This window comes from Paenibacillus sp. FSL F4-0100, assembly GCF_037993005.1.
Classification (GTDB): Bacteria; Bacillota; Bacilli; order Paenibacillales; family Paenibacillaceae; genus Paenibacillus_AQ.
Genome location: NZ_CP150303.1, coordinates 3,278,943 through 3,336,613 on the forward strand (window position 1 = coordinate 3,278,943; position 57,671 = coordinate 3,336,613).

59 protein-coding genes and 1 other annotated feature (2 of these 60 cut by a window edge) are annotated in these 57,671 nt (G+C 45.4%); of the genes, 46 read left to right on the forward strand and 13 right to left on the reverse strand.

Translation table 11 applies throughout. The features are described from left to right. From MHH48_RS14900 to MHH48_RS14920, 5 genes are all read left to right on the forward strand, one after another. A protein-coding gene (locus MHH48_RS14900) for a hypothetical protein (protein ID WP_076326436.1) crosses the window boundary here: on the forward strand, window positions 1–2,512 show its 3' portion. 410 nt of this gene lie to the left of the window's left edge; 2,512 of the gene's 2,922 nt are visible here — the last part of the coding sequence; the start codon falls outside the window, past its left edge; it ends in the stop codon at window positions 2,510–2,512. A gap of 15 nt (window positions 2,513–2,527) precedes the next feature. Beyond that, on the forward strand, window positions 2,528–2,887 hold the full coding sequence (locus tag MHH48_RS14905) for a DUF6711 family protein (protein WP_076326437.1): 360 nt from the start codon (window positions 2,528–2,530) through the stop codon (window positions 2,885–2,887). A gap of 4 nt (window positions 2,888–2,891) precedes the next feature. Next, entirely contained in the window at window positions 2,892–4,982 is a 2,091-nt protein-coding gene (locus MHH48_RS14910) for a hypothetical protein (RefSeq protein WP_076326438.1), read from the forward strand. Between the two features lie 44 nt (window positions 4,983–5,026). Next, window positions 5,027–5,563: a stalk domain-containing protein gene (locus MHH48_RS14915; protein ID WP_076326439.1), complete on the forward strand. Its 537-nt coding sequence runs from the start codon at window positions 5,027–5,029 to the stop codon at window positions 5,561–5,563. A gap of 69 nt (window positions 5,564–5,632) precedes the next feature. Further along, a complete protein-coding gene (locus MHH48_RS14920; RefSeq protein WP_076326440.1) occupies window positions 5,633–5,854 on the forward strand; it encodes a hypothetical protein in 222 nt (73 codons plus the stop codon). Here the strand turns inward: MHH48_RS14920 and MHH48_RS14925 are convergent. Then, window positions 5,835–6,653 (reverse strand): DUF4393 domain-containing protein, encoded by an 819-nt coding sequence (locus MHH48_RS14925; RefSeq protein ID WP_076326441.1) that lies wholly within the window; start codon window positions 6,651–6,653, stop codon window positions 5,835–5,837. The two genes, MHH48_RS14920 and MHH48_RS14925, sit on opposite strands and share 20 nt — an antisense overlap. An 82-nt stretch (window positions 6,654–6,735) precedes the next feature. On the opposite strand from MHH48_RS14925, the gene MHH48_RS14930 reads away from it, so the two are divergent. The 4 genes from MHH48_RS14930 to MHH48_RS14945 all read left to right on the forward strand — a co-directional run bounded on the left by MHH48_RS14930 (window position 6,736) and on the right by MHH48_RS14945 (window position 10,538). Further along, window positions 6,736–6,951 carry a hypothetical protein gene (locus MHH48_RS14930; protein WP_076326442.1) on the forward strand — a complete coding sequence of 72 codons (216 nt, stop codon included), beginning with the start codon at window positions 6,736–6,738 and terminating at the stop codon, window positions 6,949–6,951. Beyond that, window positions 6,917–9,142: a WD40 repeat domain-containing protein gene (locus MHH48_RS14935; RefSeq protein WP_076326443.1), complete on the forward strand. Its 2,226-nt coding sequence runs from the start codon at window positions 6,917–6,919 to the stop codon at window positions 9,140–9,142. Before MHH48_RS14930 ends, MHH48_RS14935 begins: the two co-directional genes overlap by 35 nt. A 212-nt stretch (window positions 9,143–9,354) precedes the next feature. Then, window positions 9,355–9,816: a phage holin family protein gene (locus MHH48_RS14940; RefSeq protein WP_083659857.1), complete on the forward strand. Its 462-nt coding sequence runs from the start codon at window positions 9,355–9,357 to the stop codon at window positions 9,814–9,816. Further along, entirely contained in the window at window positions 9,813–10,538 is a 726-nt protein-coding gene (locus tag MHH48_RS14945; RefSeq protein WP_076326444.1) for an N-acetylmuramoyl-L-alanine amidase, read from the forward strand. The genes MHH48_RS14940 and MHH48_RS14945 overlap by 4 nt, the downstream gene beginning before the upstream one ends. Before the next feature lie 107 nt (window positions 10,539–10,645). Here MHH48_RS14945 and MHH48_RS14950 read toward each other — a convergent pair whose 3' ends face one another. Continuing rightward, complete coding sequence (locus MHH48_RS14950; RefSeq protein ID WP_076326445.1) at window positions 10,646–11,494, reverse strand: ATP-dependent DNA ligase; 849 nt, start codon at window positions 11,492–11,494, stop codon at window positions 10,646–10,648. Between the two features lie 279 nt (window positions 11,495–11,773). Between MHH48_RS14950 and MHH48_RS14955 the strand changes: the two genes are divergently transcribed. The 6 genes from MHH48_RS14955 to MHH48_RS14980 all read left to right on the forward strand — a co-directional run bounded on the left by MHH48_RS14955 (window position 11,774) and on the right by MHH48_RS14980 (window position 15,590). Continuing rightward, on the forward strand, window positions 11,774–12,841 hold the full coding sequence (locus MHH48_RS14955) for a fibronectin type III domain-containing protein (RefSeq protein WP_076326446.1): 1,068 nt from the start codon (window positions 11,774–11,776) through the stop codon (window positions 12,839–12,841). A gap of 128 nt (window positions 12,842–12,969) precedes the next feature. Next, complete coding sequence (locus tag MHH48_RS14960; RefSeq protein WP_076326447.1) at window positions 12,970–13,350, forward strand: hypothetical protein; 381 nt, start codon at window positions 12,970–12,972, stop codon at window positions 13,348–13,350. Beyond that, the gene (locus MHH48_RS14965) at window positions 13,351–13,689 is read left to right on the forward strand and encodes a YolD-like family protein (protein WP_083659858.1); all 339 of its coding nucleotides are present in this window, start codon (window positions 13,351–13,353) and stop codon (window positions 13,687–13,689) included. It abuts the gene before it with no gap. A 268-nt stretch (window positions 13,690–13,957) separates the two neighbouring features. Continuing rightward, on the forward strand, window positions 13,958–14,464 hold the full coding sequence (locus tag MHH48_RS14970; RefSeq protein WP_076326448.1) for a hypothetical protein: 507 nt from the start codon (window positions 13,958–13,960) through the stop codon (window positions 14,462–14,464). Between the two features lie 238 nt (window positions 14,465–14,702). Then, complete coding sequence (locus tag MHH48_RS14975; RefSeq protein ID WP_076326449.1) at window positions 14,703–14,933, forward strand: hypothetical protein; 231 nt, start codon at window positions 14,703–14,705, stop codon at window positions 14,931–14,933. Window positions 14,934–15,137: 204 nt separating this feature from the next. Further along, window positions 15,138–15,590: a VOC family protein gene (locus MHH48_RS14980; protein ID WP_076326450.1), complete on the forward strand. Its 453-nt coding sequence runs from the start codon at window positions 15,138–15,140 to the stop codon at window positions 15,588–15,590. A 532-nt stretch (window positions 15,591–16,122) separates the two neighbouring features. Here MHH48_RS14980 and MHH48_RS14985 read toward each other — a convergent pair. The 3 genes from MHH48_RS14985 to MHH48_RS14995 all read right to left on the reverse strand — a co-directional run bounded on the left by MHH48_RS14985 (window position 16,123) and on the right by MHH48_RS14995 (window position 17,864). Continuing rightward, complete coding sequence (locus tag MHH48_RS14985; RefSeq protein WP_076326451.1) at window positions 16,123–16,662, reverse strand: helix-turn-helix transcriptional regulator; 540 nt, start codon at window positions 16,660–16,662, stop codon at window positions 16,123–16,125. Beyond that, window positions 16,659–17,501, reverse strand: a complete 843-nt coding sequence (locus MHH48_RS14990; RefSeq protein WP_340390690.1) for a sialate O-acetylesterase — start codon at window positions 17,499–17,501, stop codon at window positions 16,659–16,661. Before MHH48_RS14990 ends, MHH48_RS14985 begins: the two co-directional genes overlap by 4 nt. A 75-nt stretch (window positions 17,502–17,576) precedes the next feature. After that, window positions 17,577–17,864, reverse strand: a complete 288-nt coding sequence (locus MHH48_RS14995) for a hypothetical protein (RefSeq protein WP_076326698.1) — start codon at window positions 17,862–17,864, stop codon at window positions 17,577–17,579. Between the two features lie 474 nt (window positions 17,865–18,338). Here MHH48_RS14995 and MHH48_RS15000 point away from each other — a divergent pair, with 474 nt between their 5' ends. The 13 genes from MHH48_RS15000 to MHH48_RS15060 all read left to right on the forward strand — a co-directional run bounded on the left by MHH48_RS15000 (window position 18,339) and on the right by MHH48_RS15060 (window position 31,439). Further along, the gene (locus MHH48_RS15000) at window positions 18,339–18,785 is read left to right on the forward strand and encodes a helix-hairpin-helix domain-containing protein (protein ID WP_076326699.1); all 447 of its coding nucleotides are present in this window, start codon (window positions 18,339–18,341) and stop codon (window positions 18,783–18,785) included. 357 nt (window positions 18,786–19,142) lie between these two features. Beyond that, entirely contained in the window at window positions 19,143–20,672 is a 1,530-nt protein-coding gene (locus MHH48_RS15005; RefSeq protein WP_340390691.1) for a PucR family transcriptional regulator, read from the forward strand. A gap of 130 nt (window positions 20,673–20,802) precedes the next feature. Then, window positions 20,803–22,065: a cytosine permease gene (locus MHH48_RS15010; protein WP_076326701.1), complete on the forward strand. Its 1,263-nt coding sequence runs from the start codon at window positions 20,803–20,805 to the stop codon at window positions 22,063–22,065. Window positions 22,066–22,068: 3 nt separating this feature from the next. After that, window positions 22,069–23,172 (forward strand): DUF917 domain-containing protein, encoded by a 1,104-nt coding sequence (locus MHH48_RS15015; protein ID WP_076326702.1) that lies wholly within the window; start codon window positions 22,069–22,071, stop codon window positions 23,170–23,172. Then, the gene (locus MHH48_RS15020) at window positions 23,165–24,715 is read left to right on the forward strand and encodes a hydantoinase/oxoprolinase family protein (RefSeq protein WP_076326703.1); all 1,551 of its coding nucleotides are present in this window, start codon (window positions 23,165–23,167) and stop codon (window positions 24,713–24,715) included. The genes MHH48_RS15015 and MHH48_RS15020 overlap by 8 nt, the downstream gene beginning before the upstream one ends. Before the next feature lie 166 nt (window positions 24,716–24,881). Further along, window positions 24,882–25,937, forward strand: coding sequence for an ankyrin repeat domain-containing protein (locus MHH48_RS15025; protein ID WP_076326704.1), 1,056 nt, complete (start codon window positions 24,882–24,884; stop codon window positions 25,935–25,937). A 69-nt stretch (window positions 25,938–26,006) separates the two neighbouring features. Then, window positions 26,007–26,594 carry a hypothetical protein gene (locus tag MHH48_RS15030; protein WP_306024484.1) on the forward strand — a complete coding sequence of 196 codons (588 nt, stop codon included), beginning with the start codon at window positions 26,007–26,009 and terminating at the stop codon, window positions 26,592–26,594. A 170-nt stretch (window positions 26,595–26,764) separates the two neighbouring features. Further along, window positions 26,765–27,262, forward strand: a complete 498-nt coding sequence (locus tag MHH48_RS15035) for an AAA family ATPase (protein ID WP_076326705.1) — start codon at window positions 26,765–26,767, stop codon at window positions 27,260–27,262. Between the two features lie 459 nt (window positions 27,263–27,721). Next, window positions 27,722–28,156 (forward strand): GNAT family N-acetyltransferase, encoded by a 435-nt coding sequence (locus tag MHH48_RS15040; protein WP_076326711.1) that lies wholly within the window; start codon window positions 27,722–27,724, stop codon window positions 28,154–28,156. A gap of 215 nt (window positions 28,157–28,371) precedes the next feature. Continuing rightward, on the forward strand, window positions 28,372–28,758 hold the full coding sequence (locus MHH48_RS15045; RefSeq protein WP_076326706.1) for a hypothetical protein: 387 nt from the start codon (window positions 28,372–28,374) through the stop codon (window positions 28,756–28,758). Window positions 28,759–28,778: 20 nt separating this feature from the next. After that, window positions 28,779–29,528 carry a class I SAM-dependent methyltransferase gene (locus MHH48_RS15050; RefSeq protein WP_076326707.1) on the forward strand — a complete coding sequence of 250 codons (750 nt, stop codon included), beginning with the start codon at window positions 28,779–28,781 and terminating at the stop codon, window positions 29,526–29,528. A gap of 127 nt (window positions 29,529–29,655) precedes the next feature. Then, window positions 29,656–30,411 carry a hypothetical protein gene (locus MHH48_RS15055; protein WP_076326708.1) on the forward strand — a complete coding sequence of 252 codons (756 nt, stop codon included), beginning with the start codon at window positions 29,656–29,658 and terminating at the stop codon, window positions 30,409–30,411. 146 nt (window positions 30,412–30,557) lie between these two features. After that, window positions 30,558–31,439, forward strand: a complete 882-nt coding sequence (locus MHH48_RS15060) for a GNAT family N-acetyltransferase (protein WP_076326709.1) — start codon at window positions 30,558–30,560, stop codon at window positions 31,437–31,439. A gap of 239 nt (window positions 31,440–31,678) precedes the next feature. Here the strand turns inward: MHH48_RS15060 and MHH48_RS15065 are convergent, their stop codons facing one another. Genes MHH48_RS15065 through MHH48_RS15085 form a run of 5 tightly spaced genes read right to left on the reverse strand, consistent with a single transcriptional unit; the run spans window position 31,679 to window position 36,140 of the window. Then, window positions 31,679–32,257 (reverse strand): hypothetical protein, encoded by a 579-nt coding sequence (locus tag MHH48_RS15065; protein WP_340390692.1) that lies wholly within the window; start codon window positions 32,255–32,257, stop codon window positions 31,679–31,681. Continuing rightward, entirely contained in the window at window positions 32,254–33,018 is a 765-nt protein-coding gene (locus tag MHH48_RS15070; RefSeq protein WP_076326046.1) for an energy-coupling factor transporter transmembrane component T, read from the reverse strand. The genes MHH48_RS15065 and MHH48_RS15070 overlap by 4 nt, the downstream gene beginning before the upstream one ends. Before the next feature lies 1 nt (window position 33,019). Then, on the reverse strand, window positions 33,020–33,877 hold the full coding sequence (locus MHH48_RS15075) for an ATP-binding cassette domain-containing protein (RefSeq protein WP_076326047.1): 858 nt from the start codon (window positions 33,875–33,877) through the stop codon (window positions 33,020–33,022). Then, window positions 33,877–34,683: an ATP-binding cassette domain-containing protein gene (locus tag MHH48_RS15080; protein WP_076326048.1), complete on the reverse strand. Its 807-nt coding sequence runs from the start codon at window positions 34,681–34,683 to the stop codon at window positions 33,877–33,879. The genes MHH48_RS15075 and MHH48_RS15080 overlap by 1 nt, the downstream gene beginning before the upstream one ends. A gap of 29 nt (window positions 34,684–34,712) precedes the next feature. Beyond that, window positions 34,713–36,140: a PQQ-dependent sugar dehydrogenase gene (locus MHH48_RS15085; protein ID WP_076326049.1), complete on the reverse strand. Its 1,428-nt coding sequence runs from the start codon at window positions 36,138–36,140 to the stop codon at window positions 34,713–34,715. Window positions 36,141–36,277: 137 nt separating this feature from the next. Here MHH48_RS15085 and MHH48_RS15090 point away from each other — a divergent pair, with 137 nt between their 5' ends. Beyond that, on the forward strand, window positions 36,278–36,568 hold the full coding sequence (locus tag MHH48_RS15090; protein WP_076326050.1) for an S-layer homology domain-containing protein: 291 nt from the start codon (window positions 36,278–36,280) through the stop codon (window positions 36,566–36,568). 98 nt (window positions 36,569–36,666) lie between these two features. Then, window positions 36,667–36,894: an S-layer homology domain-containing protein gene (locus tag MHH48_RS15095; RefSeq protein WP_340390693.1), complete on the forward strand. Its 228-nt coding sequence runs from the start codon at window positions 36,667–36,669 to the stop codon at window positions 36,892–36,894. A 444-nt stretch (window positions 36,895–37,338) separates the two neighbouring features. On the opposite strand, the gene MHH48_RS15100 is transcribed toward MHH48_RS15095, so the two are convergent. Beyond that, window positions 37,339–38,208 carry a cation diffusion facilitator family transporter gene (locus MHH48_RS15100; RefSeq protein WP_076326052.1) on the reverse strand — a complete coding sequence of 290 codons (870 nt, stop codon included), beginning with the start codon at window positions 38,206–38,208 and terminating at the stop codon, window positions 37,339–37,341. 226 nt (window positions 38,209–38,434) lie between these two features. Continuing rightward, window positions 38,435–40,381: a TetM/TetW/TetO/TetS family tetracycline resistance ribosomal protection protein gene (locus MHH48_RS15105; RefSeq protein WP_076326053.1), complete on the reverse strand. Its 1,947-nt coding sequence runs from the start codon at window positions 40,379–40,381 to the stop codon at window positions 38,435–38,437. A gap of 281 nt (window positions 40,382–40,662) precedes the next feature. Between MHH48_RS15105 and MHH48_RS15110 the strand changes: the two genes are divergently transcribed. The 4 genes from MHH48_RS15110 to MHH48_RS15125 all read left to right on the forward strand — a co-directional run bounded on the left by MHH48_RS15110 (window position 40,663) and on the right by MHH48_RS15125 (window position 44,746). Beyond that, window positions 40,663–41,106 carry a GNAT family N-acetyltransferase gene (locus MHH48_RS15110; protein ID WP_076326054.1) on the forward strand — a complete coding sequence of 148 codons (444 nt, stop codon included), beginning with the start codon at window positions 40,663–40,665 and terminating at the stop codon, window positions 41,104–41,106. 238 nt (window positions 41,107–41,344) lie between these two features. Beyond that, on the forward strand, window positions 41,345–42,109 hold the full coding sequence (locus MHH48_RS15115) for a metallophosphoesterase family protein (protein WP_083659838.1): 765 nt from the start codon (window positions 41,345–41,347) through the stop codon (window positions 42,107–42,109). Window positions 42,110–42,150: 41 nt separating this feature from the next. Further along, the gene (gene infC / locus MHH48_RS15120) at window positions 42,151–42,639 is read left to right on the forward strand and encodes a translation initiation factor IF-3 (protein WP_076326055.1); all 489 of its coding nucleotides are present in this window, start codon (window positions 42,151–42,153) and stop codon (window positions 42,637–42,639) included. A gap of 87 nt (window positions 42,640–42,726) precedes the next feature. Then, window positions 42,727–42,985: a binding site (T-box leader), on the forward strand. A gap of 78 nt (window positions 42,986–43,063) precedes the next feature. Next, window positions 43,064–44,746, forward strand: a complete 1,683-nt coding sequence (locus MHH48_RS15125; protein ID WP_076326056.1) for a glutamine--tRNA ligase/YqeY domain fusion protein — start codon at window positions 43,064–43,066, stop codon at window positions 44,744–44,746. Window positions 44,747–44,855: 109 nt separating this feature from the next. Here the strand turns inward: MHH48_RS15125 and MHH48_RS15130 are convergent, their stop codons facing one another. Beyond that, on the reverse strand, window positions 44,856–45,719 hold the full coding sequence (locus tag MHH48_RS15130; RefSeq protein ID WP_076326057.1) for a pentapeptide repeat-containing protein: 864 nt from the start codon (window positions 45,717–45,719) through the stop codon (window positions 44,856–44,858). A gap of 356 nt (window positions 45,720–46,075) precedes the next feature. On the opposite strand from MHH48_RS15130, the gene MHH48_RS15135 reads away from it, so the two are divergent. The 12 genes from MHH48_RS15135 to MHH48_RS15190 form a co-directional block, all read left to right on the forward strand. After that, window positions 46,076–46,501, forward strand: a complete 426-nt coding sequence (locus MHH48_RS15135; RefSeq protein ID WP_076326058.1) for a DMT family transporter — start codon at window positions 46,076–46,078, stop codon at window positions 46,499–46,501. 52 nt (window positions 46,502–46,553) lie between these two features. Next, window positions 46,554–47,255, forward strand: coding sequence for a cyclic nucleotide-binding domain-containing protein (locus tag MHH48_RS15140; protein ID WP_076326059.1), 702 nt, complete (start codon window positions 46,554–46,556; stop codon window positions 47,253–47,255). Between the two features lie 40 nt (window positions 47,256–47,295). After that, window positions 47,296–47,754, forward strand: coding sequence for a DMT family transporter (locus tag MHH48_RS15145; RefSeq protein ID WP_076326060.1), 459 nt, complete (start codon window positions 47,296–47,298; stop codon window positions 47,752–47,754). A 33-nt stretch (window positions 47,755–47,787) separates the two neighbouring features. Beyond that, window positions 47,788–48,192: an NUDIX domain-containing protein gene (locus tag MHH48_RS15150; RefSeq protein ID WP_076326061.1), complete on the forward strand. Its 405-nt coding sequence runs from the start codon at window positions 47,788–47,790 to the stop codon at window positions 48,190–48,192. 444 nt (window positions 48,193–48,636) lie between these two features. Beyond that, a complete protein-coding gene (locus tag MHH48_RS15155) occupies window positions 48,637–49,884 on the forward strand; it encodes an MFS transporter (RefSeq protein ID WP_076326062.1) in 1,248 nt (415 codons plus the stop codon). A 183-nt stretch (window positions 49,885–50,067) separates the two neighbouring features. Further along, window positions 50,068–50,520: a hypothetical protein gene (locus tag MHH48_RS15160; protein ID WP_076326063.1), complete on the forward strand. Its 453-nt coding sequence runs from the start codon at window positions 50,068–50,070 to the stop codon at window positions 50,518–50,520. A gap of 29 nt (window positions 50,521–50,549) precedes the next feature. Further along, window positions 50,550–51,176, forward strand: coding sequence for a TetR/AcrR family transcriptional regulator (locus tag MHH48_RS15165; RefSeq protein ID WP_076326064.1), 627 nt, complete (start codon window positions 50,550–50,552; stop codon window positions 51,174–51,176). After that, the gene (locus tag MHH48_RS15170) at window positions 51,173–51,634 is read left to right on the forward strand and encodes a DUF2269 family protein (RefSeq protein ID WP_076326065.1); all 462 of its coding nucleotides are present in this window, start codon (window positions 51,173–51,175) and stop codon (window positions 51,632–51,634) included. The genes MHH48_RS15165 and MHH48_RS15170 overlap by 4 nt, the downstream gene beginning before the upstream one ends. A gap of 176 nt (window positions 51,635–51,810) precedes the next feature. Continuing rightward, complete coding sequence (locus tag MHH48_RS15175) at window positions 51,811–54,318, forward strand: WG repeat-containing protein (protein ID WP_076326066.1); 2,508 nt, start codon at window positions 51,811–51,813, stop codon at window positions 54,316–54,318. Window positions 54,319–54,430: 112 nt separating this feature from the next. Continuing rightward, window positions 54,431–54,844, forward strand: coding sequence for a hypothetical protein (locus MHH48_RS15180; RefSeq protein ID WP_076326067.1), 414 nt, complete (start codon window positions 54,431–54,433; stop codon window positions 54,842–54,844). 26 nt (window positions 54,845–54,870) lie between these two features. Then, window positions 54,871–56,091: an MFS transporter gene (locus tag MHH48_RS15185; protein ID WP_076326068.1), complete on the forward strand. Its 1,221-nt coding sequence runs from the start codon at window positions 54,871–54,873 to the stop codon at window positions 56,089–56,091. 115 nt (window positions 56,092–56,206) lie between these two features. After that, window positions 56,207–57,671: the 5' portion of an alkaline phosphatase family protein gene (locus tag MHH48_RS15190; RefSeq protein ID WP_076326069.1), read on the forward strand. 149 nt of this gene lie beyond the right edge of the window; only the first 1,465 of its 1,614 coding nucleotides appear in the window; the start codon lies at window positions 56,207–56,209; the stop codon falls past the right edge of the window.

The window sequence follows — 57,671 nt, forward strand, 5'->3', positions numbered from 1 at the left end:
CACAGCAGCTGCTACGCCTGCGGTGAAAGCTCCTAAAGCGGCAGCCAAGGTAAAAGCTCCTGAAGTGGATGTGGAGGCAGCCAAGGCTGAGATAGAAAAGCTGAATGCCGTCCTAGATAACACCAATGCCAAGATCGAGATCCAGGAGCGCAAGCTGGCCGACCTTAGAGAGGCATATGAGAACACTTTTAACGACGCTCGCAAAAACAAGATACAGGAAAAGATTGTGAATGCAGAGGGGGCACTGCTCCGTCTTACGGCGTCCAGTGACAAGACGGCCCAGCAAATCTGGAAGATTGAAGATAGCTTAAAGGAAGCCGAGAAGGCAGCTGCAGCAGCGGCCAAGCCGATGACGGACCTGGGTACAACGATGGAGCACACCGGGCAGGCTGCGCAGACAACCGCTCAGTCGGTACAAGCGGCAGTCACGCCAACCAAGCAGCTCGGTAAGAACATGATCCAGGCTAATAAGCCGATCCAAGCCGCTAAGGGGAATTTGGATCGTGCCTCCAAAGCGGCAGCGGGGGCAGGAACTTCTTTTAACTCAGCCGGGCGCGGGGCGAACAATATGGGCAATGCGTTTACGCGCTCTATGGGTCGGATACTAAAGCAAGTATTTGTCTTTGCGGTGCTGTATAAGGCTGTTCGGAGTTTTAACGATTACCTGTTCGGAGCCTTAAAAACAAATGATCAATTTGCCGCGTCGCTCAATGCGATCCGAACTAATCTCCGGGTAGCCTTCCAGCCGATCTATGAGGCGATCCTACCGGCGATCAACGCCCTCATGAGCTGGTTAGCCAAAGCGACCGCCTATATCGCGGCCTTTATCTCTGCTCTGTTTGGTAAGACCTATCAACAGTCCTATAAGGCAGCCAAAGGGATCGAGACCGCGCGTAAAGCTATGGAAGGCTATGGCAAGAAAGCCAAGAAGGCGGGCAAGGAGGCCAAGGGTGCACTTGCCAGTTTTGACGAGCTGAACACCTTGGACTTTTCCAAAAACGATGCGGGCGTAGATGACGGCAGCGGCGGGGGTGGCGGGGATGGTTTTAAAATGCAAATGCCGGATATGGACATCGCCGGCATACAGGCCAAAATGGATGAGCTGGCTGCCAAGGTCAAATCTGCTTTTACCACGGCCTGGGAAGGTGTTAAATCCGGATGGGACGGGTTGGTGGCTACGTTCGGGCCGTCCTTCCAGAAAGCTTGGGGTGAGATTTCCCCTGTACTGGACCGTTGGAAAGCGCAGTTTCAAAAGATGTTCACGGATATCATCTCGCTGGGCGAACCGCTTAAGAATTGGATCATAACCGGTCTTGTTCCTTTGTGGCAACAGGGGATTGAGCTTGCGGGGCACGTGCTGGCTGGATTGCTTGATTCGGTTCTGAATGTCGTCACAAGTATTTGGGAGGCGGCGTTCCCGATCCTGGAAAAGTTTGTGAAAGAGGGATTGCCAAGGATCACCGAATTTCTAACGGGTGCGCAGGAAATTTTCAAGAAGCTGTTTGACCTGGTCAAAAAGATTTTCGACGATATCTGGAAAGATGTCATTGATCCAGTCATGAAGCTAATCTCAAAGATTATTCAGGATGCTTTAGACCTCATATATCAATGGTGGGATAAATGGGGCAAGAAGTTAATCAACGGTCTGAAGGAAGCCCTTGATAAACTCAAGGAACTGTGGAATAACCTATGGGAAAATTTCCTGAAGCCTATTACTCAAAGAGCGCTTAAATTCTTGACGGACTTGTGGGATAACCATCTGAAAGACTTGATCAGAGAAGTGCTTGACTTTGTTGGAAAACTGGCTCAAGCAGCACTTGATATTTTCAATGAATTTATCATGCCTATCGTGAATTGGCTCGTGAAGAAACTAGGTCCGATATTCACTGAAATTTTCGATGGCATCATGGATGTTCTGGAAACAGCAATAGGTGCTGTGATTGATGCGGCTAAAGGCATCATCAAAGCATTAGGCGGCATTGTTGAATTTATCGCTGGCGTCTTTACGGGGGATTGGAAACGAGCCTGGGAAGGAATCAAGACCTTTATGAGGGGCATTGGGGACGCGATCGTCGCGATCTTTAAAGGTGCGGTTAATGCCGTGATCGATGCCCTGAATTGGATGATCAGACAAGTTAGCAAGGTCAAGATTGACATACCGGACTGGGTGCCTGGACTTGGCGGCAAAAGCATGGGCTTTAGTATCCCCGAGATCCCAAAACTTGCAAAAGGCGGCCTGGCCTATGGTCCTACGCTTGCCATGGTCGGAGATAATAAAGGAGCGGCAGCGGATCCGGAAGTAATTTCCCCACTGTCCACCCTGCAGGAGATGCTAGGCTCCAGCAATCAGGCCGTGGTCGAAGTACTGACCATGATTCTTGCAGCGTTACAGGATAACAACAAGGGACAGGAAGCGGTGCTCAAGATTGGCGAAACAGAGTTCGGACGAATTGCGGCCCGGGCAATTGGTAGCGCCGAGCGTCAAGCCGGGCGACCTTTGTTTGTCAGATAGGGGGTTATAACCAGAATGCAATTAACGATTAACGGCCAGGCCATTGCGGTGTTCCCGTCTCAGTTTACCGTGACGACTATGGACTTGGATGACGGAGAAAGCACGGTCCGAACAGCGGACGGCACCCTCAACCGGGATCGAATCGCGGTCAAACGGCAGATCGAAATGAGTTGGGGACCGCTGTCCTGGTCCAATATTTCTGCGATTTTAAGGGCTATGGAAAATGTATTCTTTTCGTTTACGTACCCGGATCCGATCACCGGCAAATATGAGACTAAGACCTTTTATGTCGGCAATCGTCCTGCTCCCTTCGCTATCGCCAAGGGTAATGAAATTATGTGGAATGGCCTCAAGGTCACTCTGACGGAGAAGTGATGCTATGTATCCGATATCACCGATCTTTGCAGATCATTTAAAGCGGCATGACAAGCAGTATCTTGTCAAATGCCTGATTGACGGCACGGAGTATACCAGCGGAAACATTGTGGAGTTCAGCATCGAGAACCTGCTGGCTGCCGGGGATGAATTCGAAGTTGGTACGGCCATTCCGAGCAAACTTACATTAAAGCTGCGGTTACCCGATGCCATAAGGTCGAATGCGCAGATTATACCGTACTTGGCTTTGTCCCTGGAGGGGATGACCTGGCTGGAAGCAGAGTATCCTTGGCAGGATATGCATATCCCTTGGACGGCAGGGGGTACGGAGTGGTTACCTTTAGGTGAGTTTTACGTGGACAGCCGGGAGAAGGTTAATGACGTTTGGACGTACACTTGTTACGACAAACTGATTACGGCAGATGTAGCCTATATTTCGCAGCTCCGATATCCCGCGACGCAAAAAGCGGTATTCGATGAGATATGTAACCGGCTTGGCTTTAAGTATGACAGCAGCGTGGTGATCAACTCATCGTATCAGATCCAGGCAGGGCCTGCGGGGTACTCCTGCAGACAGGTGCTGGCCTATATCGCCGGTGCGAACAGTGCCAGCATATACATAGGCAAGGATGGGATTATGCGCTTTAAGCGTTTCGCAGCGGGAGCGCCTGCTGTGTTTAACATGACGACAGCAGATTATGTGAGAGTTAAGCAGACGAACCCGGTCAAGACCTATACCCGGATCGTCGTCACGTATAACACCGAGGACGGCCTGACCTATGAAGCTGGATCCGGAGACGATAACCATACGCTATGTCTCGAAAACCCATTTATGACCCAGGCGCAGGTAAACAATTTGCTTGTGGCCTTAAACGGGCTGTCCTACCTGCCGCTGACGATGGATTCAAGGGGCTTTCCTCAATTTGACCAGGGGGATGTCATCGGCTTGGAACAGCGCGAGGGCAGGAGCTGGCTAGACACGAATACAGCTTGGCAGGATACCGATATCCCATGGGACGGTATTCAGCGTTATGCTTCTTATATCTTGCGGCAGACGTTCAGCTTTAAAGGCGGATTGACGCATAAGATTGAAGCGCCGAGCATGTCAGAGCAGCGCAGTGAGTTTAACCTGGAGGGCAGCTTGTCGCAGCAGGTCAACCGTTTGAACCAGAATACCGTCCGCTACGGCAAGCCTTACTTCGGGGTCACCCACTCCCGGACCGAAGGGATCATAGTCGAACGAGAGGACCATTTATATAAAGGCGTGCTAAACGGCGAGGAACTGAGCTTCTATGCTAACGGCAGCCGAGCCTTATGGTTCGACGTCCCAAGTCGGAAGTTTAAGTTTAACGGAACCCTGGAAGCAGTGGACGGCGTTTTCACAGGCAATTTATCGGCAGCAGGAGGCACGTTTACGGGAACGCTTGTGGGCGTAGACGGGACGTTTAGCGGCACGATCTGGGGCGGTAGCTTTATCGGTGGCAGTATCCAGATAGGTAACTCCTTCTCCGTTAATAATGCCGGTCACATGGTTGCCGTAGGGGCAGAATTCAGTGGGACCATTTCGGCATCGATCATCGAAGGCGGACGAATTTACGGGACCTATATCGAAGGTGCTGACATCTTAGGTAGCCGCATCCGGACAGCCTCCTACGGGGAGCGCATAGAGCTGGATACAGACGGGTTCGTATTTTATGACGCCTACAGCTCAAGACGGGTAGCGCTTGGGACCAATCCGTCAGCAAACATTTCAGGACATACTTATTACAACTCGTCTGGGCAGTCACAGGGCCTAGTCTACGCCATTGATTATGAGTTGCATGTGATTGGGAATAGTGGTTTACGTCTTGGCGCTAACAATGGGGTCATAACTCTTCAAGGACCTGTTGAGTTTAGAGGTTCTGTTTCAGGTCTGAATTTAGGTATAGGCGCAATATCTGGGCTTCAGTATCAACTAGATAGTCTACAATCGCAAATTAGCTCTCTACGAAGTACGTTCAACAGCCATAGGCATTCTGTTACGTTACCAACTCATAACCACGGCCGACAAGAGAACCAAAATTGGGGCGGAACCTTCCCAACTTCGACTCCGTAAGGTATTATTAGAGGATAATTATCCCAACGGAGGTTTTCACAAAAATGAAGAAGTGGGCATATTTATTAGGTGGTTTTGTTATTGGGGCCGTAGTCGTTGCGTCTGGTGATACTGTCATTGCTCAGGTGAAAAGCCTTGTAGGTCAAAAAGTGACAGGTGAATATAAGGTGATTGTCAATGGCAAGGAATTGCAGGACAAAGGAGCCGTGATTAGCGGCAGAACGAACGCGCCGGTCCGGGCTATCTCCGAGTCAATAGGAGCTGATCTGAAAGTGGACAATAAAGCAAAAGTGATTACAATCACGACTGATGAATCACCAGATGCTCATACCCCTGGGGATGGAGCGGGAACAGATGACCATAGAATAACCTCTCTCCAGAATCAAAAATCTTACTTGGAATCCGAAATTAAGGGGCTTGAGGAATCAAAGGGGCGCGAGGAAAAACAATATGCGCTATTAGATGAAGGGTTGCCCAAAGAATTGCTGAGGCAATCACTTGATAGCCTCAATAAACAGATAGACGAAAAAAACACAGCACTGGCTAAAGTCAACTCAGAGCTGGCAGCACTTGAAAAATAACATATCATTTCAAATGGGTCTCATCATTCAGATGGGGCCTTTTTGATTTCATGAAAGGGGCGAGGAGAGATGAGCGAACAAAGAATGCGGGAGATCATTAGGGGAGAGACGAAACGACTGGAAAAGAAAATTGAACAGCTTGAATCTGAGTTGCAGCTTACCAAGCAGCACATGAGCCAGGCTGTTCAACTAATTAGTGATAAGTTTTCGAGTGAACTGGGGCGACTTTTGGATGACTACAAAGAATCCCTTGAAGCTGAGGCACTAGCTATTATCCAAGACAACAAGTAGCGAAGTTTCTTCCCAGAGAGGTGAAGCCCCAAATACCTCTCCTATCCCTGATTCCCACTATTTCTGAGCCATCACTCATTTCTGAAGTACTCGCAGTATCTCTTATAAACTGACAGAAGGGATGGTTTTCAAAAATGGCATACTTATTTTCTTCTAGGTAATGTCTGTCGAAAGTAATCTCGATAATTTTAAGACGTTCCAAATTATCCTGAGATGAAAGATAGTCTCTTTGGCTAGTAAAATCCAGACCAGGAAAAGGGAGTATATTAAGTCCAATCGTGGTAGATCCACTTGCGTTACTTACTGGATGCCTAGTGTACAGATCAATATTTATAATGCCAAACTCATTTTGGTTTTCAACCAAAAATTTTAAATTGGAAGCGTCGAATGGCGATAATTGCTTAATGATTTCAACAAAAGCGGGATGAGCTTTATTTTGATTCCTGCTATCCATAGAAGAAGAGATTAGTTTTGCAAACATTTCACTGATATTCTCATCGTCAATATAGTACTTAGCGGATTCCAGAGCAGGACCAACTATATTTAGTGGCGGTTCGACGAGATTTTCCGAAGGGATTTTTGAAAGTTTTTCTTCAAGATTCTTGCGGAAATGATGGATCCTTGGTTCTAGTGAAGCTCGAGCAGCATGAATAGGGGAAAAAACTAACCAAAATAAGTTCGCTAATCCTTCACCTAGTTCAGATGTCGGCTTATCAAATGAGTTATCTAAAAACTTATCTACCGGGACACCTGCATCTTTAGCCGCTTTAACGGTGTTCGCAATTTCTTCTATATTCATGATATAGAACCTCCTTACAGTCGTGATGAAGATCATTTCGACAAAAAGGGAGGTTTTTCCTTTAAGAAAGAAGGTGAATTCGTTGGCCCATATACAGCCCGTTGTCCGTTGTGAGATTGATCCAACCAAGCCAGTGCCCGAGATCTGCGCGGTGATCATGGCCGTCATGCCCTACCATCCAGGACAGGAAGAAGCGATCTTGCAGGGGATAAAGGATGCAGTCGAACAGCGTTTAGTACAATTGAAAGGAGCTGAAGCTCAGCATGGCGAACCGATACGCAAATCTGGTCGGGACTAAAAAGATCAGTGAAGACTTTAATAACATTAACATCGGCTTTGACAAAGTACAGGAAGACATGGACACCAACAAGGGAACGGCTGACACCCACATCAAAAATGCCGATATTCATGTAACGGCAGCCAAGAAAGCTGAATGGGATGGTAAAGCTCCAGGCAGCACACAGGTGGATCTTAAGGCACATACCGATAATGCTGATATCCATGTGACAAAAGCTAAAAAAGAGGAATGGGATGGCAAGGCGCCCGGCAGCTTGCAAGAGGAAGTCGATAACCACATAGCTGATAAGGTTGCGCACCTTACCAAGCAGGAGCATGACAAGTTAACCGAGTTGAAAGAAGGAGGGGAACCTAACCAGAACGCATTTGCTCGGGTTAACGGGCTGGAAGCCGTAACTACATCTGATGAATTTACTATCGTTGGCGATGTTGGGATTGACGTAACAACGAACCCTTTGGATAAATCAATCCACCTTACTGTAAATGGAGAATCCACACCAGGTAAGCACGGGGTAACACATGACATTGGCGGCTCCGACCCGATCCCGGGACTAGCCCAAGCGGTGATCGATGCAACCGACGCTAAAACAAAAGCGACGCAAGCGTTAGCAGTGGCAAATGCTGCAGAAACCCCAGCGGGAGCGCAAGGAAAGGCAGACGCAGCACAAGCGGCCGCAGAAGAGTACGCCAAGGAACAAGACGAATTAATGAAGTCGGATTATGTAAGGAATCCTGGATATGCTACCACGGCCGGTACAGCTGAATCTTACATTGTGACACTCGACCCGATGCCTACCGTACTGGCAGATGGATTCGGGATTACTATCGTGCCTCATGTGGATTGTGCTAATAGCCCAACGCTTAATGTCAATAGTATGGGAGCAACGCCGCTCAAAAAAAAGAATGGATCTGTTTATGCTGCAGGTGATTTATTAGCGGGTAAACCGTACTCTTTCCGCAAAATTGGACCGGATTTTTTAGTCGATAGTAGCGGTGAGGAGGTGATTATACAAGGACAGGTTGAGTATAATGTTGAATATGCCGAAAACATCGAAAAAAATAGTCCAATTGTTGTTCGTAAGTCAGGAGATACATTCACAAAACTCCCAAACCCCGATACACTACCTAAAGGTGCTGCATATAATGCTAGTTTTGCATCGGATGGGAAATATTTAGCTGTTGCAAACTATGGGAACCCTAGCGTTACAATTTATAAGCGCTCTAGAGATACATTCACAAAACTTCCTGATCCTGTTTCTTTACCAGATGGTGGTGCATCGGATGTTGAATTTTCAAAGGATGGGATTTATCTAGCTACTTCCCCTTATGGTTCGAATATTGTCACAATATTTAAACGTTCAGAAGATATGTTTACAAAATTGGTGGAGATTGCATCATCTTTTTCTACTGATAATTCATATATAGAATTAAGGTTTTCTCCAGATGGCGTATACTTAGTTATGACCAGTAGAGGATGGCCATTTTTAGAAATATACAAACGCTCTGGGGATAGCTTTACAATGCTAAATTATCCATCATATATGCCCTATAATGAAACTTATAGTGCTGACTTTTCTCCAGATGGAGTATACTTAGCTGTTACAAATTATTCTGATCCAAGACTGATAATCTATAAGCGTTCAGGAGATACGTTCACAAAACTTCCAAATCCTGCTTCAATGCCCCCCTCCGCAAGAGACGTTGCTTTTTCACCCGATAATGTATATTTAGCTGTTACTAACTACGATGATACATCTGGGCTTACAATTTATAAGCGCTCTGGAGATACATTCACAAAACTTCCTGATCATGTTTCAATACCATCCGATTATCCAGAATGTATTATATTTTCACCAGATAGTAATTATCTAATTGTAGGATCTGATGAAACACCTTTCATTACAATTTATAAGCGTTCAGGAGATACGTTCACAAAACTTCCAAACCTTGCTACACTACCATCATCAAGAGTAAATGACTTTGCTTTTTCTTCTGATGGAACTTACTTAGCTGTTGCGATACAGCGTTCACACTATTTTTCTGTATATAAAAAATTGATGCAGGCATTTAATTTAAGGAACATCGTAGATTTAAATTCAAGATCTGATACAGCTATGATAGGTTACTCAAAGGAACAGGGAAATGAAGGAGAAACCAAAAAAATCATTGCGATTATAGGGGGAAACCAATGAAGTTCTGGGTACAGCTAGATAATAGTAACACCATAACCGACTGCATTGAGAATGAGCATAAGAGCTATAAAGAAGTTGACCTTCCCTTACCTAAGTAGCGATGGCTAGCCGCTGTTGATATCATGTAACCAGTAACGCCGAATAGGCGTTTTTATTTTGCCCTCAGAACCGATCTGGGGGCTATTTAATTCGTGAAGAGAGGTGGATTTAACATGTTGAACCAATTGAAGCATTTAGGGGATACAGTGTTGTCGGCTGCTGCTGGCGCATCAGGCAAGGAAGCAGTGACAGGCGGAGTTGTAGCGGTGCTAGGGCTACTTGCTACACTGTTAGGCGGCTGGGATAAGCCTCTGCAGATCTTAGTTGTCCTTATGGTTGCTGATTACATCACTGGCATTTTGGGAGCAGTGAAGACGAAGGCGGTTAATAGCGAGGTTATGTTTTGGGGCGGGATCCGGAAGATTACGATCCTTTTTGTGGTCGGCCTAGCCGTGCTTATTGACGGGTGGGTCGGCGGGGATTCGGCCGTATTCCGCACGTTGGCCGTCTATTTTTACGCGGGTCGTGAAGGTTTGTCAGTAATGGAGAATCTAGGGATACTTGGCGTGTACATTCCGCCAAAAATTAAAGAGTTCCTAGAACAGCTCAACGAGAAGGGAGAGGCTAAGCAATGAAGAAGGTATGGATTGATGCTGGTCATGGCGGCAAGGATCCGGGAGCAGCCGGGAATGGGCTGCAGGAAAAGGACATCGTTCTTACGGTGTCCTTGGGCGTAAAGAAGCACTTGGAATCCGAATATGAGGGCGTAAAGGCTCATCTGACACGTAGCACGGATGTATTTCATGAGCTCAAAGATAGGACGAATGCAGCTAATAAAGCCGGGGCAGATATCCTTGTCTCCGTCCATTGTAATGCCGGTGGCGGCGCTGGCGGGTTCGAGTCTTTCAGGTATACCAATGCTTCAGCAGCTTCTCGGTCCTTGCAGAACGTGCTGCATACCGAGATTATGGCGGCCCTTAAGCCGTTTGGTGTAATCGATCGTGGCCAGAAAGCGGAGAACCTGCACATGTGCCGTGAATCTAAGATGCCGGCCGTCCTTACGGAAAATCTGTTTATCGATGTGGCTGCAGATGCAGCCAAGCTGAAGCGTCAGGATGTCATTGCCGCTTTGATTGCCGGACATGTCGCCGGGATCGCGAAATATCTCGGACTCAAGAAAAAGGAGGAAAAACCTGTGAGTAACACAAACCGCGATATTAATGTGGTTAGCCCTTGGGCGGCATCTGCGTGGGAAGCAGCGACAAAGCTAGGATACTTTGATGGAACGCGCCCCGGTTCACCCATTGCACGTGAAGAATTGGCTATTGTCATAATGCGAATGGAAAATAAGAAGTGATTTACAAATTGTCCCAATTGGTTTATGATTAAGTTACAAAACCGATGGCATCGGTAAAAAGAACCTCGCTGGCTAAGGCTGGCGAGGTTCTTTTTTTATATTTCGTCTCATCCTATGAGTTCCGTTAATACTGGCGTCCGCAACATCCCCGATTTGAACCAGTTTCTAAATTTCACACGCCCCCGGATAACTGGCGTCAAATGCACGAAATTTTTGTCCTCGCCTGTTACTAGAGATAGACTCTTCGAATAGAACTCTTTCCTGGTTGCTTGTGTTGCGTATTCAACGATTCCAGCCGGCCGAAGACCACCCGACTCATTCTGAACCGCGGCAAGTAATCCGAATTCGTTTTTTCGATACCCGGTTATGATCACATCAGTATACGACCAATTGATAACCTTCTGCCAGGCTGGTGATCGACGGCTTACATAAAGACTATTCTTCCGTTTGCCAACCATCCCTTCGAGTTTACGAGATACCATCTGTTCAAACAACGCCTCGCCCGCGCCTTCCACGAAAGGAATGACGCCGAATTGCTGATTCGGCATATTTAAGCCGGCAAGAATCTCTTTTCGCTGCATCAGCGGTAGCTTCCTCAGGTCCTGACCTTTATACTGCAGGATATCGAACACCACATATGTTACGGGTGACGTCGCGGTCAGTTCCTTGATGCGGTGATCCTTCTTAGCCTTGAAACGAGTCATGACTTCCTCAAAGTCTACACCGTCTGGACCGGTACATGCCACTTCGCCGTCCAGGAGGATATCGTGGTCAAACGGCGCAAGCAACTCGGGGTATTGCTGGGTACATTCCGTTTCATGACGGGTGTATAGTCTGATCCGGTCGGCCTTTTGAGAGAACAGGAGCCTGTGTCCGTCAATCTTTGGTTCAAAGATATCTCGGGGATCGGAAAACGGTACTGGGGCAGTTGCGAGTAGCATTGGTTCAATAAACATAGAAACACCTCTGTTTCGATTATATTATCTTTGTACAGTTAAAAGAGGTGGTGAATTATGTGCAAAAAAGAGCTCGTCTTGTTCAATTCAAATTGAAGTTAGACACAGAATTAACAATCTGTCAGCTAAAAATGTATATTTTTGTATTTTAATATCCAAATAAAAAATAAAAATGTGATTATATTGATATTTTTGATATATTTGCAAGCATATGTTTAGACATAAGTGATAACTTCATATATTTTGAACTGTATAAAGTGATTTGAGAGGGGTTTATCAATGTTAAAAAAGGTAACGGGTTTTATTCTTTCTATCTTTCTTCTAAGTACTGTATTATTTCCTGCAATGACAGAAGCAGCCACAGTAGGCAAAACAATTGACGGTATGCTTGGATTTTCCCCGCCTGATGGTACAAAGGCATCTGCGAATGCAAATTATGGGCAAGCTTACTCTGCGGATAAAGCTATTGATAAAACTCTAGGGACATATTGGAACTCTGGAAGTGTTAAGGGACATTTAGAGCTCACATTTCCCCATCCTGTAGAATTGAATTTTATTCAAGTTGCTACTAATGTCAGACCAGCATCTGGTCAAACATATACTGTCTATGGATTAGTGAATGGACAATGGACACCTATAAGCCCTCCGACAGTTGCGAGTGCTTCATTCGAAAGTCCAAATATCTTAAATCCTATACCGGTTGACCAGGGAAATTATGATGGAATAAAACTTGAAATTACTGCAGCTAAATCTTGGGTAGCAGTAAATGAGATAACTGTTGGTATAAATGAAAAAATCACTCTTGTTGCTGAAGGTAAGGATTCGTCCGTTAGATTAGACTGGAACTCCGTAGCGAATGCAGACGAATACAAGATTGAGTATGGGACAGAATCAGGAAAGTACACAAGTAATTTAACAGTGACCAAAGATGTTTACTCTAATTATGTGATTCCAAATTTAATAAACGGAACAACTTACTATTTTCAGGTAAAATCTATTGTTAATGGAGTTGAGACCATCATATCGAATGAAGCTGTTGCAACTCCAAAAAAACCTGAAGAACCAGGTACAGAAAATCCTGGACCTGAGGAACCTACAAATCCTGAGATACCTGCAGGTGATAGAGCTATCCTAGTCGTGACCATGGTAAATGGCCTGGAGAAGGAATATGATCTATCTATGACTGAAGTGAATTCCTTCATTAATTGGTATGATAAAAAAGATGGCGGAACCGGCCCATCCAAATATGCAATCAATAAACACAAAAACAACATCGGGCCTTTTAAGAACCGGATCGATTATGTCATCTTCAACAATATTTTGTTTTTTGAAGTCAATGCCTATTAACTAATGAGATTGAAACAGCTTCTGCTTCGGCAGTAGCTGTTTTTTATTTGGCGTAAATTTACATTGATCAAGGAACGAATGTTCGCATATAATACAAACAAATGTTCTTATGATTCGGGGTGAAAAACTTGGGTGTTGGTCTGAAGCCGGATGAATCAAAATTAGTGAAGGATTTTATCTTGTTGCCCCTCTTGCTCGATGTGCTGGAGAATGATCGTGGTATCTTGTCTGCTGCAGCGCTAAAGATGCCTGTGATAAGCAACACCATAATCGATCGATTGCAAAAGGCAGCTTTAGCCGATTTGGCTCAGGTGCGCAGAAACATGCGTGAGAGAGGATTGAAGGTGTACGAAGATCGGAAGACTCGTCTTGGTGTGGAGGCTGAATTTTTATGTAGAGGATATCACCACAAATTGTCCATGCTATGGGGACTGGTTGAATCCGAGATTGAACAAAGGTCTTACACTTATTTGGGTTTAGATATTGCTGACAAGGGGAGGGAGTTTTAATTGACAACACGCAAAAAGCTTGAGGGTAACGGTCTTTGGGAGTCCAGCCGGATGATGCTGCCGGAGCATAAGGAGACCATAATTCGGAGACAGCTCGAAGAGGGGAGGAAGGATAAGCCGGTCCTTGATCCGCAGGAAATGGAATTGATTGAACAAGCACTGGCAGAGTCTTTTCATGGTCACCATACCATTACAGTAAGGTTGTTTGATGAGTATGAAGATACGGAGTTAACAGGTATTGTCGTACTGATCCATACGATCAGACGAGAAATCAAATTGTCCATTGCTGAAGGTGACTGGCATTGGATTAAGATTGATGAGATTGTTTCTGCAAATTGAAAATACTCTGCAAATGATAATCCCGCTGGCTTAGGCTGACGGGTTTCTTTTTGCTGAGTAAAAAAAATCCCACTTACCTTAATCGGCGGTGGGATTTTTTTTATATGTGTTTCTACTTGCCCACAACTTGCCCACAAAACATATCCACTTTTGCACTCTTCATAACCCTTATAAAAGCGTGAAGACCGCATAGATAAAGGGTTTCATGTTTTTGAAACGAATAACATATACATAATATCTTAAGAGCTATCTAAGGCTGGGTCGTTCCGTGAATACAAGAACGTTAGGTGAAATCAACGCAAAAAAGGAGGTGAAAATCCTGGAAAGACTAAGGAGATTTTTCAAAGTATCACGGATATTAATCATAATTTTTGTTTTGTCTATACTCGGATTAATCCTCTATTTCACTTACCCATTAAAGATTCAAATTGTATTACAACATACGGATAATATTGAGAGGATTCATGTTATTTATATTTCTAATGGTAACTCTACTGAATACTTGTTATCCAAAGATCAGGGGATAAACTTTGATGAGGTAATTCAAATATTAGGTGCGATTACATACACTAGAAAATTCAATACATTTCGAGGCGGGTTTGGTGATGTAATTATCATGACAGTCGTTTATAGGGAAAAGGATGGAGTAAGTAATAACTACTCTGTTGATATTCGTGAATTGGGGATCATTATTAGTCATGAAAAGGAATATAGAATGAACGGGGATTCAAAGGAAATAATAAATAAACTTGTTGATTGGATAACGAGTCAATGAAAGTAAACTCAAGGATGGCGTAGACTCCAATAACACGGTATCAACGCTACGATCCATTCGGCTCTTGGTTCGCGAGATGAGGAATACAGGAAGTGAATTCAGCGAACAACCCTGAGAGGCTAAGTCCGTCGGACCTGGTCGCGTGTGCCCCCTTAAGCTTCTCGGGTTCGTAGATACAAGAACGTTAACTGAAATTCCGGCAAGATTAGGTTGTAGATAAAGTCAGGGGGAAGTTGTTATGCCGTGGCCAATGGTTCACTTTATGATATCTCAACAACTATATTTGGGAAATCCAACACCGAACTTATTGTTAGGCAGTATTGCACCTGATGCTGTACATGTTAGAGGAAACATCACACGAGAAGAAAAAGGTTCTACTCATCTCGTACAAGAAGGAATCTTGCCAAAAAAAGAACTGATATTTGAGAAGTTCAAAGAGTATTTACTAATGCGATCGGAGCCAGAGTAAGTCTAACGATCCGTTCCCTTTGGTCACTTAAGCCGCTTGAACGTTAGGAATACGAGAACGTTATATGACATACCCGAGAACCCAATTTCACATTTTCCAATACTATGAATTGTTACAAAGCATTTGTTTTAGAATTAAATAATTATTCCTTGAAAAATATTGAAGATGATCAGATAGTAAATTTGTACACGAGGAGATAAAACTATGATAAAAAACAAATTACTAAGAATGGACAATGTCGGCATCGTTGTAGAATCCCTTGATGACGCGATCTCTTTCTTCGAGGAGATTGGCTTGAACCTCGAAGGGCGAGCCACTGTCGAAGGTGAATGGGCTGGTCGCGTAACCGGACTAGGTTCTCAGTGCGTAGAGATTGCTATGATGGTTACCCCAGATGGGCACTGCCGACTTGAACTTTCGAGATTTCTCACCCCGCCTACTATATCAGATCACCGGACTGCTCCTGTTAACTCCCTCGGTTATCTACGCGTTATGTTTACAGTTCAAGACATTGACGAAATGGTATCCAGACTCACTAAGTATGGTGCGCAGCTCGTTGGCGAAGTGGTTCAGTACGAGGACTCGTATCGGCTCTGCTACATTCGAGGAATCGAAGGACTTCTAATCGGTTTGGCGGAACAACTCGGTAACAAATAAGTAGGTGACGGTTTATAAAAGGCATTTACTGGAATATAATGTAATAGAGTGAAAATAGAAACAGAAGACAGTGTGAAAGTAACTCGAAGAAGTCAGGTGCCTCAAATAACACTATATTCACACTTCGGGCATTCGCCCCTCAGTCCGGCTGATTATAACACCGTTTTCCTGCATCACGGCCTACGCCGCTCGGTCCGCCCGATGATTTTCGTAGAATTGAATTCAGGCAGACACTCCTGCGAGACTAAGTGGCGAAGCCACCCAGTCGCATACGCTCCTTTAAGTCTCTCGAGTTCAGGAACACAACAACGTTAGGTGAAATAACCGACAGAGAAAGAGAAAATTATCAGTGATCAAATTTTCTAAAATCTTTATCATGTTCATACTAATCTTATCTTGCACATCTTGTAATCAAAATAATAAACAGAATATCTATGAAGAGTGGCTTTTTTAATTGAAATCCCCTTCCCGACGAGTTTACAAGGCAGAATACGTTGCATAATAAAAAGAAAGTGATTAGCTTTCTTTTTTATTATGCAACAGGTCCCTCTATTTCTGCTTTCAATTGTTCAAACCACTCTAAGTTAACCAGGTGATGGGAACGGGAATTTTCGTTCATTCGGCGGTAGTAATTAATTGTGCCGGGAAGTTCTTGTGTGCTGGACAGGTATTCATCAAGGAAAGCGATTCGGGTTTTAGTCTGGTCGATTTGCGATTGGATCAGTTCCAACAATTTGTTTTTGTCGTATTCATCGGCAAAGAGTAGCGCCCCATAAAATTGCAGGTTCACATATTCCGATTTGGTGCCGTATTTGACCATTAATTTTTCGAATTCAGCCATTCCCGTTTCGGTGATTTTAAAGTTCCGAATTTCGCGCCCACTGGCTGAAGGATCCTGCCGAATCTGTTCAATCCAACCTTTTTCTTCAAGTTGCTGCAGATTGTAATAAAACGAGCCTTTCGTGAAGTTTACAATGTATTTGTAATGGCGTTTTTCCATTAAGGCCAATAGTTCGTAGCCGTGAGCGCCGGGGTTTTGGATGAGCAAGCCAAGGATGAGTAAGGGGATCAAGGCTGCATCACCTTCACCATCTGCGCCTCGAATTCCGCGTACGTGATTTTACCCGAAGCCAAATCCATGCTATGAAGATAAATCTGTTCTGTTTTCGAATAGTCGCGCTCCACTTTTAGTGATTGCTCCTCCCCCGGGATGGGTTCCAGGACATGACACTTTTTCAAAAAAGCATGGAAATAGCGGTAGCCGAATTTGCGTTGCGAAACCGCGTCTAAATGAATGCCATCAGGATTCGCGGTCAAACCTGCTGCTGTTACAAAATAACAATTTTTCTGTTTATTGGCGAAGTGCTGTAATTGCTCATTGACCTGTTGATATTCTGTCGCATGCTGTCCGAAACCGGTCTTCCCAAGGAAATCACCAAGTCCGCCAATGATCAACGGCGCCTCATCAAGATTCAATTCGTTTCTTAGAGTCTCGATGATAAGGGTTAATTTCTCGTAATAAGTTTCATGCAGCGAACGATGACTGTCGCTCTCACCCTGGTGCCAAAGGATTCCGCAGATTTGACTGGACCGCAGGGCGAAGCGGGCTTCGGACAAAGCATGCTGAAAAAGGACGCCTTCCGGATGCCAGTCATCCAAGGAACTGCCACCTTCCGCACAAGGAATCAAACCAATTTCTTCATCGGGATTGGCTTTCGACCAGGTATCGGCAAAAGACGCCGCTAGGCCTACACCGGAAACCGGACGGTCGTAATTAATCGGCTCAGTCATCATCTGCCACTGTCCATTGCGCAGCATTTTTATTTTTTCATTATAGATAGGATCAACATCATGCAAAAATCCACGGCCCGCCATATTCGACTGACCCAACATTAAAAATGACTGTATCATTTAGTCTTCACTCCATTAAATCATTATTATGGTCTAATTAGACTAAAAATATTATATAGTCTGATTAGACTATAGTCAATAAAGCAACAAAAGAAATAGTTGATTTAGATCATTGGAATCATCCAACGAAGAAAGTATTCGAAGATCTGAATAAATGGGAAGTATCTTTTCATGATAATTGGGGGAATCTGGGCGCTGAGTTGTAGATTTTTCAAGTTGCCCAAGCAAAGGAAGAAGAGCTGAAATATCATCCGGAGAATGAGAGAATGAAAAAGGCTTTTTTACTAGACTACCGTAAGATGAGAAAGCAGCGGCAACACTCTTCCCTTTCGCAATATCGATACTTAGAACAGGTTGATTCATATGACCTCCTTAGAACACTAGGACCCAAAGCAGATGCTCTCCACAGGTTGGCACGGTGATACGGGCTCGAAGCCCAACCAGCTAAATCGGGGTATGAACATTGCAAGGGCTGAAACACTTTATACGCCGAGATCTAAATCCCAACACCGTATTCGTTCTTAACTCAGTGCTAATCTCTTAAGTATAAAAGAAAAACTCATCCCCGATGAACTGGGATGAGTTTAATATACCAACACTATATTCATGCTTCGGGCCATTCGGCCCTCGGTCCGGCAGAAGAATGAAGAGGATTCGAAGTTGAATTTTTATAGCTGAGAAGTTGAGTCAGCCGGATACATCCGTACCACCTAACCGCATCGCGGCCGCTCGCTACGGTTGCTTAAGTCGGTGGGACGTCGAGAATACGGAATCGTTATCAGAGATCATATGCATTTAAATAAAGATTAGGCTCCCATTTTTAAAAGGGGTGAGAAAATGAAAAAGAACAAGATTCCAAAGCTTGATTTGACTATCTCTGAGAGAAAAGAGCTGAGGAGAAATAAAATACTCATATGCGAAATTCATAATATAACACTTAACGAATTGTGTTCTATTCTGAAAGTTCCAGAATATAGAGCGAAGGAAATTAAGGCATTATCGGAATTTCAAAGTGTACCTTCGATCGGACCAAAATTTGCAAAGGATTTATTAATGTTAGGTTATTATTCTTTGGATGAATTAAGAGATAAAAATGGTGCTAGATTATTTGAAGATTTAGAGGAATTATATGGGGAAATGATTGACCCATGTGTTGAGGATCAATTTAGATTAATTATACATTACGCTATTAAAAGTAGTAGTGAAAAGCAATGGTGGGATTTTACCGAGGAAAGAAAACATTACAGGGCTAAACATGGATATCCTAAAGATAGAGCAGAATGATTTTTTTGTATAAATGTTAAACGCTACGCGACCCGGACTAAGATAAATGCTTTCTAAGACCGGGTCGCGTCGTGAATGCGGGTGCGTTTTAAGAAATCCTTAACAGGGGATGAATATTTGTACGAGTCGATTTTTGACTCAGCATCTTAATGGGCCAGGCTGAGTATGCAAAAAATTTCATAGTTGGCAAAGGAACATACTTGGTTGCTTATCATAATGAGGGTTATACTAATATTAATGAAGCCTATCTTAGGCTGCTTCGTTATGCGAGTAGCTTGAATCGAACAAAAAAGTGGTGGTTGAATTGGGGTAACCGTTAAAGATTTACTGCAGCTGCCTTCATTTAGAGGAGCTCAGGTGGTCACTGGAACAAGCAGGCTTCATCAGACCGTGTCCTCTTTATCTGTTTTAGAGGTGGCGGATGTCAATTTCTTCTCGCAAATTATTCAAACCGTTCAAGAAGAGTGGTATGCCGAAGAGCTGGTCATTAGCTCTTTTTATTCCATTAAGGACAGCGTGGAACAGCAATGCAAAACGGTTCAATATTTGCATGACCTTGGTGAAGTGGGATTGATTTTGTACTATGTTGGCATTATCATGCCAGATATAGCCGATGAAGTGCTCGAGCTGGCCGAATCTCTGAATTTTATTATCATTTGCATGCCGAGAAACGATTACTCGCTTAGGTATAACGAAGTCATTTATGAAGTCATGGAGGCAATCGTAAGCAATCAGAATGTGAATGAGCATTTCGTGAATGAATCACTGGAAAAGGTCTCGCTGCTGCCGGAACATTTGCGGAGCGTGGAAATTACCCTTAAACTGCTGTCGGACCGGATGAAAGCGAACATCGTTCTGACAAACAGCAACCTGGATATCATCAATCGTGTCATGTGGCCGCGCAATTCATCGCTCGATGTTGCGAATCTAATCCGGTCCATGGCGCCTTCCATTTTGAACGGCAGAATGGGAGAAGGAGAGCTGGATTCGTCCTGCTTTGTTGAATACAAACGTGTTCATCAAAAAAACGGGGAGGTCCTTTACCTGTTTCTCATTAAAGAGAATACGAAGCTGCCTCCGAAGACGATGGATCAAATCAGCGAGGTGGTGCAGGTGGCCATCAATTTGTGGGGAGATAAGCATAACGAGGTCAGCGAATACGCTTTGGTTAAAGCCATCGTCAATGATGAAAGCGAAAAAATGCGCAGATTGGCCAGTTTGCTCTATATTGACGTTTCCGCCATCCAAATGATGTGGCTCGTTTACATTCGGGATTTGTCGGAGGAAAGAAGGATAAGGGAAGACTTAAAAGCGCATCTCTCGCAATATTATAAAACCGCGGTCATTCAAACGATCGATCACTGCGTTGTCGTGTTGCTAGGGAATTGTTCATATAAATACAATGAGTTTGAAATCGCAGCGGAATATATCGAAAACACGAGTCTCATGGCTGACATATCAAGCATCGTATATTCTCCTAGAATGCGGAACACACAGGACGTACGCCGAATGTACCAGCTCGTAAACGGAGTCTCAAAAGAGGTTCACCGCATCTATCATAACCGCAAACTATACACCGCGGCTGAAGTCCGTTCCATGAAACGGGCCATAGACCTCAGCAAACAAGGGGAAGAGATCACTGAAGAATGCTTGTCCGTCATGGAGCCAATTATGGACGACGCAGATGCATTGAAAACCCTGATGACTTTTCTTCTGGATGCGAAGGGGAATATGGATGACTGCAGCAAGCTGTTGTTCGTCCACAAAAATACGGTGAAATATCGCATTAAAAAAATTTGCGAGCTCATAGGATATGATGTGACCATCAATTCGGAATCGTACGATGTTTATACCGCCTGCATGGTCTACCGTCTCATCCATAACTAAAAAGTTCCGATGTTTTGTCCAATAAGACAAAAACATCGGATTTTTTTTTGTTTTCTGAAAAAGACGCTGACCTACTTCATCTTTTACAATAAGAAAACAATATTCGAACGAACAGGATTGGGGGGATCATATGAAAGCCGTTAAAGAGCATCAATCCTGGTTCAGTCTCGGGATCATCTGGGCTGGCGCGGTAATCAGCATCCCGAGTTTGTTGGTAGGGAATGCGCTTATTGCAGGCATGGGACTATCGAAGGCATTGCTTGTCACGTTAGCAGGTTATTCCATTATTGTGCTGCTCATGATTTTGCAGGGTATTCAAAGCACAGATTTAGGAAGGTCGACGGTTCAGGTTGCAGGTCAGGTGTTTGGCAAAAAAGGGTCTCGGGCGATTCTTTCGATCATCCTCGCCATTGCGTGCCTCGGATGGTTCGGAATTCAGGCGAATGTGTGCGGTGCGGCCTTGGCCAATTTGTTAGCACTAGGTGGAATGAGTGTCCCGGTTCCGCTGGCTTCCCTTATCTGCGGTCTTGTGATGGTGGTCTCGGCGATCTATGGCGTTAAAGTGCTGCGCGTCATCAGCTATATTGCCGTTCCTTTATTGGTGGGAATCAGCATATATGGTCTTATCGAAGCTTTGACCGGTGACTCCCTGCAGATCATTCAGAATTATAAGCCTGAGGGAGCTATGACCTTTACGGATGGGCTGGCGATAACGCTGGGTTCATTTGCCCTGGGTGCAGTCATCGCGGGAGATTATTCGCAATTTTCAAGAAAACGGTCCGATGTCCTGAAAGCCGCTCTATTCGGGATTGTTCCGGCAGGCTTGCTGATGATCGGTGCAGGAGCTGTCCTGACGATTGCTTACCAAGCCAGCGATATTACAGCAACCTTTTTGAGCATCACGACTCCGTTTTTTGGCGGCGTGGTTTTGATCCTGGCTACGTGGAAGACGAACCTCGTGAACGCTATTTCAGGCGGTTTTGCTTTAATTAACGTGTTCAACGTATCGAAGGAAAAAGAAAAGTGGGCCGTCGGCATCGCGGGAACCATTGGGACCGTATTGGCCGTTGTCGGTATACTGAACTATTTTACTCCGATCATGTCCATCCTGTCTGCCATGATTCCGCCGGTTGCAGGCGTGATGATCGCATCTTACTGGGTACTTGGAAAAGGGGATAAGAGCCGCTGGCATGAGGTCGAAGGCGTGAATACACTGGGCGTCGTTTCCTGGCTATTGGGCGCGGTTATTGCTAGTACCCCTGTTGTGTTATCCTTGTTCCCAAGCTTGCCGCAGGTACCGAATCAGCCGTTGATCGGGATTGTCATTTCTTTTGTCGTGTATTATGCAGGCTATCGTTTATCGGCTCAGAAGACAGTTATATTGGAGGAATAATGAATGAGATATTTAGATAAAGCAGCTGTTGAAAACATCGCCGTCGGCGCAGCATTTCTGGGAACCGGCGGAGGGGGAGACCCTTACATCGGAAAATTGATGGCTCTCTCGGCCATTGAGAAGTTTGGACCTGTAAAACTATGCTCAGTCGATGAGATTAAGGATGAGGACTTTTTCATTCCGGCCGCGATGATGGGGGCGCCTTCCGTATTAGTGGAGAAATTCCCTAAAGGGGACGAGTTTGTTAAGGTATTCCAAAAATTAGCGAATTACTTGGGAAAAGATCAGATCGCCGGCACGTTTCCGATGGAAGCAGGAGGCGTCAATTCCATGATTCCCATCGTCGTTGCGGCGCAGCTGGGCTTGCCTCTGATCGACTGTGACGGTATGGGGCGAGCGTTCCCGGAGCTTCAAATGGTGACGTTTAACCTGGACGGCATTCCGGCGACACCAATGGCGATTTCGGATGAAAAAGGGAACATCGGCATCTTTGAGACCATTGATAATAAATGGACGGAACGGCTCGCCAGAGTGGCCACGGTTGAAATGGGCGCAAGTGCTCTGGTAAGCCTGTACCCGGCAACGGGTGCTCAAATAAAGCAAAGCGGCGTTCATCATATTGTGACCCTCTCCGAACAGATTGGAGAAATCATTACATCGAAGAATCGGGACGCGGGCGATAAGCTTCAAGAACTGCTGAACCTTGTGTCCGGCTATGAACTTTTCCAAGGTAAAATCGTGGATGTCATCCGGGAAACCAAGGGCGGATTTAATCTTGGACGAATGCATCTCGAAGGAATCGAGGCGTTTAAAGGCGGAGAGATGAAAGTTCATTTTCAAAATGAAAACCTGGTTGCCGAAAAGAACGGTCAAGTCGCTGCGATCACCCCGGATTTAATCTGTCTGGTCGATTACGAAACCTTGTTGCCAGTGACCACGGAGAGCCTGAAATATGGGAAGCGCGTACGGGTGGTCGGACTGCCTGCACATGAAAAGTGGAGAACGGAAAAAGGGATTCAGACGGCAGGACCAAGATACTTCGGGTATGATTACGATTATGTTGCGATTGAGGATTTGGTGAAAAAGGCGGTGGTTGAGAATGTATAGAATCGGGATCGATGTAGGCGGCACCAATACGGATGCCATCATTTTGGATGAGAATTATCATTTGATTCATGCGGTGAAATCACCAACAAGTCTAGATATTAAAGCGGGTATTGAAACCTCGCTCCGGAATTTACTGCAGGAATCGAAAATTGATAAAACCCAAATAACGCATGCTATGTTAGGTACAACACAGTGCACGAATGCTATTGTTGAGCGCAAAAAGCTGGCCCAAGTCGGCGTCATTCGTCTGGGTTACCCGGCAACGGCTTCCGTTGCTCCGTACACGTCTTGGCCTGAGGATATGGTTCAGAAGCTGTCGGGTAAATATGCTCTCGTTCATGGCGGATATGAATATGACGGCCAAGTGCTTGGAGAAGTCGATGAAGCTGAAATTACAGCCCTTTTAGAGGAATGGCGGAGCAGTGTCGAGTCCATCGCAGTCATCGGGGTGTTTTCATCCATTAAAAATGATCAGGAGCTCCAGGTTCGCGATCTCATCCATCAAGTGTATGGAGCGGGATTCCCTGTTTCCTGCTCTTCCCTGATCGGTTCTGTCGGTTTAATCGAACGGGAAAATGCGACCATACTCAATGCAGCCTTGTGTAAGGTTATTGAAACGACGACCCAAGGATTTGTGCAAGCGTTAGAAGAAGAAGGCATCACAGACGCAGCGGTGTTTTTATGCCAGAATGACGGTACCTTAATGTCGATAGATTTCGCTAAACAATTTCCGATCCTAACCATTGCATGCGGGCCAACGAACAGCATACGCGGTGCCTCTTATTTGGCGAAGATCAAAGATACGATGGTTCTCGACGTGGGCGGGACGACATCGGACATCGGGGTTTTGCAGGACGGCTTCCCGAGAGAATCCTCGGTTGCGGTCGAGGTTGGCGATATTCGCACGAATTTCCGCATGCCGGATATTATCTCCGTTGGGTTGGGCGGTGGAAGCATTGTGCGCTCGGAGAACGGCAAAATTACGGTTGGCCCCGACAGCGTAGGATACAAGATTGGACAGGAAGCGCTGGTCTTTGGCGGGCATACGCTGACTACAACAGACATTGCCGTTCGGCTGGGTCTCGCGGATGTCGGGGATAAGAGCTTGGTAGCGCATCTGGATGAAGACTTCGCTAAAAATGTGCAAGCTGAAATTGCAACCATCATTGAGCAGGCCATTGATAAAATGAAGACATCGTCGGGAGACGTTGAGCTTGTTTTGGTAGGCGGCGGCAGTGTCGTTATACCGGATACGATTAGCGGGGTATCCCATATGATTAAGCCTGAGAACGGGGGCGTAGCCAACGCCATTGGCGCGTGTATTGCTCAAATCAGTGGACAATATGAACAAATTTATATCTATTCGACAGAGCCCCGTGAGGATTCATTAAGAGATGCGCAAGAAAAAGCCGTGAAGCAGGCGGTGCTGGCTGGCGCTGACCCGGCGACGGTTGAGTTGGTGGAAGTGGAAGAAACTCCTCTGGCTTATCATCCGGGAAATGCGACAAGACTGAGAGTAAAAGTCGTAGGGAATATGAAGTAAATAAGAGGCTTCACACGAGTTCAAGCTTGTGTGGGGCTTTTTTTATTATCGGTGGGGCCCGAAGAACCTTGTAAGAAACAACAAAAATTAATAAGATGGTAAAATATAGAGTTTATTATGGTTATGGAAAAATTTATTAACTCTGACGTAAGGAGAGAAAGTACATATGGGCAGGAAGAAAAAAACCTTACCGAAAAATTTTGATGAGCTCATTGAAGCAGGAGAGCTATCTGCATTAAAAGAGGTGTTTACCCGATGCGAATTGGATGCCCGCGGCGGTTACAGTAAATCAACTGCCTTGAGCTTTTACCAAGTACCGAATGAATTGGTTCGCTGGCTCGTGGAACAGGGTGCTGATATAAATGCTAGAGATAACTACGGAGCAGCGCCTTTGCACAAACATGCAATGAGTTGGTGTGGTAATACGGAGTTGCTGCTTGATTTGGGTGCAGATATAGAAGCCACTGATTATCAAAGCGAGACACCTTTATTTGCCGCCGCAGGTTCATTCAAACCAAAAGCGGTTCACACGTTGGTTACTAAAGGCGCAAATATCAGCGCAAAAAATAAGATGAGACAGACTCCATTAGAAAAAGCTTTGGCATTGTGCAGGAACGCGGATATTGTCAATATGGCGGAAGTTGCCGATATTTTGCTTAACGCCGGAACAACTCTAACGCCGGAAATGACAGATTCTATTAAGCGAATCGGAAACGACTTTGAATTTCACAGAGAAGGTTTTAATAAGGAATATTTGAATCAAACCGATGAGGCACTTTTACGTCTATATGAACTATTTGATGTTCCTCCAGTAGAGAAGAGAAAGACGCACGACGGCGCCTCTTCAATAACAGTATCAACAAAGGGATGGCAAGCACAACATAATGAACTCTGGAATTTACTTATCCCTTCAAAAGGACATGCGACAACCGTACAGGGTGAGGTTATCCGTATTACTGGTAAAGTGTCATATGAAATTTTAGATAATGGCGGTATGAACTGGGATCATCAATATCGTAAAATGCTCAATAGTTTGATTCATTACTTTAGCTTGGGTACACCATTAAATCCCGTTTCACTTCAGGAGGCAGTGACATTAGCGAAAGAACTTCACAACGGAAATGGTAGTGATGAACCTGCGAGACTGTGCGAACTGGCAGTGCATTGGGTACTAAGCAATCCGAATCCTATTACTCTGGAACAGCCTGACTATAAGCGATAACATATGTTCATTTTATAATCAGCATTAAAAAATAAGTTAAGAAACGGGATCTAGTCCAAGGCGGGTCACGTGGTAGATGCGGGAACGTTAGATAAAATTACCGAAAAAACAAAAAGGAATAAAAAAATGGGAAACGCAATATCACTACCAAAAGAATTAGAACATTTAGTTGACTCCTTACATATGTCAAATGGATTAACTTCAGTTTTTATTGAGGTTTTAGCTATTTGTGGATCACAATTAGCTAAAACAAATCGAGAAAAAGAACTAATTATCTGGTTAGCACAACGTGATCAAGCAATAGTAGGAATAGGTACCGTAGGTTTTGACATAGATGAGATGCCTTGGACAATGGGTTACTTTGAAAGAGAAAAGGAGTTTATCTTACGAGTTATTAAAAGTGCAATGGATGGTTTAGGTTGGGAGAGATTAAGTTATGTACCGCGTAAAGATTGGGTTATTAAAAGCTTAAATAAGTTTCAACTAATGATTTCTGCTTTTGATAAAGAAAATGTAAATTTAGATAGTTATTTAGAATGGTCTGAAATTGACGAAGATGATGAGTGGCCAACAATCCCAAAAGGATACCCAAAATGTGAGAAACATGATCTTTACTTGTCATGTCATGGGTGTATTCTTTGTAATAATGGAAGCTAGAGGACTCACCGGACACATTCAATCAGTAAGTGGCAGAGCCACCCGGCACAACGTGCCTTAAGCCGCTTGAACGTCGTGAATACAAGAACGTTATAAGAAAACAGCGCAAAACAAAAAAATGAATTAGCACACGGGCAAAAACGAATCGCGATGAGACGAGGTTACAACAAATGGAGAGTAAATTGCCTTTATTTATCGTAACAGGTGCAAGCGGGTCAGGAAAAACATATGTAATCAAGGAACTACGGAGAATGATGCCGGATTTTGATGTTTTCGACCCAGATCATCTTATCGAATTCATTGGGCAGGATTGGGAGAAGATGCGAAATATTTGGCTTCGGGTAGCACGAAATATCGCACAGTGTGGGCGCATGACTATAATATGCGGAACCATGATGCCTTGGGATATTGAAGAGTGTGTGGATTTCCCCTTTTTTAAACATGTATACTACCTGAACTTACATTGTGATGAAGAAACCCGTGAGAAACGTTTACGTGAAAGAAATTGGTCGGAGGAAGAGATACAAAACCACAAGAACTTTGCAAAACGATTGCTTGAGATTGCCGATGAGGTCTATAACCCACCAATGCCTACTATTGATACAACGGATACTAATGTAACTGAAGTGGCCTCTCAGATAAAAAAGTGGGTTCTTCAATACGCTTGAGTTAACGGAAAACGATAGGTGAATTGAATAGTATTTCGAAGAAGGCGCTGACATCTTATAACAAAATGTTCACGCATCGGCGGATATGCCCCTCGGTCTGCAGAGGTCCGAAGTGATTTGAAGCTGTACCTAGGTTTTCAATTATATCAGCGCCCATGTTCGATACGAGAATCGATATAATTGCCTGGCTATACCAGAGCAAAATGGCGATCGCTCCCGGTTCTATACCCTAGAGCGATCGCCATTTTGTCAGATAAACAGCTCATTTATAGCATGGACAGTACGGCTTTTGGAATTTTACAAACGACGCTATAGGCGGGAAATGAACACATTGGCCGTAGATATAGAAATGACAACATCCAGATGTTCTTGTACACTATCGTTTTTATACACCTGAAGAAGGTGGTAGACGCATGGTCAAAATTAATCTTTATAATAATATTTTGGGGCGGTGTGAATATGGAAGTTATAATACGTGAAATTGAAGTAAATGATTATCCTGAGGTAGTATCTTTATGGATAAATGTGTTAGGAAATCGCAAGGTTAATCTCGATAATTTTTCCGTAACGCTAGAGAGAATGAATAAAGATGGGAACTATAAAACATTTGTAGCATTATTTGAAAATAAAGTGGTCGGTTTTATTACAACGGCACGGGCGTTATCATTTGGAGATGAAATTGGTTACTTACACATCCAGGGTCTTGCTGTGCAAAAAGAACTTCAAAATAAAGGAATAGGAACAAAACTGCTTAAACATGTGGAGAATTATTCCAAAGGGAGAGGGGTTTCAACCATAATCTTATGTAGTGGATTCAAACGTACAGATGCCCATGCCTTTTATGAACATAATGGTTATGACAAAGATTCTTACTGCTTTGACAAAGGTCTTTGACTTTGCAGAAGAGAATTTGTTTAACAGGCTTCTCAAAGAAGTTAATAACGAGATTATGATTTGAGATAAGATTCACCGGACACATCCACCGGCTAACTGCCGCAAGCGACAGACGGACCCTCGGTCCTTAAGGCGCTTGGACGTCGTAATACACGAAAACGTTATCTGAAATTCCATTGGAGTCAATTTAAACAATTCAAGGATGGAGATCTCAATTGAAAGAAGTATCACAAACTCTTGTAATCGAAGAAGTAAGTAAAGAAACCCAAGAACATGCTAAGCATATTGTTTTAGATGGACTAAAAGAAAGATTCGGATCATTGGATAAATCATTAAATCAAGATCTCAATGAAATCGTCCTTAATTATAATAGTAGAGGAAATCCCTTTTTGGTTGGCAGAATAAATACAAAAGTGGTTTGCACGGGTGCATTAATTCATGAGGACGTAGACACAGGAAGAGTCGTTAGAATGTCAGTACAGAGAATTGTGTTAGAAACGACAAATTCCTGGCACGATGCAATTTCTTTTTATAAGAAAAATGAGTATGAAGTATTTGGTAGAAATGAATATGAAGTACATATGGTGAAAAATTTATTTTAGTTATTATCGGAGGTAGTCATATGAACAAAACTATTAGCAATATACATAACACGAATAAGATTTATTGGGACGAGAATGGTAACGATTTTTTAGAAGCGATTGTACTGCCTTATTACGGTTGTAATACTTTTACGGAAAAAGAATTAAACTTATTTGGTGATGTAGCAGGCAAAAAACTTTTAGATATTGGGTGCGGCAACGGTGAATCTCTTAAATATCATGGCAATAACAATGCCACTGAGCTATGGGGATTAGATATTTCTAAAAACCAAATTGAGAAAGCAGCGAAGCGCCTTTCAGAAAGTGGCTATGCAGCTAAGCTGATTTGTGGGGCAATGGAAGAGGAACACGGACTACCAACCGATTATTTTGATTATGTTTATTCAATTTATGCAATTGGCTGGACAACGGATATACAGGGTACATTTAATAGGGTTGCCTCATATTTAAAAAAGGATGGCGTATTTATATTCAGTTGGTCGCATCCTATCCATATGTGCGTGGCATTCGAAGAGGGAAAAGCCTTTTTTAAAAATAGCTATTTTGATGAAACATGGTCTGAGCGAGATCTTGACGGGAAAAATGTTTTACTTTGCTCCCGTAAAATATCAACTTACGTAAACGCCTTGGCGAAGGCAGGTTTTGTAATTGAGCAGTTGATTGAGCAGACAAACGACGAAACTTTGCAACTAACAGGCGAAATTAGCGATTGGAACAAAAAATCGCAAATGGTTCCGTTAACAGCCATTTTTAAAGCAAGGAAGCTGTAGTCGGGTGATATCATACACTGATGTTCCTTGATTGCTAGAAGGATATCGAAGCAGCGGATTCACTATTGCTTAAGATTAGAATGATGTGGGGTAAAGTTTACTTATGTTTGATGCAGGAGGTTCTGATATGAAAAAGACAATATTGATTTTTATGATATCTTCGCTATTGGCACTCACAGGATGCAAACAAACCCATGATATAAAAGACAAAGCATTAAGCAAAGAAACTCAATCAGTTCCAGCTGAAACCAGTAAGGCATCCCACGAGAAAAAGACAAAAGGTATACTAAACCAACTTGCGAATCAAGACTTTTCTATTCAAGGTGAACATCTTAGTAATGCAGATGACGAAACGATTATAGAGTTTGGGAAGGCATTTGTAAACTTATTTAACGGTGCAGTTGCAGAGCAAGAAAAAATCCTTTTTGAAAAATATATTTCGAACAAGGACCTACGAAAATTCGCAGATAAAATGTTGGAGATAACGCAAAAACAGGATTTACAAAGTGGGAATTCTATTAATTACGGTTTGAAAAATGAGTTTGAACAAGCCAAATTACAACATACAGAAGATAACCTTTGTTATCTTGAATTGGCATTTCAATTTGAAGGTTCAGGAATGGGAAGTAAAATGCTGATTACCGCCGAAAACAAGTCTTTAAAGATTGTGGATTTCTACTTTGGAAGTAAGGACGGCGTAGATACGTTTGCCACAGGTCATCCTGCGGAAAGAGAGATGAGCAACCCTAATTTATGGTTGGACGAGGAATGGCTGAAGAAGGTTTTTGATAAATTGGAGGATCTTGAGGCAGTTTTGACTCTTGATGTCACTACGTCGTCGTCGCTGATGTTCTTGTCGACAAAAGGCTGGGGCGTTTCGTGAATGGCCACCGGAGTAGATTACTTCAGTTATAATTGAACTTTATCCCCTAACTATTGGAAATGCGCGGTATAATTTATTTATGGCCTTTGAAAAGCATTAGTATTTCATTGTGTCGTAAATTTTTTTGTTTTATGGGGGGGATTGAAATGAAAATTGTTTTTAGAAATTTCGATAATTCTTATTATGATAAAGTTTGTGAATTTTTGATTGAATTATCAAAGGATGACCGTAAACATATAAATTGGAATTGGGCAAGGTGGGAATGGATGTTTTTTCATCCTGACTTTAATAGTGACTTAATGGATAAGATTGGCTTGTGGTATTGTAATGACGAGATAGTAGGTATAACAACTTATGACCATTATTTCGGCGAAGCATTTTTTGCAGCTAAACAAGGGTATAGAGAATTGGAAAAAGATATACTGGAATATGCCATTGCTACTTTTAGTAATGAAAAAGGCCTTGGGATTGCGGTGAATGATGCGGATACTCACACTCTAGACTTATTACGCAGCAAGAAATTTGTGAAGAATGATCAGACTGAAAATGTACTTGAACTTGAACTAGAGAATGTTAGTCTTGATTACATAACTCCTGAAGGCATAACAATGAAAAATCTCAATGTAAAAAATGATTTATATAAGCATCAGAAATTACTATGGAAGGCATTTGACCATGAAGGACATGTGCCTGTTGATGAAATTTCTATTCATAAGCAACAAAAAATGTTGTCAGCAGCGAATTTGAATCCATTTTTACATATTGTTGCAGAAAATGAAGATGGGGAATATGTTGCATACTGCGGCTTATGGTATAGTCAGAAAACGGATTATGCTTATGTTGAACCAGTATGTACGATTCCAGAGTACCGGCATAAAGGACTTGGTAAAGCGGTGGTTTTAGAAGCCTTAAAAAGAAGCTGTTCCTTAGGTGCTAAGAAAGCATATGTTATTTCTGATAATCCCTTTTATAAGTCCATAGGCTTTCATCAGCATTCACATTATACTTTCTATTGGCATAACATCTGATGATTCAATCATGAAGTTAAGGTTAGTGCATCCTTTTATATTTAGTATAGCTTTTAATAGATTTGTGTCACCCGACCATATTATATGGTGATATGTAAATACACTTGAGGAAGCATCCGAATGATTTGCTTGCTTTGCATGAACGGATCAAACAAGCAGAAGCCCATATTGATAAAGAACCTGTATTTACTAATGAACTCGGCTATTTCACCTTTTATGATTCGATTGCCCAGTCTTATTCAAGTAATCCCTTTACTTATTTTTTTAATGAAATACCTGCTTATTTCTACCCAAAGCCAGCTGTAGAAAAGCGAGAACACATAAACGATGGTGATGGTACTCAGGCTAAATGTAGATGAAACTGCCGGGCCCAGTACAGGAAATCGAAAAACGTATAGCAACAAAAGGATTCCCGCCCACAAAGACAACGACCCGGTAATCACGACCGGCAAACGTATTTTCAAATATATCAGCGAACCGCCAACCCCAAGCCCCAATAAGCCTGTCGTGAAAGGAAAAACGATCAGTTCGCTTGGTTGGATAAAAAAGAGAAGCAACATCGTGAGCAAATAGGCGGTCAGACCGGAACCGACGGAAAGGATCGTACTTAACACAATGGGGGCTGTGGCGAGGGGACTAATCAAGTAGCCTATCCCTGGCAATAACCCTCCCATGGATTGAAAAATGGCGGATAGCGCGGCAAGAAAAGCGACCGTAATCATTTTTCTTGTGGCAAATTCGACTGCTCTAAAACGGGTGTTAATCTCTGAAACTTCTGGACATACGGGCTTTAACCAGTAATTATTCATGGGATTCATCGTTCAAAAACTTCTCCTTTCAACAGCACATGGATCAGAAGCAGAGCCAGCGCAGAAATGATCGTCAACCAATCGCGCCAACTAAACTGTAAACGGCGTGCCCGGATTTTATTTCCCGGTAAGTAACAGCGAGCGTCCATCGCGAGAGCCAGTTGGTTTGCACGGCGAAGCACGGCAACGAACAGCGCGACGAGAAGCTGAAGAAGAGATTGTAATGTGGTTCGAAGGCCTTCGCCTTTATAACGCGCGTGTTTCACTTTTTGCGATTTCAACATGGAGTCGACTTCATCAATAAAGAGAGGAATAAACCGGAAGGCCACCGAGATCATAAATACGAAATTCTGAACCGGAAATCGAATGAGAGTAAGCGGGCGTAGGATGGACGCTAGTCCGTCAGCCTGCTTGGTCAGGGGAGTCGTTGCACTAAGCACTGTAGCCGTTGTGATAAAAAAAATGAGTTTGCAAGGCAGGAGAATTGCATGTTTAAGATCGCCTAACAGCATGTGGAAACAAAACAGCGTGAGCAGAAGGGGAAGCATACCCAGCAGGCCGTTCCATAGATAAGCTATCGGCAATCGGGTGGCGAGAACCAATAACAACCCTACGATTACATAGAAAACCACGCTGACTAGATCATTTGAAATGGTAACCAAAGATAAATATGTCGCTGTAAAGATAAGTTTTGAACGAGGATCCAAGTCCTGCAAAAAAGAGCGCGTGTTCATAGACGGCCTGAAAGACAGCAACTTCAACCATTGCACGTCACAGTTCCTCCCTAGAGAGATTTGTGATGAATGACATCAATTGCTCTTCTTTATATACACTTTCGAGCAGATTTTGGACGAACTGTTTTTCGAGTGAATCTATAAAACGGAGCAGGGGCGTTTTCACAAAACCGATTCGCTCCAGCCGCCGCCAGTGATCCCGAATTTTAGAAGGGTGGAAATCCACGTACAATTGACCATGGTCTAACACGAGAATCCGATCAGCGTATTCGAGGGCTTCTTCAAGCCGATGAGTCATGTAGAGAACCGTCATTTTTTTCTCATCATGAATTTGCTTTATATACGATAACACTCTGCTCCGTTCCCAGCTATCCAGACCCGCTGTCGGTTCGTCCAGAATGAGAATTTTCGGTTCCGTAACCAATACTCCTGCTAGTGCGATCCGCCGCAATTCACCGCTGCTGATTTGAAATGGTGACCGGTCTTTGAACTGCGAAAAGGACAACCCTACGGCTTCCATCGTTTGTTTCACTTGCTCGGCAACCCATTCCCGCCTCGGACCTATTCGATGTAGTCCGGCTCCGATATGGTTGAAAACCGTATCCTCCATGACTTGGTGCTCGGGGAATTGGAACAAAAATCCGATTGCTTTCCAAAGGCGGAGGCGGTCGGACTTTTTATTTACTCGGTAAGGTCCGATCCGTACTACCCCTGATTGAGGGAGGATCAGGCCTCCAATCAACTGCCCCAATGTGGTTTTTCCGCTCCCGGTTGGCCCCATAATCGCCACGAACTGCCCTGCAGGAACGTGCAGCGAGATTCGATCAATGGCTTTTTTATGAAAAGGGGTTCTGGCGGCAAGTATGCAATTGACGTTCTCCAAAACAATATCCATCACTGATCCCCGAATTCAAATTCATTCGTAGTAGGTAAACTCAGCCCTGTTTGCTTGGCAAGATCACGCATTCGAACAGAAAACGGAGGGAGAAGGCCAGAGTCCGTAAACACGCATGAATTTGCCGCCGCTTCTTCGGGCGTTCCATCGAACTGGATCTTGCCCTCCTGCATCACAACAAGACGATCGGCAGTGAAAATCTCTTCGACCTCATGGGTCACCTGGATAATCGTAAATCCGTTACGATGCAGTTCGGACAGGATCTCATGAATTTGCCGGGCGCTTTGGGAATCGAGCATGGAAGTGGACTCGTCAACAATGATCACTTTGGGCTCCATGGCCAGAACTCCGGCAAGCGCGAGCTTTTGTTTTTCCCCGCCGGATAGAAGATACGGAGGACGATCTTTCAGTTCATCGAGTCCAAGCAATTGCAAGACGGATCGGCACCGGGATTCTGCTTGTTTCGGGGAAACGCCGATATTATACAAGCCAAAAGCCGTATCCTCCTGAACGGTCATGCCAACAATCTGATTCTCCGCGTTGGGGAACACCATACCCACATTTTGGCGAATATTCCATAAGTTCCGATGGTCGCATGTTTTCTTTCCGTAAACGGCGACTTCTCCCAATGTAGGTTGGAGCAGACCGTTAATCAATCGAACTAACGTTGTTTTTCCGGAACCGTTACCACCCACGATCGTAAGCCATTCTCCTTCATCAAGGGTTAGATTGATTTCCCGAAGTATCCAATCCTGGCGCGAATCGTACCGGAACCATACGTTTTTGAACGATATAACGTTGTCCATCTTTCCCTCCGGTTTTGGTTCGTTATGAATCATGGAACAATTTCAAAAACGGTACCTAGGTTAGCATCAGCCACTTTCATCGAGCCATAAACCCCTAAATAGAGTCTGGTTTGATTCAGATTCGTTCCCAAACTAACATAATATGCGGATTGAGACCCAAACGGATAATCGGTTTCAATAACATGAAAATCATTTAGCTTACAATCCGTTCTTACCCTGGTATATGCTAAGGCTCCTCTAACGGGAAGTTGAGATTCATTCCCTCGAGCTAGATCGGTAAACACAACGTTTCCTGATAAAGAGGGGATTTCATTTCCCATATAAGGCTGTACTCCTGTAAGTGCAGTTGCTCTAAACTTATCGGTTCGGGAATCTTCATGAAAATAACTTGTCAGAGGGTGAAGACGCCGTACGGAAGTTTTTACGGCTTCATCGTAATAAGCAATTGTTTTCTCGTTCAAAGCTGGATTTGCCGAGCAGCCGGTTATGATTGAAGTCGGAAAAGCACCTTCCCAACCGCGCCAGCCGAAGTTAATAAATCCTTCTTGGTCAGGTTCCGTTTTCATTAAAGAAGCTTGAATAAGCTGAGTAACCGGTATCGGTTTATAATGAACGAACGAAAAAATCGATTCTACAAGATCCTGTCCGACATTTCCTACGTATTTGATAAACTGATTATAAAACCTTTGAAATGAAATGCCGGGTATATTGCGAACGCCTTTGGCTATTACCGTAAGCGTTTCCTGAATGGGTACGGGCAGTTCATTAAAGCGCGTAACTACGGGCGGATTATCGATAAACGTATTCTTAACGACATCAATTTCGATGATTTTACCTGCGATTTCCATATCGTCTTGGCTTAAATTAAACGGATCATAGCCTGATCCGCCATCACCGGTTGTCAAAACAAGCCTTCCTGTTTCAGGGGAAAAGTTTAAGCTATTGACACCGTTATGGTTTAAAAACGGCCTTCTGAGGTTAAGTAATGTCCGCCTTATTTGAGGTTGGCCATTCGATTGCAGAATCCATTCTTCGACTGTATCGATATGATCGTATTGATGTTCTCTATTTTCCCACTTCAGGTTTAAGGTGCTAGCATCGCACGGGTTCGGCTTAAAAGATTCAGGAGGAGCACCTGGAAGAGCCCCTGGACCTTGGGTTCCAGCTACTGAATAGTGGAGATAAAACAGACGATTATAATAAAATTGGGGATGAAATGCTAGTCCTAGCAAACCCCGTTCGTCATATCCGCCGCTAGAACCACCTAGTTTCAGGATTCGGGGGCGAATATCTAAGAAAGTCTCTATTACTCCGTTTCCTATGTAAAAGATCTCTCCTACTTGGGTTGCAATAAATAATCTTTCGATGGAGTCGCCCGGAAGAATCGTTGTTTTCAATACAGTGGGTAAATTTAGCTTGCTAACAATGGGCCGCAAACTAACTTTAACTTTCGTCAATTCACTTAACCCTCCTCTTTTGGCTTTCTTTTATAAGCTTATGATTAGAACCGTTTATTATTCCGGGGGGAGGGAGGGGGGAGGCTAGTAGAGTATCAATCAGGTCTTTGAATTCGTCAGAGGCGGCTTCACGCAGCATGTCTGCACTGATTGCCGTAATTGCTAGCGAGAAAGAAAAATATGAAGAGTTGGCAGAAGAAACGAAGCACGAGGTTGAATTAACTGACATCCATGGGCATTGGGCTAAGGAGAACATTCAACAGCTAATGAGTATGAGAGCGATCAATGGCTATTCGGACGGAACCTTTAAGCCCGACTATCCCATTACGAGAGCGGAATTTGTCTCCATTCTTGTCCGTGCCTTGAACCTGAAAGAGAGGAGCGGAGTGATCTTTTCTGACACAAAAAATCACTGGCACAGGACGTGATTGCCACGGCTTAGGCTCACGGAATCGTTACCGGGTATACGAATACGTTCTTTGGAGTGAATGATCCGATTACCCGAGAGCAATTGGTAGTGATGCTCATGCGAGCAGCGGACATCCCTGCAGGGGGAGAAACGATAACGTTTACCGATCAAGGGAACATTTCATCTTGGGCCCGCGAGGCGGTAGATGCACTGTCGGGACAGGGAATCATCTTGGGCGACCCGGATGGCAGCTTCCAGCCACAAAAAGCCGCTACCCGTGCAGAAGCGGCGGTTACATTCGTTCGAACTTTAGAAAAAGTTAAGTTAGTGCAGAGCGATATGTAATGACACGATATAGAAGTTGAAATTAAGGGCTGTTCTCGATAAGTCAATCCAATGATGACTTATCGAGAACAGCAGTAATACAAGGCAAATCGTTGAAGAAGACAGTTGGCATGCAATCCAAATACCTAAACCTGAGATCGTAATAAAGTCTAAAAGGGAGACCTCCGTTCTCCTACTTCACTTTGCTTGCGTGCTCCGCGCATAACTTTGAAATTGTTGTCGAGATATACGCGGTCTTTGTTTGTTCTGAGAAAATAGAAGATGAACCTGATTCTTCTTATGGTTCTGACGATGATCAATTATGCAGCGCTTTAGGTTGTCAGCCAGGGGATTTGCTAGAGCACATAGCGGAGCAATAAGTAAAAGAAATAAAGTGAAGGTCCGGCCAATAGGAATATGGCCGGACCTTCTTCGTTAGTTATGACACTTGGTAATGTTGCAGGTTTAACTCGGTTCTATATGAACATGTACGTCATAAACGCCGTGAGTTTCTTTTAATTCATGTTCCACCTGGTCAGAAATATCATGGGCGACCCGGATATCCAGATTCGACCTGACCAGGATGACGATGTCGACAACCGTGTTGCTGCCATAATTCCTTGCCCGAATGTCCTTGACACCCTTAACGCCAACCACTTGTTTTACGGTTTCTTTGTAGTCTTTGACAATGTTTTCATCGAAGCCATCGGTTAAATGATGAGAGGCATCGCGGAATATATCCCAAGCGGTTTTACATATCAGGAAGCCTACCAGTACGGCGGTAAGCGGATCGAGCCACGGGAGATGAAATTGAGCGCCGATGATACCCACAACCGTACCGATGCTTACCCAGGCATCCGAGAGATTGTCCTTTGCCGCTGCCATTACGGCTTGACTGTTTACTTTGGCGGCCAGGCGCTTGTTATAGCGGTAGACCAAGTACATCACAATGGCGCAGACAATGCCGGTCCATGCGGATATGAGATCGGGCGATTCATGGTTCCCTTCAAACATGGAAGAGACGGCCCCGAACAAGACCTGGATCCCGACGGCCATCATAATAAAAGAGGCGATCAAGGAGGCTACCGTTTCCGCTTTCCAGTGACCGTATGGATGATCCCGGTCCGCAGGTTTTTGCGATAATCGCAGTCCGATCAATACAGCAATGGACGCCACGATATCTGTAGCATTATTTAAACCGTCCGCCCGCAGGGCCTCGGAGTTCGCGGTGTACCCTATCAATAATTTAATTGCAGATAAACAGATATAAGCAATGATACTGATGATGGCACCTTTTTCACCCAATTTTAAATCATGATAACGTTGTTGTTCCAAATCTAGCCGACTCCTTCCGCACACCCAAAAAATAGTACCTGACTATATTACCAAGCAGAGCAGGGGTGGGTCTAGAGCAACGTTTTTTCCTATCACTTAATAAGTGACAAGGGGCAAAAAGAGTTGCACCAGACTAAGAAAGATAGAGTGACGCTAGGATTTTAAGCACATCAAAATAGCGGGCGAGACCATCTCTCGGCACCGCTATGGATTGATACATATGTTCTTACATGATCTTGTTCAAATGAAGCATATATTCACCGCGATTTAGCGGGTTGACTTGTCTCCGTTTATTCACAGGGACGGTGGCTTGCACCTTCACGTAGCCTCCTGGTTTTACGGAGAGCATGCCCTCACCGCTTGTTAGAGAATGGACTTCGGCTTTCAGCAAGTCGGTCGTCCGCACGGGGATGGTACCATGAATGTGGACGGCATGGTTGTGGAATGTGGGTTCCTGATAGGTCCCTTCCAGTGCCGCCAATCTGGATAACACTTTGCTCAAACTGGTTTCCGGCAGAATGAATTGGATCACGTTTATGGGCTCATATACTTCCGTTCCGGCTATGTTGAGCGCAGCCATGAGGACGAGCGGGGTCAGACTGCGAAAATCCTTTGCCGTCGATACCGGACTTGCGTAGCCGGTATGCGTCAGCGTCACCATAATATCGGTCACGGACCATCCATACAGTCCCTCTTGCAGCACCTCAATCACGGTATCTTTAATCGCTTTCTGAAAGGATAAGGGGAGGGAGCCCAGCTCCACTTCCAGTCGATAGTGAAGTCCAGTTCCTCTCTCGCCAGGTTCGACTCGTAAGCCAACCGTTGCATAAAAAGGACACTCGCCCATATATTCAACAGCCTCTCCCATCGCAACAGGCTTCTCGATACAAATGACCCGCGGAGCTGAAAATACAGCTTCGATGCCGTATTGCTGCTGAATCGTTTCCAGCAGAATTTCTTGCTGGACTTTGCCGAATACGTGGATGATATGTTCCTTGGTATTTGGATCCTGGATATATTGCAGGAACGGATCCTCTTCAGTAAGATCGCTTAAGGCAGTGTAAAGTTGATGCTCCTCCGCAGGATTCTTGGCTGACACTTGGACTTGTATCGGCGGCTTCTGAAAATGGACCCGCTTCATCCTGTCGGATACAGCACCGATGACGTCGCCCACCTTGAGTTCATCAGTAATGAGAATCGCAATGTCACCGGCATCGATCTGATTCACCGGAATGGATTTGCCATCATCCAGAGCATGTAGGTGTTTCACCTTGAACATGGTGGTGTTTCCGTTCTGCGTGATCACCTTAATCTCATCACGTGCCTGGATACTGCCGGCGAACAGCCGGAGGTAGACGTTACGTTCCCCATTCGGAAGTTTGATGACTTTGAACACCAAGCCGGATAACGATTCATGCTGAAGCTCCGAGGCGTCATTAACGGGGAAACATTCACCAAGCGCATGAAGCAGCGGCTCGATGCTGATCCCTTTGGCTGCTGATCCTGCAAAAAGGGGGTATACTCTACCTTGCTGGGTTTGCCTGTGTAATTCCTCCTGCAACCGTTCGCGAGATATGGGAATATCCTGAGCATAGTCGTTCAGCAGATCGTCATTGGTCAGTGCCAACATTTCGACCCACCCGGCTTTATGGGGATCGGCCACATCCACCCGAACGGCTGCGCTGCCTTCTTGAGTTACAGAGCTCATCTCGCAAATATGTTCATCCAGCAGGTTACGTATCATGGTAGAGACTTTCTCGTAATTCGCGCCCATTCGATCGATCTTGTTCATGAATAGAACGGTGGGAATCCCTTGTTCTTTCAGTGTTTGCATGAGCACCCGCGTCTGGGCCTGTACGCCCTCAACCGCGGAAATAACCAGAATGACGCCATCCAGCACACTTAGTGAATGCTCGACCTCCGAGATGAAATCGGCATGTCCCGGCGTATCGATCAAGTTGATTTTTAGATCGCCCAGCATGAACGATACCGCAGCGGACTTTATCGTGATGCCCCGTCTCCGTTCAATGTCCAACGAATCCGTGATGGTATTGCCTTGGTCAACGGAGCCCGCTTGATCAATAATTCCGGATCTAAACAGGATTTGCTCCGTTAGTGTGGTTTTACCGGCATCAACATGGGCCAAAACCCCAATATTCAATATTTTCTTCATATATAATAACCCTCATTCGTTTCATTGTTAGTTGTCCTTTCCGTTGGTTGTTATAGTTGAATTGCCGCATAAAGATCGCCTCCATGAAAAATAAAGTTACTTCTAGTTTATCCATTAAGAGATAAACGGAATATGTAATAAATACTTATAGTCATTCATTATCTTGTTCTCTACCCTTCAACGTGCAGCGTCATATTTGAATTTACATATTTAATACCGTGAAAAATGGTCGGCATTGGATTAGGATAAAGGCATACACCATATATGAAGGAGTCTTGCATTTGATAACACTTCATGCCATAGATAAGGACAATTGGGAGAATTGCATTCGTCTTAAACCGAGACCTGAACAGGAGAAGTGGATTGCCCCCAATCTATATTCAATAGCGGAAGCTCAATTCATGGAGGGCTTCGAAACGCGTGCGATCTACCATGATGAAGAGATGATCGGATTTGTAATGTATGGTCTGCATCCACACGATGATAACTACTGGATATACCGGTTTATGATCGATGGTAAGTTTCAGGGACTGCATTATGCCAAACCCGCGATTCGTTTGGTTCTCGAGGAGATTCGGACCTCGCCGGATACAACGGACGATGTTATGCTATGTTACAAACCCGAGAATGAGCGTGCAAAAAGGCTATATTCCGAAATTGGATTTAAAGAAGCCGGGTATGCCCCCTGGGGAGACGTGATGGCTAAATATCGTTTTATAAAATAGGCTATAAATAGAAAAGCCGTGCATTCAACCATTTCTTATGGCAGAACGCATGGCTTTTTAGCTCCATTCTTTGTGGAGGCGGATGAATTTGGACTGTACACGAGTGTTTTTTCACCAAAAGCGGAGGTTTGCCAAGAGAAAGGAAGTTTGGTTCCTCACAAGGCGTAGCTCCGAATTCAAGTGCGTGTTGATATGAAGGAGAATATGCTATTATACCTAAATAGCAAAGTTGCTCGGAATGGAGGGGACTACGATTCGAATATTAGCGATTAGCGACATTCATGGCTGCTACGATGAATTCAATCAGTTATTGTCTGACGTGCAGTACAATCCTGATAAGGACAAGCTGATCTTGCTCGGGGATTATGTGGATCGCGGATTAAGAAGCAGGGAAGTCATTGAGCAAGTGATGGAATTGCGGGATGAAGGTGCCATCACTCTTCGGGGGAATCATGATCAGATGATGCTGGATGCCATTTTGCTTGATACGGATGAAGTGAACTCACGCTGGATTCGCAATGGAGCTCGACATACGATTGAAAGCTACTGCGGCGCCGATTTTTTTGAGGGTGAAATGGATCGCGCCAGATATAACGAAGGTAAAGCCTATATTAAAAAAAAGTTCGAGCATCATCTATCTTTTCTTGATACGCTGGCTCTCTATTATGAAACAGACACTCACATATTCGTGCATGCAGGAATCAATCCGGGTGTTGATGACTGGAAGTTGCAGCCTCATCATGATTTCATCTGGATTCGCGATCCGTTCTATAATTATCCAACAGGCCTTAACAAAACCGTGGTGTTCGGGCATACGCCGGCCATGAACTTGCATGATTCGGAGGGGATTTGGTTCTGTGAAGAAGGGGACAAAATCGGTATCGATGGAGCGTGCGTGTACGGTAAACAGCTTAACTGCCTGGAAATCACGGAAGAGCAGGAATATCGAACGCATATTGTTCGGTTCATGCACAATGATGTGAACGTAGAGGAAGAGCAATAAAATAAACGAATACATACTCTCGATAGGAGGATCTATCCACCATGTTAATTATGAATGAAAAGATAAAAGCTCGCGAAGTAGAGCTGACCGGCCTAAACGGCGAAGATCTGGGAGTCGTCTCCAGGGATGAGGCGCTTGCGCTGGCGAAAAGTCACAAAGCCGATTTGGTGTGTACCTCGCTATTCAGCAGTCCCCCGCCCTGCAAGCTCGTCAGCCGGGGGCAGGCGAAGCAGGAGGCCGTGATAGAGAAGAAGGGCCAGACAGCTTCATCAAGTCCGGTGAAAGTAAAGGAATTCCGCTTGTCTGTACATATTGAAGAGCATGATTATGACACCAAGCTGTCGCAAATGCATAAGCTGCTGGAAGCGGGCAAAGCTGTCCAGCCCGTTATTCGCATTCAGGGCAAGGAGGGCGAAGCCGCTCGCAAGCTGCTTGAGCGACTCGTTCAAGATCTGGCTGAGGTAGGCAAGAAGGAGACGGGCATTCAGGTCAGCGGCAAGCAGGCTACCGTGAAGCTGCTGCCGATCTAAGCTGACGGAACGCATATTCAGGCGTTTCATTTTAGTGAGGTTCCATGGTTTACTTTTTTATATTTAGATGATACTATGGATCAAATTGTAAACGCCATGAAGAGAAGAGTAGATGAGCAGGAATCCCCACAGAGAGCTCCGGTAAGCTGAAAAGGAGTTGGAAGCCATTCATTGAACCAAGTCTCTGAGCGGCGCATCGGAACTTATGGATAAGGGATGGTGCGACAGGAGCTCCTGTTACAGAGCTAGGGTATAAGCGATCGCGTGATGGCCGTACCCGAAAAGGCTGGTATCGTGAGATATCGGCAAATAGGGGTGGCACCGCGAAACCAATCTCGTCCCCAAGACTTATGTCTTGGAGACGGGATTTTTTTGTTTTTTACGGAGTTACGGCAGAAAAAATCAACGTAAGGAGGAGTCAGGTATGAGCGAGAACAAAAACAAGGTAGAAGAAACGGTGGATTTTTTGACCAAGATGATCAAAGAGGATGTAGACAACAGCGTGTACCACAGGCCGGTGGCTACGCGATTCCCGCCGGAGCCCAACGGTTATCTGCATATCGGCAGCGCCTATGCGATTTACATCAATCATTCCATCGCCAGCCGGTTCCATGGGACTTTCAATCTTCGGTTCGACGATACGAATCCACTGAAGGAAGATATCAAATACGTGCATGCGATTCAGGAGGATATACAGTGGCTTGGACTTAAGCCGGACGTTTATTTCGGGTCGGATTATGCGCATCAAATCGCTGAAGCGGCCAAGAAACTCATAGCTAAAGGGAAGGCTTACGTCTGTGATCTCACGCCTGAACAAATGACGGAATACCGGGGGACGCTGACAGAAGCTGGCATCAACAGCCCTTTTCGGGAGCGCAGCATTGAGGAGAATTTGGCGTTATTTGAGCAAATGATCGCAGGGGCATTTCAACCATCGGAAAAAGTACTCCGAGCCAAAATCGATATGTCTTCCCCTAACATGAACCTGAGAGATCCAGTCCTGTATCGTATCATTCATGCGGAGCATTACCGTACGGGAACAACGTGGTGTGTATATCCGATGTACGATTTTGCCCATCCGATCCAGGACTGGATCGAAGGAATTACCCATTCGTTATGCTCAGCCGAGTTTAAAGATCATCGCCCGTTATACGAGTGGGTGCTTACGGAACTGGAAGTGACGGAGCCTCCGAAGCAGCGGGAATTCGGAAGGTTGAATATCTCGGGATACGTAACGAGCAAGCGATACCTGAGGGAATTGGTGGAGGGAGGTTTTGTCGACGGATGGGATGACCCTAGACTGCCAACGTTGAGAGGATTACGGCGGCGAGGCGTGACACCTGAGGGCATCCGGCGTTTCCTGGGGGAACTCGGGGCGTCTCGCGGCAACAGCCTGGTAGACTCGGGCATGCTCGATCATTATATCCGTCAAGACTTGAAGGAACGGTGTTATAACGCGATGGCCGTCATGAGGCCGCTGAAGGTGATCATCACGAATCTTTCAGAAGATTGCACCGAGATGCTTGTCATACCGAATCATGAAAGTGACGAAAAATTGGGTGAGCGGGAGGTTCCTTTTTCACGAGAGTTGTACATCGAGCGAGAGGATTTTATGGAGGAGCCCGTTCCCGGATTTCACCGGTTATCCTCTGGCAAGGAAGTGCGTTTGAAAGGAGCCTACTTCATCAAATGCGAACATGTCGTGAAAGACCCAGCAACGGGGGAAATCATGGAGATCCACTGCACGTATGATCCACTAACGAAGAGCGGGAGCGGATTTAATGAGCGGAAGGTGAAAGCAACGCTGCATTGGGTGTCTGCGAAGCACGGGATTCCGGCGGAACTTCACTTGTATGATAAGCTGCTGAAGGAATCAGCCGAGTTATCAGAATCGGATAACGTTTGGAAGGATCTGATGAATCCCGAATCGTTGATTCGAATCGAAAACGCCATACTGGAGCCTTCCATGCTGAAAGCGACGATGAACCGTACGTACCAATTCATCAGACACGGATATTTCTGCGTGGATTCCAAATATACGACAGAACGCAGGCTGGTGTTTAACCGTATTGTTCCTTTAAAGGATTCATGGAAGAAGCGCGCTTAAAGTCGTTGAGTATGAAGCATTTGGCTAATACCAAAAAGCCGGGAGCAAGTTAGCTGCCGGCTTTTTAGTGTTTTTAGTAAATCATCATCTCTTCCACCCATATTGAGCGTTAACGCGTCCAATGTCCCGGTCGAGATAAGGATGGAGGCAGTTGGGTGCTGGCGTCTCCTCTCGCCGCGTTAACCTGGAATTGAGTAAGGAAGATGCTGGTCGCTAGATTGGCTCCGCTAAGGTCTGCGTCCCTGAAATCGGCACCGATCAGATCGGCAGCACGCAGATCGGCCTCTCTGAGGTCTGCGGCAATGAGATAAGCGCCTCTCAGATTGGCGTATCTCAGGTCTGCTCCTTTAAGCTTAGCTCCCATCAAGTCAGCACCGCGCCCCCCGATCTTTTGACGCACGGGTGGCCCTTTATGCTTCTTGCGCGCATCATCCCGCACAAGTTCACTGGTTCGGAGAAGCAGCTGATTCACTTCTGCCCGATGAGCTGCCACATCCAGCTGTAACAGGGATTCGGGAGGAAGCTGAGTCAATCGACTCGTCTCTTGCAGCGACAATCTCAGATCGGTATGAATGTCTTGAGCCGGTTGCAAAGTCAGGGCTTCGTTCAGATACCATAACAGCTCGTGAAGCTGTCGCATGATCGGGAATACGTCAAACATTTCTTTTGCTGTCCCAGGGGCCTGCCGCCAGTCGCGTCCGTTATAGGTGACCTGTGAAACCATTTGACCTGCTCCAAAGCAGTCGTATACGGTGCAGCCTCTCATACCTCGCTGCCTCAAGCTGCTGTGCACACCGCAGCGGAAGTCGGATTGCAGATGGTGACAAGGGGTTCCGCCGTCTTTGTCCATGGCAAAATCCGTTGAGGCGGCGAAGGGTAAAGCGACGCAGCATAATCCAAAGCAGCGTTCGCAATCCGCTTGTAATTGTAATCCGCCCTGTTCATCGGGGACTTGTTCTTGTTTGTCTAGCATAACGTTAGAGGAGCTCCTTCCAAGTCGGTGTTACGTCAATGAGTGACATCTAGTTATATTTTAAAACAAAATGATCATAGAGTCCTAGATGCAATCTTGGTTTAAACTGTTTTATACCTCGGGAATGGGTTAAAATCATAACCCCCCGATGCTATAATGCATCTTAAGCTGCCAAGGAAATTCCGGCAGCTTTTTGTATGTTATATGCAAAGCCAACCGATAGTATATAATGAAATTCGTGTCTATGGACATCGCTTTATTTGGAATTTCCGTCATTTCAGGACATATGTCCTTTCCTGAGTTTGGGGAATTAACTTTTAATAGTATACAGACCTATAGAAGAAGGAGTATGTATCGTGAGAGGAATCTTATTTGCATTCATTGGCGGTGCCTGCATTACGCTGCAAGGTGTGGCCAATGCCCGGATTAGTCAGGATATGGGCACCTGGCAAGCTGCCGCGGTTACGCAGTTGACCGGATTTATTATGGCCTTCATTATTCTGCTGTTCGTTCGCGACGGAAGCAGACAAGGATTTGGACAAGTGAAGCCGCTCTATCTAATCGGAGGAGCCTTGGGGGCGCCCATTATATTCAGTGAGGTGACTGCGATTCAGAACATCGGTGTTACATTAACGATATCCGCGTTATTGATCGCCCAGTTATTCTTAACGTTCCTGATTGACAGCAAGGGATGGTTCGGTGTAGTGAAAAAGAGAATGAGCTTGCCTCAATTCATCGGGATCGGGATGATGATCGCTGGTGTCGTGATTATCAAATTATAATGTGGAACCAAGCGGTTCTTGAGATGGAGTGTTCGGGAAAGGAGAGAGGGACGTGAAGGAAATTCATAATGCGGAGCTCATGCAGCATCTTTTGCTGAGCAACCAGATCCAGTCCGTATTTCACGATGATTTAATGCCTTATCTGGTGTTATATCACTATGATCAGGGCGACATCGTCTGCACGCAAGGCGAGCCGGCAGATATGCTGTATATCTTGGTTCAAGGGAAGATTAAAATCTTCACGACCTCCGCGGAAGGCAAAGCGCTTGTTCTATCTTTCAAAACACCGCTTGAGGTGATCGGAGATATTGAATACATTCAAGGCAATCCGTTGATCAATACGGTACAGGCCGTATCATCTGTCTATATGATCGGCGTGCATTATCGCTGGCTTCGCAAATACGGACAGGAGCATCCGCCGCTGCTTCAATTTATGCTGCGGATCATTACGCGGAAATTTTATATTAAATCCAATTTCTTGAGTTTCAATTTGCTTCATCCGGTGGAGGTACGACTGGCTAGCTATTTACTGTCCGTTTCAGAGGCGGAGTCGGATACGTTCGCTACCAAAAACCCGGCCGCGTTCAACCTGACCGATATCGCGAATCTGCTTGGAACCAGCTATCGGCATTTAAACCGGGTGATCTTGAAATTCAGTCAGGAAGGGCTGATCGAGCGTCACAAGGGGTACATTCTGATTAAAGACCGGGATGCGTTAACGAATGTAGCGGGAGGCAATATTTACGAAGAATAACACACGGTGATGATGAAACATGAAGTAAGGGAGATGGAACATGTTAGCAGGATTGGTATTGGCACTAATCGCGGGTTCAATGGTTAGTTTGCAGAATATTTTCAATAATAGAGTGAATGAGAAGACAGGCCCCTGGTCTACAACGACGTTGGTGTTAGGCATGGGCTTCGTGGCTTCGTTCGGCATGAGTCTTGCTGTAGAAGGCAAGGGGACGTTCGCCATTCAAAACATGGAGCCTTGGTACTGGATTAGCGGGTTGATTGGGGTCGGCGTGGTGATTTGCCTGGTGCAGGCGACAAGGCTGCTGGGTGCCACATTCGCCATTTCGATTGTCATGACCTCGCAGCTCGGTTTCGCACTGTTGTGGGACTCCTTGGGATGGTTAGGGTTAGAGAAGGTTCCGTTTACAATGAATCAGTTGATCGGTGTTCTTGTGATTGTCGGGGGGATACTGGTATTTAAATTAGGCGGGAAACGGGAACAACAAGGGACGGCTTAGCATGAAGTTTACATGATAAGGGGAGGAATCCATATGATAACGGAGATTGACAAGATCGCCTGGATCCACATCGTGGATGGGCGCATATTGGGCGCTCGTTCCAAAGGAAAGGATACGTACTATCTGCCGGGAGGAAAACGGGAACCGGGAGAATCCGATATCGATACGCTGGTGCGGGAAATCAAAGAGGAGCTGTCCGTTCGGATCAAACCGGAGACCGTGACGAATGCAGGCAGCTTCCGGGCTGGCGCTCACGGCAAATCGGAGGGTGTTCGAGTAACGATGTCCTGTTACACGGCGGAGTATGAAGGAGAGCTAAGCCCGGCTTCGGAGATCGAAGAATTGGCTTGGTTAACGTATAAGGATCGGGAGCGGGTCTCTGAGGTTGGCCAGATGATCTTCGATCATCTGCATGAATTGAAGAAGCTGGCTGATTAAGCCCCATTGGGAAAATTATCCTGCGTCCAGGCTGCCAACTGCTAAGCGCATTCTATATTCTATACTGGTCCAACGGAAGGATTGTACGATTTATCGTACAAATCTCTTCTAACAGCTGGCATTTGACTCTCTGTTGTGCGATTATTCGTACAAAAACCACAGTTTGTTCCTGTTAAGCCTCAGTTTGTTTAATACATCATGCAACAAAAAAAGACGCTCCCACGGGATCGTCTTTCATATTTAGAACAAATGTTCGTTTTGTGGGTCATCTAAATTGAATCGGGCGATATTCGGCTTTCATATTATTAGTATAGCTCAGCGCTCATTATAAGTCTATATTTTGCCAGGGAAATGTTTTATAGTTTGTAATACCCGGCCGGGAGACGTGATATATCGTTCGTTTTTTAACTTTTGTGCTGCTGCGACATAGAGAGAGGGAGTCTTGTGCAAATACGATTATGGGATAACAATTTAAAGGTTCGATTATTGGGTGAAGCGCTGTTCAATATGCTGTTTTGGATGTATTTCCCCTTCATAACGGTTTATTTCGGAGCGGCTTTAGGCAATCATATCGCGGGAATCCTCATGACGGTTCCTCCGATATTCAGCATTATAGGCAGCTTGCTCGGCGGTGCTTTAGCCGATCGGCTGGGACGTCGCCCCATCATGCTGCTTGGCGCGTCGCTGCAGACGGTCATGTTTGCGATGTTCGCGTTATCGCCTTCGCACTGGATCGATTATGCCGCTTTTATCGGCATCGGATTCGGGGGAGCCATCTATAGACCTGCCAGCTCCGCAATGGTAGCCGATCTGGTTCCGGTTCAAGAAAGGCGGCAAGTATTTGCAACGTTTACGACAGCGAACAACTTGGGTGCCGTGCTTGGTCCGGCACTTGGAGCCATTTTCTTTTTTCAGTATCGGCAAGAGCTTCTGTGGTCATGTTCCTTCGTATTGCTGATCTATTTCATCGCGATTTACTTCATCGTTCATGAAACCCTGCCGGGGCCTGCCCAAAGTGTAAAGGCAACGGGGTCGATTCTTCAGGTATTCAAGGAACAGTGGAAGGGATATGGCATCATTTTTCGAGATAAAGTGTTTCTGGTGTACATACTGGCGGGGATTTTTGCCCTTGTGGCGATCATGCAGCTGGATCTGTATTTGGCGGTATATGTGATCGATTATGTACCATCCCAGGCGCTGTTCTCCTGGAACGGACATTCGCTTATGCTATCGAGCACAGAGATATTAGGGTGGGTGCTGGGGCTCAACGGTCTCTTGTTTGTTCTCTTTATTCTGCCAGTCACCAAGTGGTTTCGGAATTGGAAGGAGCGTGATGTATTCGTACTATCTTCCTTGTTATCCGGAGTAGGTACTTTTGCACTCGGACTGAATACGAACATCTGGTTCTTATTCTTTGTAACCATTATTTTTACTTTCGGCGAAATGGCTCGTTCCCCAGTGACGCAAAGCTTTATTAGCCGTTATGCTCCAGAGCATGCAAGAGGACAGTATATGGGAGCTGACAGCTTACAGTTTACTATCGGAAGATTTCTGGCTCCGATGACGGTATTTCTGTCCACTTGGCTGCCGCCTATGGGTATATTCAGCATCATCTTGCTATCGGCATTAATCAGTGTGGCGCTGTATATCCTGCTATTTCGAATGTATGTAGAAGAAAAAAGCGCAGCATAGCTGACCTATGTTATGAGAGTAGAGGGCAAGCCTGGTTGTAGGACAGCCGCACGCTTGCTCTCTTTTTTAATAAGGTACTGACGTGCCTGAAGTATTTAAAGGAATAAATTTGAAACCCCCATTTACAAACCGATGGTCGGTATATATAATGAGGTTATGAAATTCGGAAGGTTGGTGAGGTTGATGATCCCATTTGTCGCGATGATGGTTTCGCTACTTTTGTTTCGGACGCTGGGCTTCACAGGCTGGGAGTATGTAAATGACTGGGTCATTTCGCTCAGGTTTGCGGTTGCGGTCATGTTTTTGGTAACGGCTTCTGCCCACTGGGGAAAACGACGACCCGATCTAATCGCCATGATCCCCCCGGGAATACCGAATGCCCCGTTCATGGTTACCTTCACCGGGCTGCTGGAGATTGCGGGCGCTATTCTAATCCTGATTCCGGCTACCACAGCCTTGGCATCTACAGGTCTCGCACTGATGCTGATAGCCATGTTTCCTGCCAATGTATACGCAGCGAATCGCCATTTGTCACTTGGCGGCAAGCCGGTCACTTCAATCGGGCTGAGAACGGTTCTGCAAATCGTTTTCCTGGCCGCAGTTCTCATGGCGGGCTGGCTTCCGCCTCAGGGGTAACCAACTTATCATCAAGGAGGAGTTATTAGATGAAGCAGGAAGAAAGGCGAGAGCAAACCAAGCGAATACTGCTTGAAGCCACGGAAGAATTGATAAGGGAGCAAGGCTGCAGCCAAACCACCCTTAATGACATCATGAAGCGTTCGGGCTTGTCCAAAGGGGCCATATTTCATTATGTTTCAAGTAAGGATGAGCTGTTTGTGCACGTATTACGAGCTAAGCTTGCTGAGCAGAACGAGCAGTTCATGAGTGAAGTGAACAAGCAAGGGGACATTAAACAGTTTGAAGGACCGATGAATACCATTACCAACAGCATGTCGAGACTGGAAAGCCGTGACGATGTGAGCAACCTGATCTTAATGTACCTTATTGGAAAAAGCGATCAGCCCGAAATCGCCGACATTGTGGCTGGCTTCTATAGAGAAGCTACAGCGACTTCGAAGAAATGGATTGTTACAGGCCAGGAAGCGGGGGTCATACCGGAAACCATCGATGCGGAACGGACGGCAGAGCTGTTTGAGCTGTTGTCGTTCGGACTGCGGATGCGGGGACTAATCGGCGTAAATAGTCATGTATTTGGCACGAAGGAATATGCGGATTTCATCATCGATATTCTTCGGCCCGGGCACCGGGAAGAGGGGAAGGATGGCTTATGACATTGTGGTTATTTCTGCACATCGCCGGATGTGTGTTATTCCTCGGCAATATCATTACGGCGGTATTCTGGAAAGTAAGAGCTGATCTGAAAGGGGATCCGGCAGAAATCCATAACACGGTTAAGAATGTCATGTTAGCCGATATGGTATTTACCCTGCCAGGTTTACTGCTGATCATCATTTCAGGCGTTGTGATGGCTGTTCAAGCCGGATATGGAATGGGCGGAATGAGCTGGCTGATGGCTTCATTGATTCTGTTTGGTATGACGGGGATCCTGTGGGCTGGTTTATTGATTCCGCTGCAAAAAGGGATGATTCGGCATAGTAAACAATCCATTAGGGATGGGGTCATTACAGCAGGTTATAAAAGAGCTTCGGCGTATTGGGCGGTAGGCGGGACGATAGCCACGCTGCTGCCGGTCGTTATTTTGTATTTCATGGTCAGCAAACCATTTTGAAGTGAAGAGAACGATCTGATTGCCTGACGTGATCAGGCCGTTTTTTTGTTTTGCGGTCATCCGCCAATGGAAACACGGGACTTAAGAAATGCTCTCCGCCTCGCCCGCAGGTGCATATTTAACCATCGTCTGCATACGATTAGGCGAGAAAGCTCTGAATAAGGGAGGGTGCCCAAATGTCCGTCAATGATCAGCAGCTGGCACAAATCGCTATGGCCTATCTGCCGCACGGTGCTGAACTTGTACGAATCGATAAGCCTGCAGAACATCCTGCAGTTGTCGCAGTCGACATCACGGGAGATCACATCCCAGAGATTGTCGGTGTGTCCCGATTGAATCATGAGCTTTATTTATTTGTGCTGCTTTACCGCAATGGCGGATATGAGGTCGTTGCCAACGTCTTGGGGCAGGGATATGGGGTTACTTCATTGACGGCGGCCCCTGTGTTGAACCCAAGTATGAATCAATTAATCGTAGGTTGGCAGCTCGGTTCCATCTGGTCAAAATTGTCGATCTACGCTTGGACGCCAGAGGGCCTTCAAGATATCGGACCTGCTGATATATATTACAGTTATATCGATATTGCAGATATGCCGGGTGCTTCGGGTCCGGATGGTCAGGCTGAAATCGCGCTTTGGATTCACGATACAGGCGAAGCTTATCGAGTCGAGGTCGTCAGATGGAGCCAAGGGGCGTTAGTGACTGCACCGGATGTATACCGCTATTATTTCCCTGTCGTTGTAAGGTACTACGAGAGATTGACGCAAGAACATCCGGATTATTCTTATTACTGGTATTACCTGGCGGATGCACAATATCGGGCCGGGATGCCGGAAGCGGCCCTTGTGTCGGTCCGCAAAGCACTTACGTTCGCAGAACCCTACCCGGCGCGTGAAACGCTGCTGGATCTTGAGAGGCGAATAAAGGAGATGCTAGCAGGCAGAGGGCAGCCGCAGCAGCATGCCGGTTTATTTCCGGCATCCGTGAAGACGACGGACGGAACGAAGTGGGGATATATTGATCGTAGCGGAAGTATGGTCATTGAGCCAAAGTATGATGATGCACAGGATTTCCAGGACAATGGTCTTACGATCGTAGGCGTGAACGGTAAGTATGGCCTCATTGACAGGTCTGACCGTTTCGTAGTGAAGCCTATATATCAGTCCATCAGCCCGTTCTCGGAGCATCGAGCGACCGTGATCGATGATCAAGGTTTTAAGATGATTAACGAACAAGGGGAAGTGCTGACACGACGAGGATTTCCGTATATAGCAGGGCTTCGAGAAGGAAGGGCGGTTTATTATGTAACTGATAATGGCAGTGGAGATGGAGCGAACAGCCGATACGGCTACCTCGATTCCGCGGGCCAAGAGGTGATCCCAGCGCAATATGAGGAAGCGAATGATTTTGTCAATGGCAAAGCTGTTGTGAAAATAAAAGACAATCTTTACGCGCTCATTGATCTCTATGGACGCCGATTGGCCAATTATCCGTTCGCCTACGTCGGACCGCCTGGCGATGGCTTGCTGGCCTTTCAGAAGGATAGCACTGGCAAATACGGATATATCGATGAGCAGGGGAACATCGTCATTCCGCCGACCTATACTTCGGCATTTTCTTTTCATCATGACAGAGCGATCGTTAACACGGCAGAAGATTACAAGTCGAAGTATGGCGTCATTAATAAGCAGGGCGAGTGGGTAATCAAGCCGGAATATAACGATATCCGGGACTTGAATGAAGACCGGTTTGCGCTTGGGCGTGCGATTAATCCTGAACAGCCGTATATTGGTTCGATGTATGCCATTGCAGATTGGGACGGAAAGAGGTTATCTGATTTTGTATATCGGGAAGTTTCTGATTACAAGCATGGATTGGCCTCGGTTTATGATGCGAAACAGACGTATTTTATTGATCGAACCGGCAGACCGGCGCCGGGGTATCCCCAAGTGAACGGCAGCGGTTCGCTTACGCTGGAAGCAGGAGGGTTGATTAAGGCCCTGGTCGATCAGCGTCTGTCTTACCTGGAAGGGTCGGGTCATGTCATATGGAAGCAGAACACGGTGATCCCGCTGCATTCTCCTTATAAGGTAATGGAAGAAAAGTATAAACCCAATCCGGACTACTTAGTCTATTATCCACAGATCGATGGAATGAGGGATCAAGCAGCTCAGCACACGCTGAATACGAAGCTTAAAGAAATGTCACAGGTGAAATTCATTCCTCCGAATCAACAGCTTGATTATACGTATACAGGCGATTTTGATGTCATTTTCTACAAGCAGAAACTGCTTGAACTGGAGTTGAACGGTTATAACTATCCCTCTGGTGCCGCACACGGCATGCCAACGAAAGTTTACGCCGTGATCAATCTTGAGAACGGCAGGATGTATGAATTGAAGGACTTGTTTAAGCCGGGCACCGATTATGTGAAGGAGCTCAGCCGCATTGTTGGTAAGCAGATTCAAGAGGATCCGCAGTATTCGTATGTATTCCCGGATAGCTATAAGGGAATTGCAGCAAACCAGCCCTTCTATGTAACCGAGGACGCATTACATCTGGTGTTTGCACCGTATGAGATCGCCCCTTACGCAGCGGGTTTTCCGACGTTCACAATTCCTTTTGCCCAGATCAAGGGCATGATTGATACCGAAGGGGAGTTCTGGAAGGCGTTTCATCCCTAACCTTTCATCTTCGGGAATAGAAGCCGTGCATAGTCTTTCCATATGACCAAACAAGGTTTAAAATAGATGAAAAATCCCCTTACATACACAGCAGGGATTAGGAGGTTTGGTTATGGCAGATGGTATTGCAGGCAAAGAAGATTTCGTTATCACATGCGAGGAGGATTGCGGGAACGCACCGAAGAAGGAGTTGCTGAAGAGACTCCACATCGCTTTGGCTGGCATGGATACACAATTTATGAATGAGAATTTCACGGATGGGATTCAGATGAGTTACGTTGGGGAAAGAATCGTTCATGGGAAGGATCAAGTGATTGAATCGTTATGTCAGGTGAAGTATGGCAAGACAGCCGAACTGCATATTCATCATCTGATAACGCATGGCAGCACCGGTGCAGCGGACGGAATCCTTGTATTCGATGACCGGAAGCGCCTGGCATTTTGTAACGTATACCGGTTTAGCAGCACCCTTAATGCTGCCAAAATTAAGGAGATTACTTCCTATTTCATCCCATTGTCTGAATGATCACGGCGTAGAAAGGACCATTATTTGTGGTAACATTTTTTCTTCTAATTATTTATTTGGCCTTTATCAGTTTAGGGCTTCCGGATTCCTTGCTCGGGGTCGCCTGGCCGGCCATGCAGCCGGATATCGGTGCTGCCTTCGAATCCGCAGGGTTGCTATCGATGGTCGTAACCGGAGGCACGATTGTATCCAGCTTGATTAGCGGGAGCGTGATCGAACGCTTCGGAACGGGTATGGTTACGCTTATCAGCTGTTTGTTGACGGCGAGTGCGCTGCTCGGTTTTGCGTATGCGCCATCGCTGTTCTGGCTCATTCTGCTGGCGATTCCGCTGGGTTTAGGCGCAGGGGCGGTCGATACGGGACTGAACCACTATGTAGCAAACCATTATAAGGCCCACCATATGAGCTGGCTGCACTGCTTCTGGGGCGTGGGCGCAACGTTAGGGCCGATTATCATGTCCTATTCCATGGGTGCTAACGATACATGGAGAGACGGATATTTTACCGTATCCATGCTGCAGTTCGTTCTGGTCTTCATCCTGCTGCTCACGCTCCCACTCTGGAGGATCGTGGCAAGTCAGCATCGGCAGCCCGAAGGCATGATTGAAGAACAAACGGGAAATGAATCAACGAACAGCGATGAAGCCATTGTCCAGAAGCACGGAAAGCCGCTCCAAATTAGAGGGGTAAAGATAACCCTGTTGGCGTTTTTGTTCTATTGCGGAGTGGAAGCGACCGTCGGTTTATGGGGAGCGAGCTTTCTCGTAGGAACCCGAGATCTGTCCCCGGAAACAGCAGCAGTATGGGTGTCCATGTATTATGGAGGCATCACATTCGGCCGATTCATTACAGGATTCGTAACGCTGAGGTTGAACAATCGGACGCTCATCCGTGCTGGACAAGTGACGGCTATTACCGGTGCAGTCCTGTTGTTGCTACCGCTGCATTCCTATCTTTCTCTCATCGGACTCATTGTTATCGGACTCGGGCTTGCACCCATATTCCCTTGTTTGCTGCATGAAACGCCAGCCCGCTTCGGCAAAGCTCAATCATCCAGAATTATGGGTTATCAGATGGCTGTTGCCTATACCGGCACCACGATCTTACCCCCACTGTTTGGTATCGTTGCGGCTCAAATATCGATAGGTTTATTACCCGTCGTCATTCTGTTGTTTGCCCTGATCATGCTGCTCAGCTCCGAGAAAGTGAACCGGATCCTTTATCAAAGCAGGAAAAGCGAGGCTTGATTAGAACCGGCGAACATCATATTTGAACATAAATGGATCATCGTAATATGCAAAATATCCCTCGAATGACATTTCCACTTTAGCGACAAAATGTACTAAGGTGGTGAATGTGAAAATGCGAATAAACAGGATGATCCTCGTAATGCTGTCCCTTGTACTGATCACGGTAATGGGATGCCGACATCAAAAACCTGGCGAACAGGATTTGCTGCGGGTTAGATCCGAACAAGGTCCTACACATAAGAAAGTCATATTCCTGATGGTCGACTCCTTAATGGCACAGGCGATTGATAAGGGCATTTCTCAAAAACAGCTGCCCACCTTTCAATATTTGATCGAACATGGACAATATTACAAGGATCTGGTCAGCTCTTTTCCTACAATGTCTGTCACGATTGACAGCACGATGATGACGGGAAAATATCCGAATGGGCATGGCGTACCAGGTCTCCTATGGTATTCGTCCGACGATAAGAAGATGATCAACTACGGAACAGGGCCGATGGAAATCCTCAAGCAAGGCATCAATCCGGTTCTGACTGATGCATTAATCCATTTGAACGGGAAACATTTAAATCCGGATTCACCTACGATTTACGAAGAATTAGCCCGCATTGGCTTGAAATCAGGGTCGATTAACGGCTTGATATATCGGGGACCGACCGAGCATACGCTGACGATCCCGGATTGGATTCAAGGTCCGACTTCCCTGCCGAAACACATAAAAGTCAAAGGTCCGGATTTTTTAACTCTGGGAGCCTTGTCCAATCCCCTGGAAGGCCCTAAAGATACCAAGAATCTGCCTGACGATCTCACGGATCGGATGGGGCTGAACAATAAGTATGCAATCGAAGCCGTAAATTATCTGATTCGAGCCAACAAGCTGCCGGATTTTTTGTATGTTTATTTACCGGACCTGGACCAGAAGCTTCATAAAAAAGGTCCGTCAGAGCTCGAAGGCGTCAAAAAAGTGGATCAGCAGCTCCGGGCCGTATTAAATGCCTTCGGATCGCCGGAAAAAGCGTTCAACGAAGCGATTTTTGTCATCGCTGGGGACAGTGGCATGACACAGCTTCTTCCAGCGGAACAACGTTCGGAGATTGATATGCCCGCTATGCTGAAAGGCATCTCTGTTCTAAAGCCGGGTGAAGAGGTGAAAGCGGAAACCGAGGTCGCCCTCGCAGTCAATGAAACGATGGCTTATGTATATAATTTCAAGCCTAGTCGTTCTCTGCGAAGCTTAGCGGATATCCTGAGCAAGGATGACCGCATCGATTTTGTTGCTTGGAAAGAAAACGGATGGATTCATGCTCTTCAAGGATCCACTTCGAAGGAACTCCGATATAAGGCGAAAGGTAACCTGATCGATCGCTATAAACAAACGTGGACCGTGAAGCAGGATGCGCAGGTGCTGGGCCTTAAATTGAATGCCGATCATCGAACCTTGGATTACGGACAGTATCCCGATGTGCTGGAGAGGTTGTCCGGTTCGCTGAATTCTCATAAAGGAGAATTTTTGGTCGTGACGGCTAAACCGGGATACGAATTGGCGGACCGGAGCTCTCCGACGCATGCGGGGG

Coding starts and splice junctions, on each gene's coding strand:
- MHH48_RS15150 (WP_076326061.1), top strand. CDS start 47,788: ATGATAACGGAGATTGACAAGATCGCCTGGATCCACATCGTGGATGGG.
- MHH48_RS15165 (WP_076326064.1), top strand. CDS start 50,550: ATGAAGCAGGAAGAAAGGCGAGAGCAAACCAAGCGAATACTGCTTGAA.
- MHH48_RS15175 (WP_076326066.1), top strand. CDS start 51,811: ATGTCCGTCAATGATCAGCAGCTGGCACAAATCGCTATGGCCTATCTG.
- MHH48_RS15090 (WP_076326050.1), top strand. CDS start 36,278: ATGTCTGCACTGATTGCCGTAATTGCTAGCGAGAAAGAAAAATATGAA.
- MHH48_RS15130 (WP_076326057.1), bottom strand. CDS start 45,719: ATGCTAGACAAACAAGAACAAGTCCCCGATGAACAGGGCGGATTACAA.
- MHH48_RS14975 (WP_076326449.1), top strand. CDS start 14,703: ATGCCGTGGCCAATGGTTCACTTTATGATATCTCAACAACTATATTTG.
- MHH48_RS14950 (WP_076326445.1), bottom strand. CDS start 11,494: ATGTTTATTGAACCAATGCTACTCGCAACTGCCCCAGTACCGTTTTCC.
- MHH48_RS15040 (WP_076326711.1), top strand. CDS start 27,722: ATGGAAGTTATAATACGTGAAATTGAAGTAAATGATTATCCTGAGGTA.
- MHH48_RS15050 (WP_076326707.1), top strand. CDS start 28,779: ATGAACAAAACTATTAGCAATATACATAACACGAATAAGATTTATTGG.
- MHH48_RS14940 (WP_083659857.1), top strand. CDS start 9,355: ATGTTGAACCAATTGAAGCATTTAGGGGATACAGTGTTGTCGGCTGCT.
- MHH48_RS15035 (WP_076326705.1), top strand. CDS start 26,765: ATGGAGAGTAAATTGCCTTTATTTATCGTAACAGGTGCAAGCGGGTCA.
- MHH48_RS15145 (WP_076326060.1), top strand. CDS start 47,296: ATGTTAGCAGGATTGGTATTGGCACTAATCGCGGGTTCAATGGTTAGT.
- MHH48_RS15025 (WP_076326704.1), top strand. CDS start 24,882: ATGGGCAGGAAGAAAAAAACCTTACCGAAAAATTTTGATGAGCTCATT.
- MHH48_RS15125 (WP_076326056.1), top strand. CDS start 43,064: ATGAGCGAGAACAAAAACAAGGTAGAAGAAACGGTGGATTTTTTGACC.
- MHH48_RS14995 (WP_076326698.1), bottom strand. CDS start 17,864: ATGAATCAACCTGTTCTAAGTATCGATATTGCGAAAGGGAAGAGTGTT.
- MHH48_RS15160 (WP_076326063.1), top strand. CDS start 50,068: ATGATCCCATTTGTCGCGATGATGGTTTCGCTACTTTTGTTTCGGACG.
- MHH48_RS15015 (WP_076326702.1), top strand. CDS start 22,069: ATGAGATATTTAGATAAAGCAGCTGTTGAAAACATCGCCGTCGGCGCA.
- MHH48_RS14955 (WP_076326446.1), top strand. CDS start 11,774: ATGTTAAAAAAGGTAACGGGTTTTATTCTTTCTATCTTTCTTCTAAGT.
- MHH48_RS15020 (WP_076326703.1), top strand. CDS start 23,165: ATGTATAGAATCGGGATCGATGTAGGCGGCACCAATACGGATGCCATC.
- MHH48_RS14920 (WP_076326440.1), top strand. CDS start 5,633: ATGAGCGAACAAAGAATGCGGGAGATCATTAGGGGAGAGACGAAACGA.
- MHH48_RS15170 (WP_076326065.1), top strand. CDS start 51,173: ATGACATTGTGGTTATTTCTGCACATCGCCGGATGTGTGTTATTCCTC.
- MHH48_RS14905 (WP_076326437.1), top strand. CDS start 2,528: ATGCAATTAACGATTAACGGCCAGGCCATTGCGGTGTTCCCGTCTCAG.
- MHH48_RS14945 (WP_076326444.1), top strand. CDS start 9,813: ATGAAGAAGGTATGGATTGATGCTGGTCATGGCGGCAAGGATCCGGGA.
- MHH48_RS15060 (WP_076326709.1), top strand. CDS start 30,558: ATGAAAATTGTTTTTAGAAATTTCGATAATTCTTATTATGATAAAGTT.
- MHH48_RS14915 (WP_076326439.1), top strand. CDS start 5,027: ATGAAGAAGTGGGCATATTTATTAGGTGGTTTTGTTATTGGGGCCGTA.
- MHH48_RS15095 (WP_340390693.1), top strand. CDS start 36,667: ATGCGAGCAGCGGACATCCCTGCAGGGGGAGAAACGATAACGTTTACC.
- MHH48_RS15010 (WP_076326701.1), top strand. CDS start 20,803: ATGAAAGCCGTTAAAGAGCATCAATCCTGGTTCAGTCTCGGGATCATC.
- infC (WP_076326055.1), top strand. CDS start 42,151: ATGTTAATTATGAATGAAAAGATAAAAGCTCGCGAAGTAGAGCTGACC.
- MHH48_RS15065 (WP_340390692.1), bottom strand. CDS start 32,257: ATGAATCCCATGAATAATTACTGGTTAAAGCCCGTATGTCCAGAAGTT.
- MHH48_RS15115 (WP_083659838.1), top strand. CDS start 41,345: ATGGAGGGGACTACGATTCGAATATTAGCGATTAGCGACATTCATGGC.
- MHH48_RS15000 (WP_076326699.1), top strand. CDS start 18,339: ATGAAAAAGAACAAGATTCCAAAGCTTGATTTGACTATCTCTGAGAGA.
- MHH48_RS15075 (WP_076326047.1), bottom strand. CDS start 33,877: ATGGATATTGTTTTGGAGAACGTCAATTGCATACTTGCCGCCAGAACC.
- MHH48_RS14935 (WP_076326443.1), top strand. CDS start 6,917: ATGGCGAACCGATACGCAAATCTGGTCGGGACTAAAAAGATCAGTGAA.
- MHH48_RS15055 (WP_076326708.1), top strand. CDS start 29,656: ATGAAAAAGACAATATTGATTTTTATGATATCTTCGCTATTGGCACTC.
- MHH48_RS14910 (WP_076326438.1), top strand. CDS start 2,892: ATGTATCCGATATCACCGATCTTTGCAGATCATTTAAAGCGGCATGAC.
- MHH48_RS14980 (WP_076326450.1), top strand. CDS start 15,138: ATGATAAAAAACAAATTACTAAGAATGGACAATGTCGGCATCGTTGTA.
- MHH48_RS15105 (WP_076326053.1), bottom strand. CDS start 40,381: ATGAAGAAAATATTGAATATTGGGGTTTTGGCCCATGTTGATGCCGGT.
- MHH48_RS15080 (WP_076326048.1), bottom strand. CDS start 34,683: ATGGACAACGTTATATCGTTCAAAAACGTATGGTTCCGGTACGATTCG.
- MHH48_RS14925 (WP_076326441.1), bottom strand. CDS start 6,653: ATGAATATAGAAGAAATTGCGAACACCGTTAAAGCGGCTAAAGATGCA.
- MHH48_RS14990 (WP_340390690.1), bottom strand. CDS start 17,501: ATGATACAGTCATTTTTAATGTTGGGTCAGTCGAATATGGCGGGCCGT.
- MHH48_RS15180 (WP_076326067.1), top strand. CDS start 54,431: ATGGCAGATGGTATTGCAGGCAAAGAAGATTTCGTTATCACATGCGAG.